The following is a 57020-nucleotide window of genomic DNA, read 5'->3' as shown; positions in this document are numbered from 1 at the left end:
CGAAGACATGCTCGGCCGACTCAGTCGGCGTGAAGCGAGTTGTAGCCCTCAACGAGAAATCGGCGTCGGCAACGCCTGGCGCGACCTCGTTGAACCACATTACTTCGCCGAGCGGATGGCTTTGATGTTCGACGACGGGGCCTGTGAAATCGGGCCGCCCGTAAACGTCGACCTCGAAGGGGCCGGCAATCAGTGGCATCAGCCGGTTTGCGGTCACGCCGGGCGTGGCTCGCAACTGGTTTTCGGACGTGAGAACGCGAAGGCCGTCGGCCGGTGAAACGGCATAGTGAGGATTGAGCTGGGCACTGCCGCCACCCATGATCTGTGCCGCCTCGGCGTTGGGGCCGATCGCGGCAATCGTCCGGCCGTTGAGATCGAGCGGCAGAATGCCATCGTTCTTGAGGAGCACGATGGCTTCGGCGCCTGCCCTGCGGATCAGTGCTCGATGCGCCGGCTTGTCGATGGCGCGCTCGGCCGGAATGTCGGGTGCGTCGAAGCCGCCGACACGCTCGATCAGCTTCAGCACGCGGCGCGCCGCCTCCCGCACTTTCTCCGCCGCGACTTCTCCCGCCTCCACCGCGGCAACCAGTTTGTCGCCGCGATCGCGCGTCGGGCCGGGCATTTCGAGATCCAAACCGGCCTCGACGGTTGGCGCGGTCGAATGGGAGCCGAACCAGTCGGACATGACGATGCCGGAAAAGCCCCACTCGTCCTTCAGAAGGTCGCCCAGAAGCACCTTGTGTTCTGAGGTGAAGGTCCCGTTCAGACGGTTGTAGGAGCTCATGACCGCGAAGGCGCCAGCCGTTTTCACAGCGGCTTCGAAGGGCGGCAGATAGATCTCGCGCAACGCGCGGTCGCCGATGTCCGAACTCATGGTCGTCCGCTGAATCTCGGATTCATTGCCGACGAAGTGCTTGACGGTGGCACCGACTCCACCTTTCTGCAGGCCCGTCACATAGGCGGTTGCGAGCTCCGCCGCGACATAGGGGTCTTCCGAGTAGCATTCGAAATTGCGGCCGTTCACGGCGGATCGCTGGATGTTGATGGTGGGCGCAAGCAGCACCGAGGCCCCCTTCGAGCGCGCTTCCTCGGCGAGCGCTCCGCCGATTTCCTCGACCAGCGCCGGGTTCCAACTTGCGCCAAGGGCTATACCGACGGGGAAACTCGCGGCCTTGACGCCACCGACGAGCGAGCCGCCGCCTCGAGCGCCATTGGGGCCGTCCGACACCTTGATGGCTGGAATGCCGAGCCGCGGTATCGCCACCGTCGTCCAGAAGTCGGCGCCGGCAAGCAACGACACCTGCTCCTCCAACGTCATGGCATCGAGAAGTGCCTCGATATCTCGTTCCGCCACGTAAACCTCCCGATATGAAACGATACAATTGGCTCCTCATATCACGTTCCGGTCGCCGTCGCGAGCCGGCTGGCCGCCAGTGATCACAACCTCGACCAACGGTGTACGGCGCAGGGCTGGTGGCTCCCGGTTCGGCGGGCTAGACCGAATGCCGGAAGGAACGGGAGGGGACTGTGGACGACGCTTGTTTCCTGGGGATCGATATCGGCACGTCGGCCGTAAAGGCCCTGATTGTCGATTCAGGTGAGAGGCCGGTGGCCGGCGCCGAAGTGGCGCTCACCACCAGCAGACCCGCGCCCGGCTGGTCCGAGCAGCATCCGGACATCTGGTGGCAAGCCGTGCAACAGGCGCTCGCCGAAATGTCCGCTGCGATGCCCGGCGTGCTGGGGCGCGTCACGGCCGTGGGGCTCTCCGGCCAGATGCACGGGGCGGTCTTGGTCGGCGACGACGACAGGCCCATCCGTCCGGCCATCCTTTGGAACGATGGGCGAGCCGCCACCGAGGCGATCGCGCTCAATGCGGCCATGCCCGATCTCGGCGAGATCGCAGGCGTTCCCGCCATGGCAGGCTTTCTCGCCCCGAAGATTGCCTGGTTGCGCCACAACGAACCCGACGCACTCGCGGCGACCAGACGCGTATTGTTGCCGAAAGACTGGGTGCGTCTCCAGCTGACAGGCGAGTTTGCCACCGACATGTGCGACGCCGCCGGCAGCCTTCTCCTCGACGAGGCGAAGCGGCAATGGTCTGCGACCATCGTCGAGGCGGTCGGGCTGCGTCTCGAACAGCTGCCGCGTCTTCTCGAAGGACCGGATATCTCAGGCCGGATTACTGCCGCCGCGGCTGCAGCCACCGGCCTTCCCGAAGGCATCCCGGTCGTCGCCGGCGCCGGCGATGCCTCTGCCGCCGGCATCGGTATCGGCGCGGTTGCCGACGGCGACGCCTTCATTTCGCTCGGCACCTCGAGCCAGCTGTTTCTCACGACTGCCGATTATCGACCCAATCCCGCCGCTCTGGTGCATGCTTTCGCCCATGCCCTCCCCGGCCGATGGTTTCAGATGGCGGCGATGCTCAACGGCGCTTCGGTCATGGCCTGGACGGCCGGCGTTATCGGAGTGCCCGACCTCGGCGCAGCGCTTGAGGCCGTGGCGGAGCGGGGACGGGCCATTTCCCCGGTTACCTTCCTTCCATATCTGCAAGGCGAACGGACGCCGCACGACGATCCGGCGGCGCGCGGCGTGTTCTTCGGCATGGACGGCGGCACCGACGGTATCGATCTTCTGCAAGCGGCTGTCGAGGGCATGGCCTTCACGCTCGTCGATGCCGTGGCAGCCCTGGAAACCGCCGGTCCGGTACCGTCGACGCTGGCCGCCGTCGGTGGCGGCAGTCGTGGTCGCTTCGTCATGGAGGTGGTGGCAAGCGCCCTTGGCCGTCCGATCCGGCGTTACGCCGGAGGCGAGCGTGGCCCGGCTTTCGGCGTCGCACGCCTTGCTCGGCTGGCGGTAACCGGCGAGACCGTCGCCGAGGTCTGCGTCAAGCCGGAGTTGCGCGACGTCATCCTGCCCAATGCCGAACGGCAGGCGGCGCTTGCCGCCCGCCTGCCGCTCTATCGCGATCTTTATCGCACGCTGAAGCCGTTGTTCCCCAGATGAGGGCCTTCGTCAGCCCTTGAGGAAGGCTTCGATCTCGGTTGCCGTTGGCATCGACGCGGCTGCTCCGCGCCGCGTCACCGAAATGCCGGCCGTCGCCGAGCCGTAGCGAGTCGCTTCGACCGGATCTAGCCCCTTGGAAAGCGCCGCGGAGAAGCCGCCGAGGAAAGCGTCGCCGGCTCCTGTGGTATCGATCACTTCGCCGGCAGCGCGCGCCGGCAGATGCACCGATTGCGTCGCGTTATGCAGCAGAACGCCATTGCCGCCGAGCGTGATCAACGCGTTCCTGGCCCCCTTGGCGAGAAGGACGTCGCCTGCCTTGCGGGCGTCGTCCACCGTTCCCGGCGCAATGCCGGTCAGCATGGCCGCTTCCGTTTCATTGGGCGCGATATAGTCGGAGAGGCGATAGATCTCGTCCGGGAAGGCCGTGGCCGGTGCCGGGTTGAACACGGTGATCGTGCCGGCGTCGCGGGCAATTTGGAGACCGCGCAGGGCGGCGTCGATCGGCTGCTCGAGTTGCGTCACGAACACTTTCGCCCCGGCGATCGTCTCCTGCTCGAGGTCGAGATCGGCAGGCGAGAGCGTGCCCGACGCGCCGGCATAGACGATGATGGCGTTCTGGCCGTTGGCGTCGTTGACGAAGATGAAGGCCGAACCGGTCGGGTGGGTGTCGATCCGCTGAACGCGGGCGGTGGCGCCGGCCTCGGCCCAGGTCTTGAGACCGATGTCACCAAAGGCGTCCTGGCCGATCTTGGTGATGAAGCTGACCTTGCCGCCGGCCCGCGCCGCCGCGACCGCCTGGTTGGACCCCTTGCCGCCGGGACCCATGACGAAACCGGAACCGGCCAGCGTTTCGCCGATGGCCGGCAAGCGGGGAGCGAGGAACGTGACGTCGACGGCAAAGATGCCGAGAATGGCAACGCCGGATTTCTGGGTATCGGTCATGTCGTTGGTCTCTTGTCGACTTGCGAAGAAGCCGAGGCCGTCCGCGACGAAACACTCGGGTCTTTCCGATTGCGTCGGATCGTGGGGAAACACGTGAAAGCGATATCTCGGCCGCTTCGGGCGCTCGATGTCAGGCCTTCGGCGGAATCACGCCCTTGGTGAGGAGGAAGCAACCATAGAGGCGTCCCTCGCCGGTCTGAAGCACGGCAAACGACTTCTTGGCCGCCTCGTAAAAGGCGAAGCGCTCGATGCCTCCCAGTTTGAAGGTCGGTCCCTCGGCATCGAAGACTTCTTGCTGGAACTCGTGCTGAACGTCGGTCCACTTTTCCGGCTCTCCCACGACTTCCATGCGGAAAGCGGCGGTGGGGATGAAGGTGTCGAGCGGCAGGACCGATAGCACCGCCCGGGCCGCGCGCGGCGCCGATACGCCGTCGAGACGCAGCGGATGGCCGTAAACGGTCTCCTGCGCCACCGAATGAATGGGGAAGTTGCTGTCGACGATGGCGATCGTATCGCCGTGGCCCATGGAAGCCAGCACGTAGAGAAGGTCGGGATTGAGAAGCGGATCGATGGCCTTGAGCATGTTTCCTCCTGACGCATCCCCTTGCGAACCCAAGTTTTCTATGGGAGCGAGCGGATGCGTGACAACAGAACTGTGTCGGTCCTCGTCCAGCCGCGATACCGCAGCTTCGGGGACTCGTTGGGCGTTTCCTGCGCCGTGTCATCCATAGGCCGTTGGCGCCGTTTTGTCAGGTCCGCACGGGTACAGTCCGGCAAAAACTTAAGTTGGCGGACTCTTTCGCGGACGAGTTAACCGCTCGGAAGATAATTCGGGCAATAGTCGCGCAAACCCCGCCATTGGTCTTTCCAGATTTGTTGCTCAGAAGCTTCTCCGGACCCTTCCGCTCCTTACCGAGGCCGGTTGCCGCAGGCGCCGTAGCCGGCGTCGTCGTGCTTGGCGCGCTGTCTTTGATCGTGGCGACCGATTGGATCCGCGTGTCCGAGACCCGCCGGTTTGCCGGCGAAGCCGCCGCCATTGCGGCTCTGGCGGCCGCGAAGGTGCCGGAGGCTCCGATTGCGGCTGCGGCCAACGCTGCCAGAGCTCTCGCGAACGGTGCCGACATTGTCGTCACGACAGAGCGGGGCAAAGCGCTGCCTGGACCATCCGGCCTCGTCTTTGTCGAAGGGCCGGGCGAGGTCGTACGTGTCACCGTTTCGGCAACCGCTCGCAGTTTGCTCGGCACGCCAGTCGGTTTGGGGCGCAGAACCATCGTCGCAACGGCCATGGCGTCGCGGGCGGGCGTCGCCGCGCTTACAGAACGGACGACGGCCATGCCGGAGCTGCCCATGGTGCCCTCGGCCATCGAGGCGCGCCTGTTCGGGGCGACCGGTGCGCTTACCGTCGGCGAGCGGACCATGCTCGGTCAAGCGACATTTCGCGTCGCCGATCTCGTGACGGAACTCGGCCATATCCTCGCCAAGCGCGATGGCGGCACCGAAGCCGATGTGGCGGCGGTGGCCGAAGCGTCGTTCACGCCGGCCGAGTTGCTGACAGCGCTCGCTTCCCTCTATCGCGACAGTGCCAGGAGTTCGGCGGAAGCCGCGGGCATCCTGGAACTTCTCCGCCGCCTCGCCGGTAGTGGAGCGCCGGACGAGACGACCTTGCCGTTCTCCGGCGTGATCAGTCTTGGCGGAGAGGGGGTCGACCTGACGCTTGCCTCGCCGCTCCGTCCCCTGGAGTTCATCCAGGCGGTCATGCGCGCCCGTCTCGCGCAGGGCGCCATCAGCGTCGAGTTGAGGTCACCAACTACCGGCATCGATGCGGTTAGTCTGACGATGGTGTCGGAAAAGGCCTCGGCGGCAGTGCTGATTGGCGGTGAGGATGGCGTCGTCGGCATTCCCAGCATTCGCATAGCCACGCGCTTCATCGTCAGCGGACTCGCCATTCCGGGCGCCGATGCCTTGGAGCTGCCCCTTGAGGTCACGCTGAGTTCCGGGGATGCGCGCATCCGACGTATCGTCTGTGGCCCGGCTGGCCCGGAAGTGGCCGTTACTGGCCGACCAGTCCGGGCGAGCGTGGCATTTGCCGCCGAGACTACGGCGTCGCCGGCCGGCGCGTCGGACTATGTTCGGCTTCTCGCCGCTGGCGGCCTGACGGCCTGGGGCAAGGGACGTTCCTCCTTCGCCGAGGATCCGCCGGTCGACATGGTTTTCCGTCCTGGAGCCGGAGACACGGTTGCCAGTCTCCGGGCACCCATCGACTTCAGCAACCGGCTGGAGCGACTGGCCACCGAGACGCAAGTGCTGGTGTCGCTGGAGGGCAACGCGCGGGGCGTGATGTCGGAGGGCGGCGTGCGCGACGAAATCGCACGGCTGATCGCTGGTAGCGTCAAGCCCGTCGATGCCGTTTTGTCCAGCATCTTCGCGACCTTCGGCATCGTGCCCGGAAAGATGGACGTGGTGGCGGCTGGCGCCGCCTGCAACACGGCGACGCTACTGGGCGAGGTGAATTGACTTCGCTTCCTTCGCCCTTCGGGTTATGAAGCCGTGACGGCGCAATATCGCCGGGCACCGGATTTTTTCATGACCGACGACGAGTTGATTGCCCGCATTCTCTACCGTGATGGCTCCGTCCTCATCGTCGACAAGCCCGCGGGCATTCCCGTGCATGCCGGCTTCGGTGGCGGCGAGACTCTCGACCAGCACTTTCCCGCCTTGCAGTTCGGCCTGCCCAACCCGCCGCAGCTTGGCCATCGCCTCGACAAGGACACGTCCGGCTGCCTGGCACTGGGGCGACACCGCCGCGCCGTTCGTGAGCTCGGCGAAATCTTCGCGGGACAGAAGGCGCAGAAAACCTATCTTGCCGTTGTTCTCGGCCATCTGCCCGGCGACGAGGGGCGCGTGGACGCGCCGCTCGCCAAGGTTTCACACGAAAAGCGCTCCTGGTGGATGAAGGTCGACCCATCGGGGCAACCGTCGGTCACCGACTACAGGGTGATTGCGCGGGGGGACCGTCTGACAGTGGTCGATCTGATGCCGCGCACCGGTCGTACCCATCAACTTCGCGTCCACATGGCCCATCTCGGCTGTCCCATCGTCGGTGACGGTGTCTACGGCGGTGATGCCGCGCGGTCCGTCGATCGAAACCTTCATCTCCATGCCCGTCAGCTGGAGCTTCCTTATTATCGCAAGAAGCCGCCGATCCTGGCACAGGCGCCAGTGCCTGCCCATATGTTACGTCTGCTCGGCCGTCTTGGCGCCGTCAACGACGAAGGCGCGCTGCTGCATCTGCCGATCAACGCGGCACCGGACTTTGCCGGTCGGGACGTTGTCTGAGGCATTGCACGACCGGCAAGGCCGAGCCGCACTGCCACAAAGCAAGAAAGGCCGCTGCCATGACGCTACAGCTCAAGGATCCCTCGCTTCTCGTGGAAGCTTGCCTGATCGATGGTGAGTTCGTCGGCACTCCCGCGCTCGACGTGACCGATCCTTCGACCGGTGCCGTGGTCGGGCGCGTGCCGCTCACCGATGCGGCCGGCACGACGCGGGCTGTCGAGGCGGCGGAACGTGCCCTGCCGGCCTGGAAGAGGCTTTTGGCCAAGGAGCGATCGCGTCTCCTGCGTCGCTGGTACGACCTCATGATTGAGCACCGTGACGACTTGGCCCTCATCATGACCTCCGAGCAGGGCAAGCCGCTCGCCGAGGCCTTGGGCGAGATCGACTACGCTGCCGGCTACGTCGAGTTCTACGCCGAGGAGGCCAAGCGCATTGCCGGTGAAACGCTGCCCTCGCCGAAGGATGGGGCGCGAGTTCTGGTGATTCGCGAGGCGGCCGGCGTCGTGGCCGCCATAACCCCCTGGAACTTCCCGGCGGCGATGATTACCCGCAAGGTGGCGCCGGCCCTTGCCGCCGGTTGTACGGCGGTGGTAAAGCCCGCCTCCGAAACGCCGCTGACCGCCTTGGCGCTTGCCCGCCTCGCGGCCCGCGCCGGTCTGCCGAAGGGCGCTCTCAACGTCGTCACGGGCAAGTCCTCGGTGATCGGCGATGTCCTGACCAGTCACCCGGCGGTGCGCGTCGTCTCCTTTACCGGCTCGACTGAGGTCGGCAAGAAGCTGATCGTCCAGTGTGCTGGCACCGTGAAGAAGGTCTACACCGAGCTCGGCGGCAACGCGCCTTTCATCGTCTTTGATGACGCCGATCTCGACGCCGCGATCGAGGGGGTGATGGCCTCCAAGTTCCGCAACATGGGCCAGACCTGCGTCTGCGCCAATCGTCTCTATGCCCAGGCAGGTATCCACGACGCTTTCGTGGAGAAGCTCACGGCGGCGGTGAAGGCACTGAAGCTCGGCGACGGCCGCGCTCCCGGCGTGACGCAGGGGCCGCTCGTCAACGCCAAGGCGGTGGAGAAGGTCGAGGCGCACGTTGCCGACGCCCTTTCGAAAGGGGCGAAGGTGATAACCGGCGGTGCGCGGTCGTCGCTCGGCGGCAGCTTTTTCGAGCCGACCGTGCTCACCGGTGTCACCGCCGAAATGGCTGTCGCCCGCGAGGAAACGTTCGGGCCGCTTGCCCCCGTGTTCCGCTTCGACACCGAGGAGGAAGCAATCCGGCTCGCCAACGACACCGAGTTCGGCCTCGCTTCCTACTTCTATGCCCGCGACGTCGGCCGCATCTTCCGCGTGGCCGAGGGGCTGCAGGCGGGCATGGTCGGAATCAACTCCGGCGCCATTTCCTCGGAGCTGGTGCCGTTCGGCGGGGTCAAGGAGAGCGGTAACGGGCGTGAGGGCTCGCATCACGGTATCGACGAATATGTTGAGAAAAAATATCTCCTAATCGCCGGGCTCGACCGATAAGCGCCTGCCATCCGGACTCTTTCATTTGAGCCCGACCATCAGATTGGACTCCGCTTCGGACTCACTTTTGGACTCCATTCCGGACTCATCAGACGGACTCAAGCCGTCGTTCCAGAACAAGCCATTCCTCGGGAATCCTGCCGACTCAGCCGGTCTGTCCGGGCTGCCCACGGAGATAGTCGTTGATACCGCATTGAGACCGATTGCCAGCCGGCGGGAGACGGTCTTTGCTTGGCTTCGGGTTATGGGAAGCGTCTTCGAAGACGGCGGCGGGGCATCATGGGGCGGCTTTTTCTCGGCATGGACGGAGGCGGCAGTCATGCGCGGGCCCGCCTTGCTGACGGTGCGGGGCGCCGGTTGGGCGAGGGCTGCGCAGGCCCGGCCAATGTCGGCAACGATCCTGACGGTGCCATGACGGCGTTCGAAGCGGCGGCGAAAATGGCCTTCACCACCTCTGGCCTTGCAATGTTCGATCGAGCCGATGTCGTGGCGGTGATCGGCGCCGCCGGTGCCGCGAACCCCGAAACGGCTGCTCGGCTCTCCAATGCTCCGTTCGGATTCGGTCGCCTGCGGGTCGTCACCGACGCTGAGATCGCTCTTGAGGGCGCATTTGGCGGCGGTGATGGAGGTGTTGTGATCGTCGGCACGGGGAGCCAGGCTTATGGCCGGCTGGGCGATCGACGCATCCGCTTCGGTGGCTGGGGATCGGCTCTCTCCGATGGTGGCTCCGGCGCGGTGATCGGCAGGAACGCGGCGCGTCGAACACTTGAAGCCCACGAGGGGCTTGCTGCTTCGTCTCCGATGACGGCGATGCTTTTCGATCGTTTGGGTGGATCGGCAATGGCTCTGTCGGCTTTCGGCAAGGCGGCGCGTCCGACCGACTGGGCGGTTCTTGCGCCGGTCGTCTTCGATCATGCCGATGCCGGAGATCCCGTTGCCGCCGCGATCGTTGCCACCGCCGTGGCTGAAATCGAGGCTCTGATCGCGCGTCTTGCCGCTGAAGGCGTCGATCGGATCGCTTTGATGGGCGGCCTCGCCTCAAGCTATCTGCCGCGACTATCTCCCCGACTGACCAATCTTGTCGCCGAACCTGCCGGAGATGCCCTGGACGGCGCGCTCAGTCTCGCGAGAAGGGATGCCAACGCATGATGGAGCCCTTCACCCGGGTGGTCGGTCAGGATTGGCGCGAACGCGGTGGCGACGCGCCGCTTTGCCGCTGCCTAGAGGTGGCTCTCAGGGCTGCCATTTCCAGCGGGCGTCTCGTGGCAGGCATGCCGCTGCCGTCCGAACGGGCGATAGCGGCTGGCCTTTCCATCTCTCGCATCACCGTTCGGCAGGCAATGGCGCCTCTCGTGGCAGAGGGCCTTGTAACCACGCGGCCGGGGGGCGGATCGACGGTTGCTGGCGGAGGCGCGGCCGGAAAAGAGGAGGCGCGGCCTTCAGACGCGGCTCACAGACGTCAAACGGTGCTGCGCTCCCACGCCGACGAGTTGGCGGAAAAGGGCGAGTCTGTTGAGACCCGGCTTGTCGACCGCCTGACCGGGCCACCATCAGCTCCGGAGGCAATGACGCTGGGGCTCGGGCCTGGAGAGCGCGTCCTTCGGCTCTATCGCCTCCACTGCGTGGAGGGGCGCCCGCGGATTCTGGAACTCACGACGCTGCCGGCGGCGTCCGTTGACGTGGAGACCGCCACGGTCTCTCCAGCGGCGGCACTGGCCAATGCCGGACTGCCGGCGACGCGCGGTGTCGAGAGGTTTAGGGCTGTGGCGCTCGGGGCGGTGGAGGCCGGGCTGCTCGAACTGCCTGAGGGAACGCCGGCCATGCGCGTGGAACGAGTCAGCTACACGGCGGGTGGTCGTGCGGTCGAGATCAGCCGGGCCTTTTGTCGCGGCGACGGTTACGAGGTCGTGGCGGCGCTCTCGGGAGAGTGATCTCCGAATCGCCACTTGCTCAGCGCTTGTTGCGAAGGCGGACGACCACATCGACACGGACGATCTCCATGCCGGCAGGTGCCGGCGGCAGGTCGCCGATCTCCACGTGAGGGCCGGGAATGTCGAACACCCGGTTTTCGTCCTCGACATAGAAATGATGATGATCTTCGGTATTGGTATCGAAATAGGTCCGCGTGCCTTCAACGGCCACCTCGCGCAGCAGGCCGGCTTCGGTGAACTGGTTCAGCGTGTTGTAGACGGTGGCGAGAGACACCGGAACCTTGGCGGTCAAGGCCTCGGCATGCAGATCTTCGGCCGAGAGATGACGGTGGCCGTGCGAGAACAGGATCTCGGCAAGCGCCACGCGCTGGCGGGTGGGCCGGAGACCGACGTCCCGCAGGCGCGTTCGCACCGGTATCTTGGCGATCATGGAAGCGCCGGCTGCCGATTGCGTGCCGACGGCGGTGCGGCGTGCCATGTCCGTCGCGGCAGTGGACGGGCTGGAGGGAAGCGGGCGGTCCATGATGTCGTTATCCTGGGTGGTCGGCTGAGGCCAGACGGCTTTTTCGATTGCGACATATTAGCAAAGTGGGTGGAGACTGCAAGAACACGCCAAAAAGGCCATTGCCGCGTTTGTACCAAGGCTTTCGAGGACGCCTTGCCTGTGTTAGAGATCGACCCACCACGAACACCGTCCTCACGGACGGCGATTGGCGCTGCCTTGGGCAGGCCCGAAGGGATAAGGTACGGACAGCAGCATGAGTCTTCGCAAGAACAGCTACGAGTATGAGGATCTCCTTTCCTGCGGACGTGGGGAGTTGTTCGGACCGGGTAATGCCCAACTGCCGATGCCGCCGATGCTGATGTTCGATCGCATCTCCGAGATCGCCGAGGTCGGGGGCGAGTTTGGCAAGGGCCTCATCCGTGCCACTCTGGCGATCCGGCCCGACCTCTGGTTCTTCCCCTGCCACTTCAAGGGCGACCCGGTCATGCCCGGCTGCCTGGGCCTCGACGCTCTCTGGCAGATGCTCGGCTTCTTCCTCGGTTGGTCGGGCTCTCCCGGCAAGGGACGGGCTCTTTCCGTCGGCGAGGTGAAGTTCAGCGGCATGGTCACCCCTGCCGTCAAGCTGGTCGAATATGGCGTCGATCTCAAGCGGGTTATGCGCGGCAAGCTGGTGCTCGGCATTGGTGACGGCTGGCTGAAGGCCGACGGCGAGACCATTTACAAGGCGACGGATCTCCGCGTCGGCCTGTTCAAGGCCGCCTGAGCGCCGCCCGCATCAGAACAAGGAAAGACAGCCATGAGACGCGTCGTCGTCACCGGCATGGGCATTGTGTCCTCGATCGGCAACAATACGCAGGAGGTGCTGGCGTCCCTCCATGATGCCCGCTCCGGCATCACCTTCGCCCCCACCTTCGCCGAGCATGGTTTCCGCTGCCAGGTTCATGGTGCGCCGTCTCTCGATCCCGCTACGGTGGTCGACCGGCGTGCGATGCGATTCCACGGTGGCGGAACCGCCTGGAACCACGTCGCGATGGACCAGGCCATTCTCGATGCCGGTCTCGAGGCCGGCGACGTTTCCAACGAACGCACCGGCATCATCATGGGATCGGGCGGTCCCTCGACGCGCGTCATCGTCGAGTCGGCATTGAAGACCATCGAAAGCGGTTCGTCCAAGAAGGTCGGCCCGTTCGCGGTTCCCAAGGCGATGAGCTCCACCGCCTCGGCGACGCTGGCGACGTGGTTCAAGATCAAGGGCGTCAACTATTCGATCTCCTCGGCTTGCGCGACGTCCAATCACTGCATCGGCAACGCCTACGAGATGATCCAGTACGGCAAGCAGGACGTGATGTTCGCCGGTGGCTGCGAAGAGCTCGACTGGACGCTGTCCGTGCTGTTCGATGCCATGGGTGCCATGGCGTCCAAGTACAACGACACGCCGGCCACGGCCTCGCGCGCCTATGACAAGAACCGCGACGGTTTCGTCATCGCCGGCGGTGCCGGTGTGCTGGTTCTCGAGGAGCTGGAGCATGCCAAGGCGCGCGGCGCCAAGATCTATGGCGAGATCGTCGGCTATGGCGCCACCTCCGACGGCTACGACATGGTCGCTCCGTCGGGCGAGGGCGCGGTGCGCTGCATGCGCCAGGCGCTTTCCACGGTGAAAGAGAAGATCGACTACATCAATCCGCACGCCACGTCGACGCCGGCCGGCGACGCCCCGGAAATCGAGGCGATCCGCACGGTGTTCGGCGGTGCCGACAATTGTCCGCCGATTTCTGCGACCAAGTCGCTCACCGGCCACTCGCTGGGGGCCACCGGCGTGCAGGAAGCGATCTATTCGCTTCTGATGATCAACAACCGCTTCATCGTGAAAAGCGCACACATCGAGGAAATCGATCCGGCTTTCGCCGACATGCCGATCGTGCGCGATCGGATCGATGATGCCAAAATCGACACCGTGCTCTCCAATAGCTTCGGCTTCGGCGGCACAAACGCCACGCTGGTTCTCCAGCGCTACGCCGCCTGATCCATCCGCCCGGCTCCGCCGGGCGGTTTCTTCTTCTCGGGACGTCAGATCATGAATGGACTCATGGCCGGCAAGCGCGGCCTCGTTATGGGCGTCGCCAACGACCATTCCATCGCCTGGGGTATTGCCAAGGCTCTTTCCGCCGCCGGTGCCGAACTGGCCTTCACCTATCAGGGCGAGGCCTTCGGTCGTCGCGTCAGGCCTTTGGCCGAGGAGGTTGGGGCGAAGCTCCTTCTTCCGTGCGATGTCGAGGACGAGGCGTCGGTCGACGCGGTGTTCGCTGCCCTCAAAGCCGAGTGGGGGCAGCTCGATTTCCTGGTGCATGCGATCGGCTTCTCCGACAAGAACGAACTCAGAGGTCGTTACGCCGACACCACGCGCGCCAACTTCTCGCGCACCATGGTCATCTCGGTGTTCTCCTTCACCGAAGTCGCCCGCAAGGCGGCCGCGATGATGACGGCGGGCGGCAGCCTGCTCACGCTGACCTATGGCGGCTCGACGCGCGTCATGCCGAACTACAACGTCATGGGCGTTGCCAAGGCGGCACTCGAAAGCTCGGTGCGCTATCTCGCCGCCGACTTCGGCGGCGACGGCATTCGGGTCAACGCCATCTCGGCCGGTCCGGTTCGGACGTTGGCCGGTTCGGGCGTCACCGATGCTCGGCTGATGTTCAATTTCCAGAAGAAGAACGCGCCGCTCAAGCGGACCGTCACGATCGACGAGGTCGGCCGTTCGGCCCTGTATCTGTTGTCGGATCTGTCGTCGGGCGTCACCGGCGAAGTCCATTTCGTTGATTCCGGCTATTCGATCATGTCGATGCCGCGCATCGACGAGCTGAAGGAACAGGATCGCCGCGAGTCCGCCGAGACGCCTGCCGGCTGAGCGTCGGATCCACAACTGCCACAAAAGCCGGCGGCCGCTCCCGCCGGCTTTTGTGCGTCTTGGGCCCTGCCGTCAGTCGCTGTCGTCAGTCCCTTCGGGCGCCAACGAGTCGGGAACCTCGCCCGACGGCTGCACCTGACAGGCCTGCACGGCGGTGGCGAGCAGAGGGCCGAAGGAAGGATCATCTTCGCGACTCTCCCAGATGCCGGTGTCGTCGACCGAGGCCGCGACGCAACCGCAGAAGCGCTCGGACATCTCCTCGGTCGCGCCGTGTCGCTCGTACTCGAGGCGACAGTCGGTGACGAAGCCTGCCCTCTGGACTGCTGGATCAACCGGAATGAGAGTCGCGAGGCCTACGGCCAGGCCATAGAGCAACGGCTGGTGCAGCAGATAGAACAGAAGCGAATGCCGGCCAATCCAGGCGAGCCAGTGTGTGCGGCGGGGCAGCGGCCATGCCTGGCGTTCGCCAAGGCGCGTCAGCGGGCCTCCGGTAACGAGACCGACGATATAGGGAGCGATCCAGGGAAACAGCGGCACAAGATCGTTGGCGACCGGTGGCGTTTCCGCGAGACCCAGGAAACCCCAACCGATGCCGTCGAAGGTGGGCGACCGCCATACCTGAGGCAGAACGAGGGCTCCGGCCGCGAGAAGGATCAAGACCGCATTGGGCAGGCGAACGAGCAGCGGCGCGAGAAGGCTGGCCAGCAGCATCATATGCAGGATGCCGAAGAATACCCAGGCGTCGGGAAAGACGAGATAGGTCGCGATCGATACGGCTGCGGCGGCGATTGCAAGGCGCAGGAGCCGGTTTGCGTAGCGGAACAGATCGAAGCCATTGCGCTCGGCCAGGCGAAAGGAAACGCCGGACAGCAGCAGAAAGCTGCCGGCGATCGCCGCGGCATAGGCGCGCCAGAGCGGATCGCTGGCGACGCCCCAGCTGACCAGCCTCACATTGGCGAGGTCCCATGAAAAATGGTAGGAGGCCATGGCGAGAAGCATTACGCCACGGGTGGCGTCGATCAGCGGCAGTCGCGGCGAACCGCCGCTGCCGTGCTCTCCTTGGGGTAGCGAATCAGCCATGTCCCGTCTCTCCAGCGTCGATCATGGGTGTGCTGCAGTGACGCGGCCATGGCAACCGGCGGCTTTCCGAAAATGACAGCTTCCTTGCTTGAGGGAGAGGAAGACGGCCTCGCCAGTCGATTCCATCTGGGAAGCGACACGCTGGTCGTCGTCTTCAGCCAGGTGCGTGTCCCCAGCGGAAAGTTCGGCCTCGAGCGCCTGTTCGCGACCACCACGCACAGCCGTCTGTTTCTCAACGAGCCGGAGAACAACTGGTACCGAAATCGAGACGCGTTCATCGACCGATTGATCGGCGAGGCGGCATCGGCTGCAAGGGCCGCGCGCATCATTCTCTACGGTAGTTCGATGGGTGCCTTCGGTGCTGGGGCCGCCGCCGCCAGGTATCCCGAGGCCGAGCTTTACGCGTTCGCGCCGGACTTCCGGATCGGCGAGCCTGGCAGTCAGTCGGCCGCGGCCGGCCTCTCGATGAGACAAGGAGAGGCCGATCTCGGAGAGTTTCTGGCGGTTCCACGAAGGGGCGCTGCGCGGGTGATCGTTCCCCTTTACGATCCTTACGACAGCGGTGTCGGTGCCCGTCTCGCCGCTCTGAAGCTACCGGACAATGCGACCCTGGTGCCGCTTCGCTCAAGTCACGAGGTTCATGACCACCTCTACAGCCTGAACATCATTCGCAAGGTCATAGCGACGTTCCGTCGCGACATTGCGGTTGAAGCGGCCGCGCGCGGCTTGTTCGTTCCTTCGGTCGATTGGCTGGCTCACGCCCGGTTCGCCGCCGCCCGAGCCGCCATCGACGGCGGAGCGGCGCTTGATCCGGATGCCTTGATGGCACTCTTGCCGGAAATCAACCCGGGCCTTGCGATGCTTGCGGCCGAGGCAGCGGAACGGGCGGGCGACCTTGTCCGGGCGGAGGCTTTGCTTGCCGGGCTCGACGCAGCCATCGCTGCCGACGCCATCCTGTCGAGCCTTGTCAAACGCTACCTCAAGGAGGTGCCGCGTCGGCGCATCCGGTTTCTGAGAGACGCTGGCGAGACTGCTGCGGCACGTCGCATCGCAGCCGAGGCCGCAACGCGCTTTCCGACCGACGAGGGCTTCGCCGCCCTCGCCATCGGTTCGGACTAGATCCGATCAGTGCACCATCATCGGCGTGAGGTCGGCCTCGGTGGCGTTGGCGATGGCCGCCTCGCGGCTGTCCGTCAGCATGATCGGCTGTCCGTCGGCCGAATGCAGCGCCCACAGCTTCATGCCGGGCCTAAGGTCGAGATACCCGGGATGGGCAGCGATCACGTCATCGGAGGAGACGCGGCGTAGATAGGCAACGCTGCCACCACCGAGTTGCCGGAAGGCGGCATCGGGCATTATCTTCCGGTCGTCGGCGGAAGTGGTCTTGGTGAAAGTAGCCATCGCTTTACTCCTTTCCCCTTGCCGGTCTTGACCGGACAAGAGGAGAGACACCGTTCGCCGGCGAAGGGCGGTCGGGTCTGAAACGCAGTCTAGTGGGAAAAGGTGACCGGCGCGTTTATCGTCAATCCTCGGCGTTGATCTCGATCCGCCGAATGACGCGTTCGAGCGGCGGTCGCACCAGATCGATCGACAACAGACCGTTTCGGAGGTCGGCCCCAAGGATTTCGATGCCTTCGGCAAGGACAAAGGTGCGTTGGAACTGCCGCGCTGCAATGCCCCGGTGGAGATAGAGGCGCGATTTGTCGTCCGCCTGCCGACCCCGGATCACGAGCTGGTTCTCTTCGACGGAAACGTCGAGTTGCTCACGCGTGAACCCGGCTACGGCCAGCGTGATGCGCAACACGTCGCCTTCCGGACCTTCGCGTTCGATGCGTTCGATGTTGTACGGAGGATAACCATCGTTCGCGGCCTTCGACACGCGGTCGAGCGCACGCTCGATCTCATCGAAGCCCAGAAGGAACGGGCTCGAGAAGCCTGCCAATCTCGTCATTGTTCAAAGTCCTCGCAAGGAAGCGACCTTGACCGGGCCCCTGAGGCACCCGGTGATCAGCGTTCTATATGGCCTTGCCGTCTACGCCGTTCAAGATCGCCCGACCTCACCGAGGCGAAAGCGCGCCTCGCGTGCGAGTTGGGCGGCGAGCGGGTGGGCCATTGTCCCGAGGCGGCGGTCGAGCTCGCTCGCCGAGGCCTCGTCGAGCCGGGCGAGCTGATAGACGAAGTAGATGCCTTCCCGGTTGAGCCGGCCAACAAGTGCAGGGGTGAGCCCGGACAGCTTCAGGAGATCCTCGACCTTGCAGGGCTTCGAACGTCCTGGCGGATCGGCGTGATTGGATATGAAGTCGGCGACACGCGGAAACACCGAAGCACGCCAGCGCGCACCACTGAAGAGAGCGAACCGGCCAGCCTCATCCTCGGTATGGCGACATCCTCCTTGCGGCGAACCGGTCATCAGGTGAGCCGCATGCGTTTGGCCGCCGCCGCCGAAAACATCGCGTCCTGCCTCCACCGTCATCAAGGGGATGCCGGAGAGCGGCGGCGCGGCGGCGGGCAGGAACGCCTTGCCGAGATCCGGGGCGAAGGGCAGGTCGATCAGGACCGCCTCGATCCACTGCAGAACGAATTCGGCAGGCACGTCCATGACCGCCAGAAACTCTTCGAAGAAGCCGCGGTGGCCATCGGCGCCGTCGCCATCGCCGGAAACAAGCCCCAGGAACAGTTCCTTATGGTCGACGGTGGAGCGGTCGAGGTTGCGCGTCAGGAAGCCTGTGAGGGCGAAGAAGCCTGGAAACACTTCGCGATAGGCGCCTTCGAAGGGAGGTGGGACCGGAGCAATCACCGCCCGCACGAGCCAATCGAGTCCGCGCGCGGCCGCCTCGGCGGCAAGCCCGGCATGGTCGGCGCGGCAATCGATTGGCCCGCCGATCAGTGTCAATGAAGCGGGCGCGCGATTGCTCCTTCCAAGCAAGGTGGCGGCTGCAATGCCGACGACGCCGGCCTCGGCGATGGCAACCACATGCACCGGCCCTCCGATCTCCGTGATCATTTCGGCGACGGCCTCCACCGCCTCGCCTAGCCCGAAGGCGCCGGCCGAAAGCGGCACGCGCCGGGCATCGGCCCAGCCTGCGACATGCACCGAATGATCGGGTAGGAAAGCAGCCACGGTATCGCGGACAAGGGTTGGAAAGTGACCGGCATAGGGCGGCAGCACCAATACCGAGGGAACGGTGCCGTCGGCTCCGGGCGCCAGACGATCGAAGGCGATAAGCCTCCAGAAAGGCGTCGCCCGTCGCACGCGCTCGATGACGGGGCCACGCACCCCGGAGAAAAAGGCGGTGCCGAGATCGAACGCCGGAGGGCAATAGCGGCGCGCGACGCGAGCGTACAAGTCGGCCGAAGGGCCGGACGCCTCCGGCGGCCGACGATTGGATGGCAGCGGCGGTTTGGCCGCTTCGGACCCGGAGTAGCTATGATAATACGGCACGCCGTCCTCCAGGCGGTTATGACCGCCCCCCTTGCGATGTCCTCCGCCGCCCCGTTGTCGGTGAAGAAAAGGATAGCGCCCGCACGCGCCGCGGCAAGCGGCGCCACCCCCGCTCTTAGTCGCGAACAGGCGCTGAAAACCGCGTTTTAGGCATAGACTTCAGTCTGTTCGCCCTTTGGCCCAGCGCCCGCAGCATGAATGCGCTACCGATTTCAGCCCGCTTGGCGAACGTTCTAGAGTTTTTCCGGTGAACTTGGGTTCGCCGGAAAAACTCTATCTCTTTGTTAAGACGCAGTTCCGGACGCAAAACCGGTACCCACTTTTGCTGGAACTGCTCTAGAAGGCGCCCATGTCGGGAAGTTGCGGGTCGATCAGTTGCTGGATGCGACGCGCCGCCACTTGGGCGATGCGCAGGGTCATCGCCCGACGCGTCGCGGCGGCGAGTCGATGGCTGGGTGCCTCCCGAAGGATCGCTCCGCCATAACCGTCGGCAACGATCAGCCCAGCGTCCTCCGGAAAGATATCTGCGGGCACGCCGGCGTGGGTGGCAAAGAACAGGTGGTCGCAATGGAGGCGATAGTCGGGCCACTTGCGGTCGGCGCGGAAATCTTCCACCGACGACTTGATCTCGACGATGAAAATGTCACCGTTGCCGCCCAGGGCCACGACGTCGGCCCGCCGCCCCGATGCGAGCGGCAGTTCGTAAAGAACGGAAAATCCATGGCCCGCCAATAGACGGCCAACACCGCGTTGCACGAGGCGCGCGGCTTCCGATTGTCGCCCGTCGTTGACGAAGCTTTCGATCGGGGAGGAAAATGCGGCTGTCGGCAGGGGCATCATCGAGTCTCCACCCACCATTGTTCATGATTTGTTTTCAGAAATCAACAGCCGTGGATACAATCGCAGCACACCGCTCCGGGCATTCCGAGGTTAGGATACGGACCTCAGGCGGCGTCCGAGCGAACGTTCTCGGTGAGAAGCGCATACATCGCCGTGGCATCGTCGGCAGCACGAAGTTTGGCAGCCGTCTCGTCGTCGCGCAGGACACGAGCTATGCGGGCCAATGCCTTCAGATGATCCGCACCGGCGCTTTCCGGCGCAAGCAGCAGGAACACCACGTCGACCGGTTCGCCGTCGAGCGAATCGAAGTCGATCGGCCGATCGAGAAGGGCAAAGACCCCGACCAACCGTTCGAGGCCCACCAGCTTGCCGTGAGGAATGGCAACGCCGTGTCCCACGCCGGTCGAACCCAGCTTCTCGCGCTGCATCAGCGTCTCGAAGATGTCGCGCTCGTCCCGTCCGGTGAGAGCGGCAGCCTTGGCGGCCATCTCCTGAAGCGCCTGCTTCTTGTTGGCGGTCTTGAGCCGCTGCAGGATTGCATCGATCACAAGGAGGTCGCTCAGATCCATCGTCTTGTTCCAAGTTTGGCAGAGGGCCGGGTAACCCCGACCCTCGCCTTCATATAGGTCTGAACCGAGAAAGGACAGATGGGATGAGCCCCGTCAGCCGGCGATTTCGTTGAGCGAGGGGTCTACCCAGCCGATATTCCCGTCATTGCGGCGGTAGACGACATTGACGCCGCCATTGCCGGCATTGCGGAAAATCACCAGGGGCGCACCGGTGAAGTCGAGTTCGCTGACTGCCGATCCGACACTCATCGTACGGATTTTCTGGGTTGTTTCCGCCACGACGGTTGGCGCGAAGTCCTCGCCGAGCTCCTCGTCGTCGAAGGCGGCGAACACCGTCGCCTGGGCATCGATATCGCCCCAAGACCGACCGCCCGGCGTCTGGTCGCCGGCTGCCGATTCACCGCCCTTGAAGTTCTTCAGCTTGCGCTTGTGGCGCCGCATCCGCTTGCCGATTCGCTCGACCGCTTTCTCGGCCGCCGGATAAACCTCGAAATCCTCGCCCCGCGATTGCAGCGTCGTGCCGGAGGCGAGCTGGATCGAGCAGTCGACAATGTAGGCCTTGCCCTCCTTCTGCACCACGACATGCCCGGTGAAGGCTTCGTCGTAATACTTGCCGAGTTCCTCGGTGGTGCGTGTGGTGATGTGCTCGCGAAGCGCCTGGCCGATGTCGACGTTCTTTCCGGTAATGCGAAGCGGCATCAGAGTCCTCGTTTCTCGCGCCTTTATGAACCGACCGGGTCACTGGCGATGTCTCGTCCAGCACCTGCGTCTCCGGCCGTCCGCGCTTGGCGGGTCTCGGCCGGCGCCGACGAGCGGGGGCGCGGCTTTCCGTCTCGTCGGTGGGTGGTGTTGCCGCTTTCCCCCTTGCTCCTCAGCTCTTGGCTGGGGCAAGCGCCGATCGGGGTTTGGAAGCGGAAAAGCCGAAAACCTCCCCTGAGCTGGCGTTGCCGGGCGACGCGCCCGCATGCATCAGATGTGGCGTCGGCCGGTGGCGATATCAATCCGCCTTCCGGATGACCCCCGATTTCCGAAAGGTTACCGCGATTCTACGCCCCGGCAAGCTGCTTCAGGCGCCGGCGCTGCACGGAGGAAGGAATGCGTAACGCTTCCCGATACTTGGCCACCGTACGACGGGCGATGTCGATGCCGTCGTCACGCAGCATCTTGACGAGCGTGTCGTCGGAAAGCACGTCGTCGGCAGTCTCGGCGTCGATCAGCTGCCGGATGCGATGGCGCACGGCTTCGGCCGAATGGGCGTCGCCGCCTTCGGAGGAAGCGATCGAGGAGGTGAAGAAGTACTTGAGCTCGAAGATGCCTCGCGTCGTCGCCATGTACTTGTTCGAGGTAACGCGCGACACCGTCGATTCGTGCATGCCGATGGCATCGGCGATCATCCGGAGATTGAGCGGCCTCAGGTGGGCGACGCCGTGGGTCAGGAAGCCGTCCTGCTGGCGGACGATCTCGGTTGCCACCTTCAGGATGGTCTTGGCGCGTTGATCGAGGCTCTTGGTCAACCAGTTGGCCGACTGGAAGCATTCACCAAGGTAGGTCTTTTCTTCCTCGCGGGCCGTTTTCGACACTTCGGCATAATAGGTCTGGTTGACCAGCACCTTCGGCAGCGTGTCGGTGTTGAGTTCCACCGTCCAGCCTCCATCGGCGGCCGACTGGACCATCACGTCGGGCACCACCGTCTGGACCTGCGTCGAACCGAAGGCATGACCCGGCTTGGGGTCGAGCGCCAGGATCTCCTTGATCATGTCGCCCAGATCGTCGTCGTCGACGCCGCAAAGTCGCTTGAGCGCGGGGAGATCGCGCCGTGCGAGAAGGTCGAGATGGGCGATCAGCGCCTGCATTGCCGGGTCGAGCCGGTCCTTCTCGGCAAGCTGCAAGGCCAGGCATTCGGCGAGGTTGCGAGCGCAGATCCCGGTCGGCTCGAAGGTCTGGAGCACGGCGACCACTTTCTCGACGTCCGAAAGCGGAGCGCCCAGCCGTTCGGCGGTCGCGGCGAGATCGGCCCTGAGGTAGCCGGCTTCGTCCACCTGGTCGATGAGATCGTGGCCTATGAGACGGAGCGCCGGGTCCGTGATCGCAACGGCCAGCTGCTCGGCGAGATGATCGCCCAGGCTGATTTCGCCGGCCACGAAGCTTTCGAGGCTGTAGTCCTCGCCGGTACCGCCGCGGCCCACCGACGCCCAGTCTCCCCCGGCAAGCGCGCCGACGTCGAGAGGCTGGCGTTCGGGCTGGCCGGCATCGTCGGGGTAGACGTTGCCGATATCGGTATCCAGTACGTTGGAAACCCGTTCCGAGCTCGGCGCGCCCTCGGTCTCGAACCAGTCCGGCGCGTCGGCCCGTGCCGGCAGGTCGGTATCGACCGGTTCGGCGACAGGCGCCTCGCCGTCACCGCCGTCGTCAGCGCGTTCGAGCAGCGGATTGCGCTCAAGCTCCTGCTCGATATAGGTGACGAGATCCATGTTGGACAGCTGAAGCAGCTTGATGGCCTGCATCAGCTGCGGCGTCATCACCAGCGACTGGCTTTGCCTGAGTTCGAGCCGCGCCGACAGCGCCATCGAGCAACCCCCGTCCATCCCGCGCCGACGCGGAAGCCATGAAATCAGTGAGGCGGCCGAAGGTGGTCCGCTTCTTGCTTCATAACCTAGGCAGAGGGCAGCTTCAAAGGGTAAATTGCTCGCCGAGGTAAACGCGCCGCGCGTCGGCGTCGGCGATGATGTCGTCGGGCGTTCCTTCCACCAGCAGCATGCCGGAGTGCAGGATGTAGGCGCGGTCGATGAGGCCGAGCGTCTCGCGAACGTTGTGGTCGGTGATCAGCACGCCGATGCCGCGTCCGGTCAGGTGGCGCACCAGCGCCTGGATGTCGCCGACGGCGATCGGGTCGACACCGGCGAACGGCTCGTCGAGCAGCATGAAGATCGGCCGGCTGGCCAGCGCTCGGGCGATTTCGGCGCGTCGCCGCTCGCCACCGGAAAGGGCGATCGCCGGCTGGCGGCGCAGGTGGGCGAGGTGAAACTCGTCGAGCAGCGCATCGAGTTCCGCCTCGCGGGCGTCGCGATTCGGCTCGACCAGTTCGAGAACGGCGCGAATGTTGTTCTCGACGGTGAGGCCTCGGAAGATCGACGCTTCCTGCGGCAGATAGCCGATGCCCAGTCGGGCGCGGCGGAACATCGGGTAACCGGTGATGTCATGCCCGTCGAGGAAGATCCGACCACCGTTGGCCGGAATGAGCCCCGTGATCATGTAGAACAGCGTGGTCTTGCCGGCGCCGTTGGGGCCGAGAAGGCCGACGGCTTCGCCACGCCGGACCTGCATGGAAACGCCGCGCACCACCGGCCGCTGGCCGAAGGTCTTGACGAGATCGAAGACGGCAAGATCGGATGTGTCTGCCACCTCGGACGGCGGCGGGGTCTCGGTCTGGGCGAAGCGCTTCAGCAAGGCTCTGGTATCCGGCAGAAAGGGGGCATCAGCCCTTGGTGTCGAGCGATTTCGGAGCGATCAGCATCTGCACCCGGCCGCCGAGCATCTTGGCCTGACTGGTATTGATGTCGATCAGCAGCTTCGAACCGCGGATGACATTGTCGCCCTGGGTTAGCACGACGTTACCGGTGAGCATGATCGTATTGGCTGCGGTGTCGAAGGTGGCCGCATCGCCGCTTGCCGTCTGGTTGGCGGAAGTCACCAGCACGCTGCCTTTCGCCTCGAGGCGACTGACCTGCTGCGGTCCCTCCCCGGTGGGCGAGCCCTGGTAGAACACCATGAGGCGGTCGGTCTTCAGAACTGTTTCCCCCTGCCGGACGATGACGTGACCGATGAACGTCGCGGTCTTGTCCTGATCGTGTACCTCAAGCTGTTCCGATTCGAACTGGATCGGCTGGTCGGAGGACATGCCAAGACCCTGGTAGGCATTGGGTGGCAGCTTTCCCGTCTGCTCGGCCGCGAGGGCCGGGGAGAGTGCGAGGGCGACCAGCAGGCCGGCGGCTGCGGCCCGGCTGAAAAGGCTGGTGCGAGGCATGCGGGTCATCTTGAGTTGCCTTCTGCCTTCTTGAGGCGGCTAGAACGTCGTGGACTCGGGTGAAGCGCGCCGAGCCGACTGATTGTTGTCACGGAGCCGCTTCCGATGCGCCTCCGGCGCCTTGCTCGGTTCGGCCGGGAAGTGCTTTGTCGCCGCCGCCCGGGCGTACGGTCGGATCGACGGTCATGCGAACGCCGCCCGAAAAGGTAACGGTGCCCGCCCTCTTTTCGACACCCATCTTCTCGGCGCTGATCTCGCCGAGGCGTGATGAGAACGCCACCGGACTGTCGGACGTCAGCGATCCGGTGGAAAGGTTGATCTCGGCTCTCTCCAGCGCGCCGCCCGAACCGTCGGAGTTGCTCAACCGGATGTTCTCCTTGAGCACCACCGTCTGCGCTGCGGAATCGTAGACGCCGCTGTCGGCGAGAAGGCGGGCGCGGCTGCCGTCGGCCTGGGTCACGGTCGCCTCGATACCTTTGAGACGGATGATCCGGGTATCGCCGAGGTCCTGCACGGCGCTTTCGGCGCTAACGGCATAGGTACGGCCCTTGCCGTCGCTGCCCGACAGGTGCGGCGCATCCATGGCGAGCCCCTCGGTCGTGATCTTCAGGTCGCCGATGCTGAGGCTGATGCTGATGCGGGTGATGACCGTTGCGGCCACCACGATCAGGCAAAGCAAAGCGCCGACCGCCGGCAGGATGACGCGCAGGCGGCGAACGCGTCTGCTTTCCCGCGCCGCGATGGCAAACTGCCGCGCCCGCTCGGCGGTGTCTCCGAACGGTCCCAGATCACTGCCATCGAAAGCGCGGTTCGCCGCGATGCCGCTCATCCCTTGTTCCCGTTTTGTCGACGGTGCCCCTGTCTTCGGTCTTGATCGAGCCTCGATGACCCTCTCTGGCCGGGCAGATCGATTGTTGCCCGGCACACCTTAAGCATAAAAGATAAACCAACGCTTGCCGTGTCGCGAGAGGCTTGCGATCACATTCGGGCAATCGCCTGACGACGATCGCCTCGCTTTTCCGTCATTTCGACGTCCGACCGACCTTCGTTCGCCGGCTCCCTCGCACAACCGAGCTCAGCTGTGGGAGAAAATGTCCTCGTCTGCCCAGCCGGCCAGATCGAGATCGGCACGGGTCGGCAGGAAGCGGAAGCAGGCCTCCGCCATTTCCATCCGCCCCTCGCGTTCGAGCATCGCCAGAAGCCGCTCGCGCAGCGCGTGAAGATTGAGAACATCCGAAGCGGCGTAATCGAGCTGCGCCTGGCTGAGCGTCGTGGCGCCCCAGTCCGACGATTGCTGCGCCTTGGAGATGTCGATGCCGAGGAGTTCCTTGGTGACATCCTTCAGGCCGTGCCGGTCCGTGTATGTCCGTGTGAGCCTTGACGCAATCTTCGTACAGAAAAGGGGCGTTACGGTGATGCCGAAAGTGCGCTTGAGAATGGCGACGTCGAAGCGGGCGAAGTGAAACACCTTGATGCGCCGGGGATCGGTGAGCAGACGGACGAGGTTCGGCGCGGAGGTCTGGCCCTTGGCGATCTGCACGACATCGGCCGATCCGTCACCCGGCGATAGCTGCACGACGCACAACCGGTCGCGATGCGGGTTCAGGCCGAGCGTTTCGGTGTCGATGGCGACAACGTCGCCGTAGGCGTCGAGATCGGGAAGGTCGCCGGTGTGAAGGCGAATGGTCATGGTCGAACTCTGCAAGCTGGCGCTCCATCCGAACGGTCGGAGGACCATTGCGGACTGTGGATACGCAACGGCGACCGGTGGCATGGCCACCGGTCCCAGGAAACGATTTTCCGTATATGCGGACGCCGACCGGACAAGCGCAAGAAAATTGTGCGCCGGTCGGCTGACCGGCAATCAGGCCGCCACTGCCTCTGTGGCTCGGAGTCCGGCGATTTCGTCGGCGAGCCGACCGATTTCCTCGAGGGTCTCCGCCCTTGGCAGTCCCTTGGTCATGACCGGCTCCAGAACCTCGGCCTTGAGGCGGGGCAGGAGAGCGATCACTTGGTCCGGCAGGTTGCCCTCCCAGCCAAAGGAGCCCATGACCGCCACCTTGGCCGTCTTCGGCGACAGGGCGTTGATGAGGATGGCCGCCGCCGCAAGACTCGGATGTGGTCCCGACAGCACGGTCGGAGAGGCGAAGACGATGGTCGAGGCGTCGACAATGCTCATGGCCAAGGCGCCGCTGTCGAGATCCACCACGTTGACCGGCTGCGCGGCGACGCCGCGCTCGGTGAGGCGGTCAACAAGAATGGCGACCATCTTCGCCGTGCTTTCGTACATCGACACGTACGGAATGACGACCAGCGGCTTGACCTCATCGGACGTCCAGCCCCGATAGAGGTCGAAGATAAAGGACGGGCGATCGTGAACCGGGCCATGGCTGGGCGCCACGAACAGCGGCGCGAGCGCCTCGACCTTGCCGAGCGCTTCGGCCGAGAAGCTGCGGTAAGGCATCATGATCTCGGCATAGTAGCGCTTGGCGGAGATGGCGACCTGCGCCTCGTCGCGAGCGAACAGCTCGGTGGTGGCGAGGTGAGCGCCGAGGAAGTCGCATGTGAAGGCGATTCGATCCTCGATCGCGAAAGTCACCATCGTGTCCGGCCAATGCACCCACGGCGTCAGGTGGAAGGACAGCGTCTTGCCGCCGAGGTCGAGGGTGTCGCCATCGCGCACGGTGACGAAGGCGTCGCGGTCGACCGGTAACGTGTCGAGGATGAAGCGCTTGCACTTGGCGTTCGTCACCACCTTTGCGTCCGGAAAGAGGGCAAGCAACGCCGGAATGGAACCGGAGTGGTCCTGCTCGGCATGATTGGCGACGATGTAGTCGAGCCGCTCGACGCCGGCCGCCTTGAGCGCGGCGAGCAGTTCCTCGGCCTTGGGCGGATAGACCGTGTCGATCAGTGCGGTCTTGTCCCGCCCGCGGATCAGATAGGAGTTGTACGTCGTTCCCTCGGGCAGCGGCACCAGTTCGTCAAACAGCTTTCGGTCCCAGTCGATGGCACGAAGCGAATGGACGTCGTCGGTGATGCGCTGGGCAATCATGGGTATCGTTCCTCGAAAATAGGCTCTCGTCGCGGCCGAATGCCGCGTCGGCGCTTGTCGTTGTTGGCAGGCAAGGGATTATGCGCATTGCCGAATTTCGGCAAGCATGGAACCGTTCTAAAACGATGTGCCGCAAGGCTGCTCCGCGCTGGACGCGGGCATGAAAAAACCCGCCGTGAAGGCAGGTTGTTTTCGCATGCAGAATAATGAGACCGACATCTCGTCGATCGATGCCGATCGACGATGGTGCCCAGGAAAGGACTCGAACCTTCACGCCTCGCGGCACACGGACCTGAACCGTGCGCGTCTACCAATTCCGCCACCTGGGCACAGGGGTCGTCGGCTGGCGGGGTGAATACGGGGTCGGCGCGATGTTGTCAACCGCCATTTCGATCCCTGCCGAAGAAATGGCGCCGGCTACGGAATGCTACGCGGTGCGGTCTGTACAGGGCGCGGCTTCCTGCCTTAATAAGTTGGTTTTGCAGGGACGCCGGCCATCATGAGCGCCGGCGGCCGGGTTCGTTCATCGCAACTGTTCGCAGGAAGGGATCGCCATGCCCGTCGTTCGGGAAGAAAAGCCGATCGTTACCGTTTTCGGGGCCTCCGGCTTCCTCGGTCGTCATGTCGTGCGGGCATTGGCCAAGGAGGGCTGGCGCATACGAGCGGCGTGCCGGCGGCCCGATCTGGCGGCGCATCTGCAACCTCTCGGCAGTCCCGGCCAGATCATGCCGATGCAAGCCAACCTGCGCTACCGCGCTTCGGTCGATCGGGCCGTCAGCGGTGCGGACGCCGTCGTCAACCTCGTTGGCATTCTGTCTCCCACCGGCCGCCAGACTTACGCCGCCGTCCAGGCTTTTGGCGCCCGGGCAGTGGCCGAAGCCTCGTCCGCTGCCGGTATCTCTCGCCTCGTCCACGTCTCCGCCATTGGCGCCGACGCCGCGTCGCGCTCGGTTTATGCCCGTACCAAGGCCGCGGGTGAAGCGGCGGTCCTCGATGCCATGCCGAATGCTGTCGTGCTGAGGCCGTCGGTCATTTTCGGACCCGAGGACCAGTTCATCAATCGATTCGGCGAACTGTCCATGCTCAGTCCGGTGCTGCCACTGATCGGCGGCGGTCTGACGCTCCTGCAGCCTGTGTTCGCCGGCGATGTTGCCGAGGCCGTTGCTCGTGCCGTGAACGGCGGCATTGCGGGCGGCCGCATCTACGAGCTGGGTGGGCCGGAAGTGCTCACCTTTCGTGCCATTCTCGAACGCCTGCTCGCCGAGACCGGCCGTCGGCGGCGTCTGCTGACGATTCCTTTCGGGCTGGCCTCTGTGCTTGCTCGATTGACCGCCTGGGTGCCCGGTGCGCCTCTGACGCCCGATCAGGTCGAACTCCTGAAAGCGGGAAGCGTGGTATCGGCCGCCGCCGTCGGCGAGGGCCGTACGCTCGAAGCCTTCGGCATATCGCCGACATCGCTCGGCGCGGTGCTGCCGGAGTATGCCGTCCGCTTTCGCCCGCACGGTCAGTACGATCGGGACGGCACTCCGGCCTGAGCCTTCAGGGTCAGTGGACCCAACCGGTCAGGATCATGGCGAACAGCAGCCCGCCGAACAGCACGCGGTAGACGGCAAAGGCGGTGAAGCGGTTGGTCTGGATGTAGCCCAGCAACCACTTGACCGAAACGAAGGCAGTGATCGCCGAAGCGACGAAGGCGATGGCGAGAGCCAGCCAGTCCTCGCTGGCTGTCGCGGCGCCATCCTTGAGCGTCGAGACGATTTCGAAGGCGCTCGCCGCGTACATGGTGGGAATGCCGACCAGAAAGGCGAACTCGGTGGCGGCGGCCCGATTGCCGGTGCCGAGCAGCATGGCCGCGAAGATGGTCGAGGCCGACCGCGACGTGCCGGGAAAAACGCCTGCCACCACTTGCGCCACGCCGACCACGACGGCGACTGTCCAGCTGATATGGCTGCTTTCGGGTCTCTTGGCTGCGAAATGCTCCGCGAGAATCATCCAGAAGCCGCCGATGACCAGTGCCCAGGCGATCGGCACCACGGTTTCCGGCAACTTGAAGCCGAGTTTCTTGGCAAGCAGGCCCAGCACCGAAGTGACCAGAAAGGCGACGATCAGCTTGCCGAGATAAAGGCGTGTCTCCGGGTCGCGCCAACCCGTGAGAAAGCCAAGAAGTCGTTGCCAGTAGATCACCGTCACCGCCAGGATGGCGCCGGCTTGGATGACGATGTTGAACATGTCCGAACGAGCCCCGAGCCACTGTTCGGCAATGATGAGATGGCCGGTGCTGGAAATGGGCAGGAACTCGGTGATACCTTCAATGATGCCGAGGATAAGCGCTTGAATGAGGCCCGTAAGATCCATGTCGCGAAACTTTCGGTCAAAATGGGTGGATCGAATGCGATAGGTCGGTAACCAGTTGTTCATACATGTCGTCGGCTCTATAGGCCAGTCTCACGGCCCTGCTGCCAGTCCGTTTCGGAATGGCGCGGAGCCTTGCCAGATACTCCAGGCGAACTGTTTCCACCTTCCTGTCTGACGCCGGCGCCGCCGGCGATCCGGGTCCGCGATGCTCAAGCTCTATCATCATCCCTTTTCCACCACGTCCCGCTTCGTTCGGCTGATGCTCGCCGAGCATGACGCGAAAGTGGACCTCATCGTCGAGAAAAGCTGGGAACGGCGCCCGGAGTTCCTGGAGCTCAATCCGGCGGGAAACGTGCCGGTGCTCGTCGAAAACGATGGTCCGCCGATTGTCGGCGCCGGTCCGATCATGGAGTATGTCGACGAGACGCGCGGCTACGCGCTCGGGGATCGTCGCCTGATGCCCAATCATCCCGAAGCGCGCGCCGAGATGCGTCGACTCGTCGACTGGTTTCTGCACAAGACCCATGAAGAGGCGGTGCAGTATTTCCTGCACGAGAAGATCACGAAGCTGGAACTGCCGCGTGAGTTGGGCGGCGGATCGCCCGACAACCAGGTGCTGAGGGTTGCCCGCGTCAACATCAAGCATCATCTTCACTACGTCGGCTGGCTGGCCGGCTCGCGCAACTGGCTCTCCGGCGAGCAGCTCACCTTCGCCGATCTTGCCGCCGCCGCCGAGCTGTCGGTCGTCGACTATGTCGGCGATGTTCCCTGGGACGAGGATCTCAATGCCAAATACTGGTATGCCCGGATCAAGTCGCGCCCGACCTTCCGCACCCTGCTGGCGGACCGGCTGCCCGGTCTTCCCGCGGCGCCGATCTACACCGATCTCGACTTCTGACGCGGCCCTTGAGGGAGCGGCGCGGTGACTTGGCGGGCGCGCGCTCGCGATCTCGGGTTTTCGGCGATCGGCATCGCCCCGGTCGACCGGCTCGGCGATGCGGCGCGGCGATTGCGCGCCTTCGTCGATCTCGGGCGGCACGGCTCCATGGCCTGGATGGAGGAAACGCTCGACCGTCGGGCCGACCCGCGCGTGCTCTGGCCCGAGGCGAAGTCGGCCGTTGTCCTTGCGATGAACTACGGCCCGGACAGCGATCCGCTGGACAACCTCGCAAGGCCCAACGTCGGCAACATTTCCGTCTATGCCCGCCATCGCGATTATCATGACGTGCTGAAAGGGCGCCTCAAGGAAGTGGCCGGCCTCATCGCTCGTGATACCTGCGCCGACGTCAAGGTATTCGTCGATACGGCGCCGCTGATGGAGAAGCCGCTCGCCGCGCTGGCCGGCATCGGCTGGCAGGGCAAGCACACCAATCTGGTCTCGCGCGATTTCGGCTCGTGGCTGTTTCTCGGCGTGATCCTCTCGGCCGCCGAATTGACGCCGGACGAGCCGGCCTCCGACCGCTGCGGCGCCTGCCGCCGCTGCCTCGACGCCTGTCCGACTGGGGCCTTGCCGGCGCCCTATCAGATCGACGCACGCCGCTGCATCTCCTATCTGACCATCGAGCATGCCGGTCCCGTTCCGGAGGATCTGAGACCTCTGATGGGCAACCGCATCTATGGTTGTGATGACTGCCTCGCCGTCTGCCCCTGGAACAAGTTCGCCAGTGAGGCGGCGGAAATGAAGCTGCGGCCGCGCACCGATCTCGAAGCGCCATCGCTCGCAGCGCTGGCGACTCTGGACGATGCGGCCTTTAGGGCACTGTTTGCCGGTTCTCCGGTGAAGCGCATCGGTCGCAACCGATTCGTGCGCAACATCGCGATCGCCATAGGAAACTCGGGGGATCGATCGCTCGTGTCGGCGCTCGCCTCGCTTCTGGACGACAGGGACGAAGTGGTGGCCGAGGCAGCGAAATGGGCGCGGAGCCGACTTCTGGGAGAAGGGCCTTCTAGCGAGCGGTTGCCGCGCTGACCTCGCGGCCGAAGGCCTCCGGTACCCTGAGGCCGGCGATGGCCCCAACGACGGCGAGGACGGCCATGATCCAGAACGTTCCTTGAAGTTCGGGAAGACCGATGGCGTCCGTGCCCAATACGGCCTGAAGGGCCGACAAGCTGAAGGCCGCGACGGCGACACCGGCGGCCTGGGTTCCCTGCTGCATCATGGCGATCAGGTTGGATGCGTTGCCGCGTTCCACTTCGGGAACATCGGCAAAGGCGAGCGTGGTCAGAGTGGTCAGCTGTATGGAGCGGACGCTACCTGCAAACAGCAGGATCGCCACGACCAGAACCGGTTGATCGAGCGATCCAACCAAGGCGCAGGCCACCATGGACAACGCCACCAGCACGCCATCGCCGACAAGCACACACCGGAAGCCGAACCGTCGCGTCAGCGGCGTGGTAATCACCTTGATGCCGAGGTTGCCGACGAAATAGACGAGCACCCAAAGGCCGGCCGAGGCCGGGGACAATCCGAAGCCGAGCTGAAACCACAGAGGCAGCAGGAATGGCGCTGCCGAGAACAGGATCCGATAGAGCCCACCTGGATGGAAAGCGTACCCAAGGCTTGGATGCGACAGCGCGCCAAGCGACAGAAGGGGCGCCGAATGCCGCCTCAGGTGTCGGATCGCGGCGAAGCCGAGAAGCGTGCCGAGGCCGATCATCGTCAGGGCAACAATGCGTTCTCCGCCGGCTTCAGCCGATCGCTGGAACCCGGCCAGCAAGGTTGTCAGGCTCGTTGCGCACAGTGCGAAACCGACGACATCGAACGGTCGAGGGTCGGGGTTGCGTTCATTTGGAACCAACCTGAGGATCGCCAGCAGGCCACACGCGCCAAGCGGCAGGTTGAGCCAGAAATTCCAGTGCCAGCTCAGGTGCTCGGTGATGAAACCGCCCAAAACCGGCCCGACGATCGGCGCCATCAGGGCAGGCCAAACCATCAGTGCCGTGGCGCGCACGAAGTCGGCTCTGGCAGCCCGGCGCATCACGACGGCAGTACCGACGGGGAGCAGCAATGCGCCGCCCACTCCCTGCACGACGCGGGCCGCGATCAGCTCCGGCAATGTCTGAGACAGAGCGCACCATATCGACGACAGAGTGAAGGCGACCAATGCCGCTACCAGTATGTTGCGCGCGCCAAAGCGGTCCGCCAGCCAGTTGGCGAGCGGGGAAGCGGCTGCGGCGGCCAGAACATAGGCGGTGACGGCCAGCGACAGGTCGATTGGTGCCACCCCGAAACTGCGCGCCATCGTCGGCAGGGAGGTGTTGATGATGGCGCTGTCCAGGATCTGCATGAAGCCGATGGCTGCCATGGTCAGGGCGACGGCGGGCGAATAGCCCGCGGCGGTGGTGGCAGGAGAAGGAGGAAGATCGGCCATCGGCGTAGAAATGCGGGCGGACTGGATTCGTTAGCCGCCCTCTGCCCGTAATCGGGCGTCACGGTTGGAAAGGCGGCGATGTTTTTTGGGGCATCGAGGGCAAAAAGGACAGCTTGGAAGCCGCTCTCTTGTTCACTCTTCAGTGAACCAACACACAACCGACCCAGGCGGACCGTTGCAGGCGGGCGGCTTTTGTCGTTTTCATTTCCTTCTCCCCCTGATAGAAGCCGGATAATCCCGCCGAAGGAGTGACAGCGAGCCATGCGCACGGCCAGCCTCAGCCGCTCGACCCGCGAAACCGAGATCTCCGTCCGCCTTGATCTCGACGGTCGTGGCGAAGCCGACATCTCGACCGGCGTGGGCTTCTTCGATCATATGCTGACCCAGATTGCCCGCCACGGCCTGATCGATCTTGAGATCAAGGCGAGGGGCGACGTTCATATCGACGATCATCACACCGTCGAAGACGTCGGCATCGCGCTGGGGCAGTGCTTCCGCAAGGCGCTCGGCGACAAGGCCGGCATCACCCGCTATTCCGACGTGACGCTGCCACTGGACGAAGCGCTTTCACGCGTCGTGGTCGACATCTCCGGCCGTCCGTATCTCGTGTTCCGCACCGCCTTTCACGCGGCCAAGATCGGCAGCTTCGATACCCAGCTCGTCGAGGAATGGTTTCGCGCCTTCACCATGCAGGCCGGATTGACGTTGCACGTCGAAACCTTCTACGGCTCGAACGACCACCATATCGCCGAAAGCTGCTTCAAGGCGCTGGCGCGAGCCCTGAGGTTCGCCGTCGCCATCGATCCGGCCCAGGGCGGTCGCGTACCGTCCACAAAGGGCGTGCTGGAAGCCTGACGGAGACGCTTGATGGCCATCTTCAGCGTTCACTTGCCGGACAAGGTCGCGCCGGAAGCTATAGCCGATCGCGCCGTCTTCGTGCGTGACGGTTTCGCGGTCTGGGCTTTGCTGTTCGGGCCGCTTTGGTTCCTGCGACACCGTGAGTGGCTGGGCCTTGTCGGCTGGATCGCGCTGGCCGTCCTGATCACGCTCTCCGAGCGCTGGCTCGGACCTGTCACCACCACCGGCTTCGAACTGATTCTGGCGATCGCAACCGGCGTCGTCGCCAACGACGTTCGACGCCTCTCGCTGAGGCTGCGCGGCTTCCGGGAAAGCGGTGTCGTGGAAGGGGAAAGCCGCGATGCGGCCGAGCGGCGCTTCTTCGACGCCTGGCTCGTCCAGCCGCGGCCTGCCTCGTCGCCGACGACTCCTCCTGCTCTTCACCCAGGCCGAAGCGTCCCGCCGGGCGTCCTCGGCCTCTTTCCCGAAAGTGGAGCGCGGCCATGACTGTCGCCATCATCGATTATGGGTCCGGCAACCTGCGGTCGGCGGCCAAGGCGTTCGAACGGGCGGCTCGCGACGGGGCTGACGATACCATTCTGGTCACGTCCGATCCCGACGCCGTTCGTGCTGCCGAGCGCATCGTATTGCCGGGCGTCGGTGCCTTCGCCGACTGCAAGGCGGGGCTCGCCGCCGTTCCCGGCATGATCGAGGCTCTGACCGAAGCGGTCGTGCGGAAAGGCCGGCCTTTCCTTGGCATCTGCGTCGGCATGCAACTGATGGCGCAGCGTGGCCTCGAGAAGACGATCACCGAAGGCCTCGGCTGGATCGATGGCGACGTCGAACCGATCGCGCCGGGCGATCCGGCGCTCAAGGTGCCGCACATGGGCTGGAACACGCTGAATCTCGTGCGCCCTCATGCTCTTCTTGAAGGATTGGCGACCGGCGACAAGGGGCTGCATGCCTATTTCGTCCATAGCTATCACATGACGCTGCGCGAGACCGACGCACTGGTCGCGGTTGCCGACTACGGCGGGTCGGTCACGGCCATGGTCGGCCGCGACAACATCGCCGGCACCCAGTTTCACCCCGAGAAAAGCCAGACGCTCGGTCTCGGTCTCATTGCCAACTTCCTGAGGTGGCGCCCGTGATTCTCTATCCCGCCATCGACCTCAAGGACGGCGCCTGCGTCCGCCTGAAGCTCGGTGATATGAATGCCGCCACCGTCTACAACGCCGACCCGGCTGCCCAGGCGCGCGCTTTCCATGGCATCGGCTTTCCCTGGTTGCACGTCGTCGACCTCAATGGCGCCTTTGCCGGCCGCTCGGTGAATGGTGCGGCGGTCGATGCCATCCTCGCAGCGGTGGCGCCGGGCATGAAGGTCCAGCTCGGCGGCGGCATCCGCGACATGGCGGCCATCGACGCCTGGCTCGGCAAGGGCATCTCCCGCGTTATCCTCGGCACGGTGGCCCTGCGTGATCCGGATCTGGTGAAGGCGGCGGCAAAGGCTTTCCCTGGCCGTGTCGTGGTCGGCATCGATGCACGCGGCGGCAAGGTTGCCGTCGAGGGCTGGGCGGAGAGCGCCGAATTGACCGCCACCGAACTCGCTCGTCGCTTCGAGGACGCCGGCGTCGCCGCCATCGTCTACACGGATATCGATCGCGATGGGGTACTGAAGGGGCTGAACCTTCCGTCCACGTTGGCGCTCGCGCGAGCCGTATCGATCCCGGTGATCGCCTCCGGTGGCCTTGCTTCGATGGACGACATTGAGGCGCTTTGCCAGCCGGAATCGGCGGTCCTCGACGGTGCCATCACGGGCCGGGCGCTTTACGACGGGCGTCTCGATCCGCGAGCCGCCCTCGACCGGCTTGCCGACATCCGCCCGGCGTCGGCACCGTCCGCTTCGTGATAAGGGCACACGTCCGGTTCAATCAAATTTGAGCTATTTTTGTAAGCGGGTCCTAAGCGCGGTCTGCCATAGTTCGGATATCAGGATTTGTCCGGAGTATGGCCATGCTGTTCATAGTCGCTATGTCGGGTTTGATGGGGTTTGTCGCCGGTGTGCGGGTCCGCCTCGTTGCACTCGTCTTGCTGGCGGCGATCGTGGCCTTCGGTTCCGGCGTCGGCGCGTTTGCGTTGGCATTGCCTGGCTGGAAAATTGCCCTTTCGGTGGTTCTCGCCGTCACGGCGTTCGAACTGGCCGCCTTCGCCGCCATGTCCGTACGCGCCGGCCTGTCGCGCACCGCCTCCGGGGCGCAAGAGGTTGGCGCCAAGTCTGCGCGCCCCTCGCGGGCGGGTGCTGCCGCACTCCGCTGAGACCATCGCGAGGCTTGGCCACACTGTGGGTGGGACTTGTTTGCCCGCTCTGCAACTCAGCCATGCGGCCTCGTCGGCGGTTTTTTCCTTGGAATGACTGGAATTTGCAACTCGTTTGCTTCATTTAGGAAGGGAGTGGGTGCTATCACCCTTGCACGTGATCATGGCCCGACGACGCGGTCTTGCGTTGGTCGCGGCCGGATATGCACAGGCAGAGGAAGCCGACCTTGAACGCCTACACGTCGACAGTTGCGACCAGCGCCGAGGGCGCCCAGGCCTTCCCGATTCCCGACAACGTCTTCGCCGAGACGGTGACTAAAGTTCGTCATTACACCGACCGGTTGTTCCGCTTTCGCACGACGCGTCCGGCGAGCTTCCGCTTCCGCTCGGGCGAGTTCGTGATGATCGGTCTGCCGAACGCCGAGCGACCGGTGTTTCGCGCCTACTCTGTGGCAAGTCCGGCCTGGGACGACGAACTCGAGTTCTTCTCGATCAAGGTGCCGGGCGGCCCGCTCACCGAGTACCTGCAGAAGGTCAAGGTCGGCGATACCATTCTGATGCGCAAGAAGCCGACGGGAACCCTGGTCATTGACGCGCTGCTGCCGGGCAAGCGGTTGTATCTTCTGTCGACTGGCACCGGTGTCGCCCCCTTCGCCAGCCTCATTCGCGACCCCGATGTGTACGAAAAGTTCGACGAGGTCATTCTCGTCCAGACGTGCCGTGAGGTGGCCGAACTCGACTATGCTCGCGAGCTCTACGAAGAAGTGGTCAATCACGAGTTTCTCGGCGAGCTCGCCGCCGGCAAGCTTCGCCTCTATGACTCGGCGACGCGCGAGCCCCACCCGCGTCAGGGCCGCGTCACCGACCTGATCGATTCCGGCAAGCTGTTCTCCGACCTCGGCGTGCTTCCCTTCGACCCCGCCACCGATCGCGCGATGATCTGTGGATCGATGGCGATGATCAAGGACACCAAGGATCGCTTGGAGCATTTCGGCCTCGTCGAGGGCGCCAACAACGCCCCCAATACCTTCGTCGTCGAGCGCGCCTTCGTCGGCTGACGTTCCACTGCGATAAGCTGAATCAAGCGAAAAGGGCGTCCCTTTCGGGGCGCCCTTTCCGTTTTGCCGAGCATCGGTCAGGCGGATTTCAGCATGGCTATGAAGCCGGCAACGTCCTGTTTCAGCCGTTCGGACCGGCCGGCGAGGTCGCCGGACAGTGTCTCGAGGGTCCGGGATGCTTCGGCGGTGGTGCCGACGTTGCCTGACAACGCGTGGATGTTCTGCGTCACCGTTGCAGAACCGTCGGCGGCAAGCTGCGTGTTGCCGGCGATCTCCTGTGTCGTGACGCTCTGTTCCTCGACGGCACCGGCTATTGCCGCTGATATGCTGCGGATGGAGTCGATGGTCTCGACAATGCGGCCGATCGACTGAACGGTATCGCCGGTCGCCTTCTGGATGCCGGCGACACGGGCGGAAATGTCTTCCGTTGCCCGGGCGGTCTGCGAGGCGAGCTGTTTGACCTCGCTCGCCACGACGGCAAAGCCCTTTCCGGCCTCTCCGGCCCGCGCCGCCTCGATGGTGGCGTTGAGCGCCAGGAGGTTGGTCTGTTCGGCGATGGAGTTGATCAGCGCCACCACTTCGCCGATCTTGGCCGCCGACTCCGACAGGGCGTTGATGTCGACTTCGGTGCGGGTGGCTTCCTCGGCGGCAAGGCCGACAACCTTGTTGGACTCGGCGACCTGCTTCGCGATTTCCTCCACCGACATGGCGAGCTGTGTGGTGGCGGCTGCCACGGTCTCGACGTTGCGAACCGACTCGTCGGCCGCGTCGGCCACCGTACGAGCATTGGAGATACCCGCGTCGGCGGCTTGCGACAGCTGACGGGCCGAGCCGAGCAGGCTGTCCGACGATGCGACGAAAGCGCGGGTCATCTCGCCGATCGATTTCTCGAAGTCGTCGGCGAGCAGAAGTCGATTGCTGGTCACCTGAGCCTGCATCTCCTCGCGCAAACGCTCGCCGGCGGCGCGATCTTCCTCGCCGCGCGACAGACTGTCGCGCAACTGCGCCAGCGTTCGTGCCATGTCGCCCAGCTCGCCATGGGCGCTGGTGTCGATTGCGAAGTGATAATCTCCGTCTCCGACCGCCTTGAGGGCGGCCTGGATACGGGCGGTTGGCTGACTGATCGATCGGGCGATCAGGACAACGACCGCGGTTAACGCAAGGGTCAGCAGCGCGGCCAGTCCTGAGTAACGCCCCGCGGCGGCGCGGATCTGCGCGTTGACATCGGCCACGACGGTCGTCGCGGCGACGGTAACGCCCCCAAAGGCATCCACATGACGCACGATGGCTGCCTTCGGTTCGCTGGCCCCGGTGTTGGCGTTGGTCCAGTCATAGGTCATCGATGCCGCGCCCTCCTTGCGGGCCAAGGCGACCATTTCCTGGATGACCGCGCGGCCGTCCGGTCCCTTGCGGGTGTAGGCGGTGTCGTTGCCACGCAGCTTGGGGTCGGGATGGGCGAGCATCTGGCCATTGTCGTCGATGACGAACACGTAGTCCGACGTGTTGAAGCGCATGTTGGACATGGTGTCGGCGACGATCTTCGCGGCGGTCTTGTCGTCCGTCTCACCGGCCGATACGCGCTTCGCTTCGGCCGCCACCATCGACGCGGCGCTGTCGACGACGGCCTGCAACTGGTCGAGGCGTCCGGCCCTTATCTCGGCAGCCAGCTGCCATAGCCCATACCCGGCCATGAATCCCAATCCGAGCAAGACAAAGGCGACGATCGAGTAGCAGCGTACGGATACGCGGGCGAAAAAGTTCCGCATGAAGGCTCCCTGGGGAGGGGTGGGCAAAGCGTCGGCGCCTTCCCTTGCGGGCAAGGGAGGGAGAGACATGGCTTGCGATGGAGAGACGAGACCCATTGCTGAACCACGGGCAGACGCGTGGAGTGCATTCGGTCCTCGGAGCCCGCATGATCGGCAGGGCGAACTAATATCGTATTAAAGAGATATGTTGTTTCGCTTTTGATAGTACTTTGACGTAGTCATTTTTCAGGTAATGAACAAGTAAAGAAAAGGCCGCCGGTTTCCCGGCGGCCAAATCAACTTGCATTTAGTAGCCGATTACTCGGCAGCGCTGGTCGCGGCGCCCTTCAGCGTCTCGATCTCCGCAAGAGCTTCGTCGTAGCGGCTCTGCAGGGCGTCGAGTTCGGCCTGATGGGCCTCGTCGAGCTTGGCAGCGTCGATGCCGGCGAGGTTCTGGAGCGTGCGCCAGAAGCGACGGCGCTCTTCGACCAGGCGAACGATCTGGGCCGGCACCGGGAAGCGGATCAGCTTGCCCTTCTTGACTTCCCAGATGAACGGGATCTTGCCGACCCGCTCGTCGTCGCTGAGGTCGATGAACTCGTCGATCGACACGGCGTTGTTGACGTCATCGGCAAGCGGCTTGCCGGTGAACTGCTTCTTGAAGCGGCCTTCCTGATGAGCGAAGTGGGCCGGGGTGAGCGGCACTTCCTTCGTCTGCTCGTTGCCGTCGGCGTCGGTGTAGGTCAGGACGAGGGTCGTCCAGTCCTGCTCGACGTCGGGGTTGCCGTCCAGCGAGAAGCGCTCCTTCAGCACCGAGCCGCCGTCCGGATTGTGGACGTAGACCGGGCTGGTGCGGCTCTCGACGGCGAGGCGGGCATGCTCGCTCGACACGTCGTCACCGATGCCCTGCTCGCCCTGGCAGGGCGTGTAGACGTCGATGATGGCCGGAGACGTCGTCCGCGACAGGGCGGAGAGGACGTTCTTCAGGAAGTGGCCCTGGATGGAGGTCGCAGTCTGCACCACCATCACCGCCGGGTGGAAGGCGGCGATCAGGCCCAGTTCCTTGCGGTTGTCAGTCTTGCCGGCATGCGCCGCGCCGTAGCGGGCGAGGTCGGAGTCCTGACCGATCAGCGACGAGGTCGAAGCCTGGCCACCGGTGTTGGAGTACACGCCGGTGTTGACCACGATCACCTTGATCGGTGTCTTGGTCGAGAGCAACCGCGACAGCGCGCCGAAGCCGATGTCGTAGGTGGCGCCGTCGCCGCCGATGGAGAACACGGTCGGCAGGCGGCCGAGTTCGGTGTCGCTGAACTGCTCCCAACCGAAGGTCCGGAACATCTTGTCGTGGACTGCCGGATCATACTTGTCGTCGAGCTCGAGCTCGGCGATGCGCATGGCACGGAAGTTCACCAGCACGTCGGCCGCGATGCCTTCGTAGATACCCTTGGCGAGCGCCGGAGCATCCTGGAACAGGCTGTTCACCCACGGATCGCGGTAGGGGTTGTACGGGAAGGTCGAGGAGTACACGCTCGAACAGCCGGTCGAGTTGGCAACCACCGCGGCAGCCGGGCCTTCGCCCGTCGGACCGCTCTCCAGAAGGAAGAGGTGATGGTTGATCGTCTCGAGCGCCGACTTGATGCGGGCGGCACGCGCCTCGTCGGTCACGCTGGCGAGCTTGGTCTCAAGCTTGCCGATCAGCGCTTCGACCTCGGCGATGTGCTCCTTGCGGGCGCGGCCCTGGAGAGCGTTGTTCGCCGCCATGATCAGGCGCAGAGCGGTGACTTCGCCACAGCCACGGCAACCGCCGTGACCACCGGTCATGGCATAGTAGTTGTCGCGGTCGAGGATGAGACGCTTGGCGTTGGCGCCGGTGAGCTGCTCGGTGAAGCGCGACGGCGTGTTGGCCGTCTTGGTCAGGAACTCGAAGCGAGCCTGAAGCGTCTCGAGCAGCGCATCGTCCTGCTCCGTCTGAACCAGGGCATCGGAACCGCAGACGGTGGTGCACTCGAGACAGCCCGAGCACTTCCACGGGTCGAGGCCAACCGAATAGAGGGCGCCGGAACCGGGCACCTTCTTCTCGGCCTGGTCGAAGAACAGGCGGGTACGCGCCACCGGGAAGTTGGCGAGAACCGTCGTCATCTTGTCGAAGTCGAGGGCGAGCGACGCGTCGCCGGCAGCGATGCCGGGCGCCACCTGGGCGAAGATCTCATGGAAGGCGCGGGCCTTCGGCTGAGCCTTGTAGACTTCGCGGATGGCGGTGGCGATCGCCGGCGCCTTGCTCACGATTTCGGCGCGGCGGGCTTCCGCGACGTCGATCTGGCGAGCGGCGGTGGCGACGAGATCGTCGATCTCGTGCACCGTCGACGGCATGGCGGCGTCGGGGCAGACCAGAGTGCACTCAAGACAGGCCGTGCACTTCTCGGCGTCGAACACCGGCACCTGCCGGCGGAACAGGCCCTTGTCCTTCATGGCGGCGGAACCGGCCGGCATGAACATGCCGGTGCCCGGCAGAACCGGCGACTCGCCGATGGTGCCGTCCTTGAAGGGACCAGCCAGCATGTCCTCGTAATACTCGGCATCGAAGATACCGGCAGGCGAGGAGGCTTCGAGGCTGCACATGGAGGCGGAGATCGCCACCGAGCGGCCCTGATGCGCCGGAGCGTCGGCCTCGGCCTTGACGAAGGCCGGATCGTTGTAGGCGACTTCGTGGGTCGCCTCGGCACCCTCGGCGATGACCGCCATGTTGCCGGCGACGACGGCTTCGCCCTTGGCGCCGAACTTCTTGGAGATCTGCTGACGCACTTTCTCCAGGATGGCGGCACGGTCGGCACCGGCCGTGATGCGCTTCTCGTGGCCGCAGAGCGCGCCGATGAAGGCGATGCCCATCATGCGGGTGGCGAGTTCCGGCGAAGGCGCATTCTTGCTGGCGACGGCGAAGGCGTCGACCACCAGGAACTTGATCTCACGATCACGGATCGTCTTGCGGGCCGAGGCCGGCATGTCGAGCCACGCCTCAAGCGGCGACTTCGAGGTCTGCAGGATGAAGGTGCCACCCTTGGCAAGACCGCGCAGCGGGTTGGAGTGCGCGAAGACCTTGTGGTCCGGCGAGATGACGATCTCGACGTCCTCGATCTCGGCGTTGGTGATCTTCACCGGCTCCGGAGACAGGGTGATGTAGTAGTTGGTGGGCGCGCCGGACTTCTCCGAGCCGTACTTGGGAGCGGCCTTGGAGTAGAGGCCGAGGGCGCCGGCCAGGATGTCGGTCAGGAGCTTGCCGGTGGCGATGGTGCCGTAACCGCCCACCGAGTGGAAGCGGACGCGGAAGGCATCGTCGGGCAGCAGGCGCGGATTCTCGCCCGTCTCGAGAGCCATGAACTCGGTCTGCGGATAGGCAGCCTTGAGCTTGGCCTGGACTTCGCTCATGCGCGCATTCGGATTCTTCGAGAAGAACTGCGAGCCGAGGTAGACGAACGGGTTGTTGCGGGCCGCTTCCATGTTGTCGAAGGCGGCGACGATGTGGCGCGACTGCAGGTCATGACCGCCGAGACCGAAGATGGCCGTGGTGACCTTCGGCAGCTTGTCGATGGCGGGGATGCCTTCGTGGCGGCCGCCGTCGGCATTCTCGCGGGCCTTGAACAGGGCCTGCGTGACGAAGCCGGTGAGCGCGGTATCGTCCGAACGCTCGAGCACCGTGACGGCCTTCTTGCCGGCGATGGCGGCGATCAGTTCGGCTTCCGGGAACGGCTGCAGCAGCTTGACGGCGATCGAGCCGACCTTGCGGCCCTTCGAGCGCAGGTAATCGACAACCGCCTCGACGTCATCGGTGACCGAGCCGAGGCCGATCATGACGTAGTCGGCGTCTTCCGTCTTGTAGGTCATGATGGGCGAATAGTGGCGGCCGGTCAGCTCACCGTACTCGTCCATGGCCTGCTTGACGAACTTCGGCACGTCCACGACGAAGTGGGTGCGATGGTCGGCGGCGCCGGACTGGAAGTCGGGCTGGTTCTGCACGCCACCGGTCAGGCCGGGGTTGTGGATGTCGACAAGGGCCGGGACCAGCTGGCGGGTGCCCTTTTCCCAGGCATTTAGCCACTGGCGCTTGAACTGGCCCTTGAGATCGGCCGGAACCCACTTGGCGGCGGTCTCGATCAGCTTGCCTTCGTTGTCGGCCTCGATGGCGTCTTCGTTGGCGTCAATATAGGCCTTGAGCGAGGTGGCGTCGGCGGCGACGAAGGTATCCTTCTTGCGCACCAGCCACTGGCGTAGCTGATAGGCGCGACCCTTGGCGCCGAACAGGATTTCCTGAGCGACGGTCGGGCACTTGATGCGGCCGGTCGGGTCGCCGAGGAACTCCTTCAGCAGCGCCGGTTCCGGCATCTTGGCTTCCGACAGCATGTGCGAGGTCGCGAAGCCGTCCATCGAGTTGGCGACCGGCACCAGCGACAGCGCGGACACCTTGTAGGAGATGGCGGCGAGGTCGGCCGCTTCCTGCGGGTTGGCGCCGAACAGGATGGTGTAGCCGGTGGGCAGCAGCGAGTAGACGTCGTCATGGCCGGCCATGACGTTGAGCGAGTGCTTCGACACGACGCGGGCGGCAACCTGCAGCACGAAGCCGCCGGCCTTCTTGCCGACGGTCACGTAGTGCGACTCGAGGCCATAGAGGATGCCCTGCGAGGACGAGGCATTGGAGATGAACTTGCCGCCGGTCAGCGCCGCGCCCAGGGCGCCCGACTGGGCCGAATGCTCACCTTCCGGCTCGTAGAAGAACGGGTGACGACCCCAGACGTTGCAGCCGCCGCCAGCGCGGAAGCTCTCGTAGATTTCGGAAATCTCGGTCGAGGGCGTAATCGGGTAGCCGATGACGCCGCCGCATACGTGGCCCATGACATGGGCAACGGCGCCGTTGCCGTTGATGACCGTGGGAAGACCTGGATATTTCGCGCTCATTTGCTGCATCCGTCCTGCTGCATCTGGTGTTCCTGCCCGCCCCCGTCCGATCAGTCACTGGCCGAGGTCCGGGCAACGATACGCCGATGTTCAGCTGCCGATGGAGTTCTGACCTTGATTTCAGTCAAAACTATACGAAACTTACTTGGGCTTCGGTGTTGTTACCGATAGACCCTTCTGCCGTTATAGAGGCGTGGCGGAACGTTGTCGTAAGTACTCAACCGGGGACTACGTGAAACTGCGAAGGTTTTACTGCTATGCGTTTTTTGCAGGGCACCTTCCTTGCCCTCCAATCTCCGGTTTCCCACTCCCGTCTGTCAACACGCTGGTCTTAAAGCAGGAATCCATCAAGGGCAGCGCCCATTGAGTGATCTTGTCCGGTCTTCCCGGTCAGCGACCGATCATCCGCGCAGCAAGAGCGAGGACAGTATTCGTCGGCGGATTAATCGGTTTATCTATGAGATGTTCATCGACCGCCTACCGCTGTGAACCGTCGACATTCAAAGTTCACTGCAGAAAGCAAGTTTAGACCGGAGGAAATCGAATTTCCAGCCTCCTTTCGGCGAGGGTGTCGTCCAAGGCGACCAGGAACGGGCGGATTCTACACGCGTAGAGCGTTGTTCTACTGCCATGTTTGCACGCGCACGACCGCCGAAAACACTGTGTTTTTTCTGCACCCTCCGTGAGATTCGTTAAGTCTAAGGTCGAATACGAATTGAGAGGCATCTGCACGAGGACATATACAGTTGAGAGTGAGTTGCAGTGTCGATGCTGCCGGCTGGGATAATCCGGCCGGGCGCTCCACTGGGCGGAGTGCGAATGAATGGGCCTTTCGATCGAAACGATGAAGCCGGGCGACAGCGCCCGCGTCACGGGCCTGGTGGCCGGCGATCGCGGTTACCGGCAGCGCCTGCTCGCCATGGGACTGACCCCTGGCGCGGTGCTGGAAGTTCGGCGCAAGGCGCCGCTCGGCGACCCGATCGAAATCTCCGTTCGCAACTTCACGCTGACCCTTCGCAAGTCCGAAGCGGCCATCCTTGAGCTGGAGGCCGTATGATGGTCGCGGAAAAGCCTCTCGTCGTCGCCGTCGTCGGTAATCCCAACTGTGGCAAGTCCACGCTGTTCAACGCCTTGACCGGTGCGACGCAGAAGGTCGGCAACTGGCCGGGCGTCACCGTCGAAAAGCGCGTGGGCCGCTTCATCTTCGAAGGCCAGTCGGTGGATGTGGTCGATCTGCCGGGCGTTTACCTGATCGGCAGCGCCGACGCCGGTTCGCAGGATGAGCGGGTGGCGCGCGACTTCGTCATGTCCGGCGAAGCCGACCTAGTCCTCAATATCGTCGATGCGTCCAACCTCGAACGCAATCTCTACCTCACCACCCAGCTCATCGAGCTCGGCGTGCCGATGCTCGTCGTGCTCAACATGATGGATATGGCCAAAGCGGACGGCGTCGAAATCGACATCGACGAACTGTCGAAGCGGCTCGGCTGCCCCGTCATTCCGACGGTCGCGACGCGCGGGCTCGGTCGTCATCAACACGCCCATCACCACGGTCATCATCATGGCCATGGTCGCCGTCGCGCCATCAAGTCGGCGATCGTCGAGGCTGCTCGCGCAGGACAGAGGCCCGTTGCCCGGCCCGAGCAGGACCCGGCAGTCGTCGCAGCCATTTCCACCTTGGTGCCGCTCGTCGCCGATGGCGCCCTCGTGGCAAAGGCCGACCCGGCCTGGGTGGCGCTCAAGCTGATCGAAGGCGACACGCTGGCCGAGGCCATTGCCGGACCGAGCTTGGCCGGCGACGTTGCTAGTGCCCGCGCCGCCATCGAAGCGGCGACCGGCGAGGATGCCGACATCGTCATCGCCGACGGCCGCTATCGCTTTATCGGCGAACTGATGACCGGCGTCTTCCGGCGGACGCAGCGGTTGTCCGCTTCAATGTCGCAGATGATCGACCGCATCGTCCTCAATCGCGTGCTGGGCGTCCCGATCTTCCTGTTCGCCATGTACCTGATGTTCCTGTTCACCATCTCGGTGGGCGGAGCCTTCATCGATTTCTTCGATCAGGCGTTCGGCGCCGTCTTCGTAGACAGCTTCGGCGAGCTGCTTGCCTCCATTGGCACGCCTCCCATCGTCGAGGCGGCTCTCGTCGGCTTCGGTTCGGGCATCCAGACGGTGTCGACATTCGTGCCGATCATCGCCTGCCTGTTCCTGTTCCTGTCCTTCCTCGAGGACTCCGGCTACATGGCCCGCGCCGCCTTCGTCATGGACCGCGCCATGCGGGCGATCGGTCTGCCGGGCAAATCCTTCGTGCCGCTGATCGTCGGCTTCGGCTGCAACGTGCCGGCCATCATGGCGACGCGTACTCTCGAAAGCCGCCGCGACCGCATCATGACGTCGCTGATGGCGCCCTTCATGTCCTGCGGCGCCCGCCTTCCGGTGTTCGCACTGTTCGCGGCCGCGTTCTTCCCGGTGAGCGGCCAGAACATCGTTTTCGGCCTCTATATCGTCGGTCTCGCCTTTGCCGTGCTCACTGGCCTCGTCCTGAAGTCGACGCTGCTTGACGGCGAGCCGACCCGCTTCGTCATGGAGCTGCCGCCCTACCACATTCCCACCATCCGCTCCGTCATCGTTCAGGCCTGGCAGCGCCTGCGTGAGTTCATCCTCCGCGCCGGTCAGGTGATCGTGCCGATCGTCATGGTCCTGTCTTTCCTGTCGGCGATCGGTACCGACGGCAGCGTTGATCGGGACAATACGCGTGGCAGCGTGCTGGCGGTCGTCAGCCAGGAGCTGGTGCCTGTGTTCGAGCCGATGGGTGTGACCCGCGACAACTGGCCGGCCGCCGTCGGTCTGTTCACCGGCATTTTCGCCAAGGAGGCGGTGATCGGAACGCTCAACGCCCTCTACGAGCAGGTTGGCACGGAAGGGGCGGCTCCCGCCGCGACCGAAGGCGCCGTAGCTACCGAGGAAGAGGTTGGTCTCGGCGGCAAGCTTCTCGACGCGCTTGCGACCATTCCCGAGAATCTCGGTGCGCTTGGCGGCAGCCTCGTCGATCCGCTCGGGATCAATGTCGGCTACGTGGATGACAGCGCCGCCGCCGCCGAGGAGCTTGAAGTCGATGGCTCGGTGTTCGGCGCCATGCAGTCGCACTTCGGCGGAACCGCCGCGGCTTTCTCCTACATGCTGCTGATCCTGCTCTACACTCCGTGCGTCGCCGCCCTCGGCGCCATGCGTCACGAGATCGGTGGCAGGTGGACAGCTTTTGCCACCGTCTGGACGACCGCCATCGGCTATCTCGCCGCCGTTTCGTTCTATCAGGCTGCGACGTTCGCTGCCCACCCGGCCAGCTCCACACGCTGGTTGTTGGCGGCCGCCATCATCTTCGCGGTGGGCATCGCCGCCATGTGGATGGCGGGTCGGACGCGGGGACGTTCGCTCGCCGCGCAGCCGGCGGAGTGAAGCCCATGATGACGCCTTCCACCGTCCGTGACTATCTGAAGGAGCGGGGCAACGCGTCCCTCTCCGACGTCGCGGTGCACTTCGATGCCGGCGAGGACGCCGTCCGAGCCGTGCTGGATCTCTGGGTTGCCAAGGGCAAGGTGCGCCCGTTGGCCGCCGGCGCGACCTGCTCGCGGGCCGGCTCCTGCGGCTGCTCCTGCAAGGCCGAAGAAATCTTCGAATGGATCGGGGATATCAAACTGGCCAGCTGAAACCCGACCAAATAAAAACCCCGGTTCCGCGAGGCGAAACCGGGGTTTTCTATGTCATGACGACGGGACTTCAGATCGCAGCCTTGATCCAGGCGGTGAGGTCGCTCTTCGGGGCTGCGCCGACCTTCATCGCGGCGGGTTCGCCATCCTTGAAGATGATCAGCGTCGGGATCGAGCGGACGCCGTATTTCATCGCCGTGTTGCCGTTCTCATCGACGTTGAGCTTGGCGATGGTGATCTTGCCGTCGAGCTCGCCGGCGATCTCCTCGAGCGCCGGAGCGATCATGCGGCAGGGGCCGCACCACTCGGCCCAGAAATCGACGAGGACGGGCGTCGACGAGGCAAGCACGTCGGTGGGAAACGACTGGTCGGTGACTTTCTTGGTCGACATGACAGACCTCGCAAGATGGACAACGCGGCGCCGACTCATCGTCGGGCCGCGCCTGTTGACAGAAAGCTAAGGAGCAGACCCCGCAGCGTCAAGCAGGGCTATGGCAGGGTGGCGATGCACCATTGGTTTGTCTGAAGAGAGATCTCTGTCAAAACAATGCCTTGGGCCGAAGCGCCAACGAATTCTTGCTTCAGGGCCGATCATCGATTTCGTATTCGTGATCGATGGGCTCCGTACCGGCGTCCATGCTCTTGAGGTAGGTTGCGAGCACCGCGTCCAATGTGTCCGTCGCTACCTCGTCGAACCGCGCGGTCGCAGTCCAGAGAATCGCTGCGCGAATGGATCGGTCGGGCCAGAGGCGCGTGAGCACCGCCCGATAGAGGGCGAGCTGCAGGGCATACCTTGGGGGAATGGCGCGCGGAGGGCGGGCGGCCGTCTTGTAGTCGACGATCGTAACGGTGTCCGGCTCGACCAGCAGTCGATCGACGCTGCCGCTGACGGAGATCGATCGGCCTCTCGGCGTCGCGATGTTGCCGGCGATCGCCGCTTCGGCGCGCGCGTCGGGGGAAAACAGGCGCGCGAGATCCGGCCGCGCCATCAGGGCAACGGTGTTCTCGACCAGCGTGTTGCGATCGCTGTCGGCCAGGTCTGGAAAGAGGCGGGTGAGGTAGCTGTCGGCTGCGCTGGCGCGGGCGGGTGGTTCTATGTCGGGCAATAGCTCGAAGAGGCGATGCAGCAATGTGCCCTGGGCCGCGGCAGCCGGATCGAAGGCGTCCCCCGGCGCGCCGTTCTGGCTTGCCCTGGCGGCGCGCGACGGCGCGATTTCGGTAGCGGTAGGAGCGGCCTCCATAACCTTGCGGGTCAGCCAGTCGGGCAACGGCATGGGGGCGTCGGCGTTCGCTCTGGCTGGCTGGGGCGGCGCAGCGGAAGCCTCGTCAGGCGCATGCCAGCGCCAGGCGATGATGGTGCCATCGCTGTCCTTCACCGTCTCGGCTTCGGTTCGGAGCGCCGCCTCGACAAGGCCGTGCCAACGGCGGTCGGCGCCTTCCTCGGCGCCCTTGAGACCGGCGACAATCAGTCGGTCCCGCGCGCGCGTCAACCCGACATACAGCAGCCGCTTGTATTCCTCTTCCTGGGCGGTGATGAAGGCCGCCGCCGCCGCTTCCACGGGCGCCGGGCGGAAGGCGCCTGCCTGCCGCCAGACGATCGGCGGGTTGGGACCATCGCTTATCGCAAGAATGTCGGGCAGGTTCTTTTCGCTGGCCGGCTTGTCGCCGGGATCGATCAGGAACACGACCGGCGCCTCCAGTCCCTTGGAGCCATGCACCGTCATGACGCGGACCTCGTCGCGCTCGGCATCGAGCTCACGGCGGATCAGTTCGCCGCCCTTGGCGAGCCGGTCGACGAAGCCGTTGAGCCCGGCCGTTTCCTCGCCCTCATAGGCCAGCGCCAGCGTCAGCAGTTCGTCGATCACTTCGTCGGCTTCGCGGCCGAAACGGGCGCGGTAGGACGCGCGACCGCCATCGAGACCGACGATTCGCGACAGGAAGGCGAAGGGCTCGCCCCGGTCGGCCCGGCTCATCCAGAGCATGACGGTGGCCCGCAGCCTCTCGGCGTCAGCGTCCCCCTCGGACGCCCGCTGCCGAACCACGTCCCAGAGACGGCCCCGTCGGCCGTGAGCAAGGCGAAACAGCGCTTCTTCCGAGAGGCCTACGAGTGGCGACTTGGCAACGGTGGCAAGCGTCAGGTCGTCTTCGGGCAGAAGCGCGACTCGGACGGCGGCCAGCAGATCCTGGGTGACGATGTGGCCGACCACGTCGAGCCGGTCGGCGCCGGCCACCGCCACGCCGCGCTGCTTCAAGGCCCGGTTGACCGCCTCGACGAAAGCGCCGCGCTTGCGGACGAGCACCAGGATGTCGCCGGGCCGGATCGGCGCGCCGGTGGCGGCGATGCGAGTGCCCGAGCGCAGCCAGCCGGCGACCTCGTCGGCAACACGGGCGGCGAGGCGCACGGCCGGGCTCGCGGCGGCGGTGGCATCGACCGGGTCTTCCCAGTTTCCGGGCGGCGGCGCCGGCAGTTTCTCGACCGCTGGCCAAAGCTCGACGAGCCCTGGCTCGCGACCGCGCACCGTCTCGTGAACGGTCGGACCGGGATCGGTGGAAAGGCCGGCATGCGCTGCCGGATTCCGGAACACGGCATCGACGGCGCCGACCACGGCCGCCGTCGATCGGAAGGACAGGGTAAGGCGGAGATCGTGGACCGGCAGCCCGGCGTCGGCAAGTCGCCGGCCCAAGGTCCTGCGCGTCAAGCCGAACAGATGAGGCGCCGCGCCCTGAAAGGAATAGATGGACTGTTTCTCGTCGCCGACCGCGAAGACGGTGCGCCGACGGCCGGATCGCGCTCCTTCGCCGGCCGAGAACTCGCCGGTGAGCGCCTCCACGATCCGCCATTGGCGCGGCGAGGTGTCCTGCGCCTCGTCGACGAGCACATGGTCTAGGCCCTCGTCGAGCTTGTACTGCACCCATTCGGCCGCATCCGAGTGCGACAGGAGGGCGGCGGCGCGTTCGATCAGATCGTCGAAATCGAGGAGGCCGAGCCTGGCCTTCTTGGCTTCGATGAGACCGATCATCCGGTCGGCAAGGCGAAGGAGAGCGGCGCTGCGCGTTCCCCACAGAGTCGCCGACAGCGCTCGTTCCAGCCCGATGAGCCGTCGCGCTTCCTCTTCGAAACGCTCGCTGGCTTCCGGCAGCACGTCGAGGACGTCCTTGGTGAACGGGCGCTTGCGCGGTTCGCTTCTGGCAGTCAGGAACAGCGCGCGCCACAGTGGTCGGCGCGCTTCGGCGTCGGCGGCAGCCAGCGCCGTACGAAAACCCTCGCCGAGCGTCGTCATGGATTTCGACTTCGACGCGTCCAGAACATCGATCAGCCGGCTTAAGAACTGGCCTGAGAACGCGGGAGATGTTGCCATTTCCCCGACGAGACTCTCCCGGCTTGCCCCGCTTGGCGCACCAAGGACCTGCGGCAAGGCGGCCAGGGCCTCATCGACCGACGCCGTACCGTCGAAGTAGGCGGCGAGCTCGTCACGGGCCGCGACGACGGCGGAAAGCGCCCGATCGAGCGCTTCATCGCCGGCGATCGCCACCAGCTCGGAGAGGGCGCGACCTTCGGGACTGTTGGGATGGGCGGCGCAGTCAGTCAGAAGCTCGGCCCTCGCCTCGGCGTAGAGGTCGGCCGCACGGGCGTCGTCGAGAACGCGGAAGCGGCCGTCGAGCCCGGCTTCAAGCGGGAAGCGCTGCAACAGGGCCTCGGCGAACGCGTGGATGGTCTGGATCTTCAGGCCACCCGGCGTTTCGATGGCACGGGCGAACAGCCGCCGTGCCGGCGCCAGTCGTTCCGGCGGCACCGGCTGTCCCTCCAGCTCCGACAGAACGCCAACCAACTCATCGTCGGCAAGACCGGCCCAGCGGCCGAGCTCGTCGAAGATGCGACCGGACATCTCGACCGCCGCCGCCTTGGTGAAGGTGAGGCAGAGGATGCGGCCGGGGTCGACGCCGTCGAGCAACAGGCGGATCACCCGGCGCGTCAGCACCCACGTCTTCCCCGACCCCGCGTTGGCCGACACGAAGGCGGAGGCCTTGGGGTCGGTGGCGAGAAGCTGCGTTTGACGCGTTGCGGCCGGGATTTTCATTCCTCGCCTCCGTCGTCCTCGATGCTCCACTCGATGACCCGGGCGAGATGGTCGTAGTCGCCGCGGTCGGTCTTGCGGAAGGGGCGCGCGCGCGACAGGTAGCCTCGCTTCGGATCGGCATAGGCGCGCACGAGGCCGCGCAGGCGCAGTTCCGCCTCGGCTATGGTCTCCTCCAGTGTCACCGGATCGCCACCGCGCGGCGCGTGACCGGTATAGCTTTCGATCTCGTCGCGCCCTTCGAGGCCGCGCAGGACAACGTGCACGAGTTCGGCCGCTTCGCGCGGGCTCGTCAGGCGAGCAAAGCCGCCGTGGCGGGCGATGACCGCTTCGAGCGGCAGCTGCGGCGTCAGCTGCGCGGCGATCTGCGCCGCCGTGGGCGCCCGGCCGGTTTTGAAGTCGATGATGGTAACGCGGCCATCCTCTTCGATGTCGACCCGGTCGGCTCGACCGGTCAGCGCGAAGTCGTCGGTGACATTCATGCTGCCTTCGATCTCGGGATGGCGAGCCAGTGGCGCGCGTTTGGCTTCGAACTCCAGCACGATGAAGCGGGCCAGTGCCTGAAAGCGCGGCCACCAGAGCGCGTGGACTTCCGGATGGGCGGCCAGCGCTTCGGAGAATCGCCCCCGGCCAAACTCGATCAGCGCTGCGACGGCCGCCTCATCCCAGGGCGCGGTCCAGGTCGCCGCGAAGTCGGCGAGAACGTCGTGGATGAGCGTCCCACGCGTACCGAAATCGGGCGTTTCGCCGAAGCTGTCGAGCGGCCTGAGTTTCAGGATACGCTTGGCATAGATGGCGTAGGGGTCGCGGATCAGCGTTTCGATGTCGGTGACCGGCAGCATGCGCGGCCTTGCCGCCACCGGCGGTGTGGGATTTGGCCGCTGCGCGCGCGATACGGCCGTCCGGTCGTCGAGCCGGCGCGCCCAGTCGATGAAGCGGTCGCCACGCGCCATCATGGCCTCCGTTCGCGCCGGACCGATCAGGCTGGCCAGGCGCTGGAGAAAGCGGGTCGGCACCGTCGGTGCGCCGCCGCGTCGCGCCGAGCGGATCAATACCGTGTCTTCTGCGCCAAGGGCCGAGGAAAAATCGTGCGCGGACAGGCCGATGCGGACCTCGGGCGGGCTGAGGCCGAGACCGGCGCGCATCGGCCGCGACAGCCAGGCGCCTGTGTCGGTAACGGGCGGGAAAACGCCCTCGTCGAGGCCGACCAGCACGAGGCGATCGGTCGGCAGAAGTCGCGCCTCGATCGGGCCGGTGGCCATGACGCGAGCGCGCCGGCTTGGCGTCAGCACCAGGACATTGCCGATCAGGGCGCGCAGGACGGGGGCGAAATCGGCGCCGGTGAGCGCCAGTCCGGCGTCGGGAGCGCGGAGGTGCTCGTCGAGAATCGACAGAAGCTGCCGTTCCGCCCGGGTCGGTTCGTCTTTGTCGTCTTCGGGGCGGCGGGTGACATGAGCCAGCGTCTCTCGCAGGGCGTCAAGAAAGTCGACCAGAGTCGGGGCCGGCAAGGTTGCCGCGGCGACGAGCGGCGCCATGGCGTCACCGAAGGCGGAGGCAAGGGCAATCGCATCCGACAGGAGGGTGCTCTCGCCCCCCGCCTCGGCCTGCTCCGCCAACGCTTGCAACGCCTTCGAGATAGCGGGAACGCCGCCGGCAAGCCGGGGGCCGCGCAATACCTTGCGGGCGATCAGACGTCCGGCCGGGCGGATCCGCGCTGCGGTCCAGCCGAAGCGCGCCTCAGGATGACCCAGGATCGCAGCCACCTTCACCGGCGGGAAATCTTCGGCGGCGGCCTCGACCAGAAGCAGGGCGAGCTGACCGTAGGAGGTTTGAGGCAGCGGCTGGCCGGCGGTGTCCTCCACCTCGATGCCGAACCGCTCGAGCTCGGCGACGACACGGCGAATGATGGTGCGGTCGGGCGTGACGAGGATCGATCGCGCGGCCGGGTTCTCGAGGCATTGGCGGAGGGCGATGGCGGCTGCGAGTGCCTCTTCGGCCTCGTTGGCGGCGACGACGAGAGAAATCCCGGCCAGTGCGGCATCAGTACCTTCGGGGTCGGCATCGAGGACGGCGGCATGCTGCGGCCAGAGATCGGTAACGGCGGCCGGCACAAGGGCCCGCCGGACGATGTCGAAGCGGACGGCCATCGCCGCCTCCGGCTCACCCAGCTGACCGATGCTCTCCCGCTCGACGCCAAACCGTTCGACGAGCTTGTTCATGGTGTGCTCGGGGTGGGCACAATCAAAGACGCTGGCGGCGATCGTCTCGGCCGGCGCGGCAATGTCGAGGCCGGGCAATACGACCGCGCCTTCGGAAAGCGACAGCACCGCGGACATCAGATCGGCAGTGCTCGGCACCGAGCCGGTCGAGCCGGCGATGATCACCGGACCGGACGGCGGCCGGACCTGCCAGCGAGCTATGGTCGCCTCGACCATGGCGCGGTGAAAGGGCCCGGCGCCGATCCGGCCACGCTCGGCGATGGCGGCCGGCAATGCCTCGGTGGCGATCCTGAGAAAGTTGAGCGACAGCTGCCACCAGGCCGCATAATCGTCCGGAACCAGCGCATCGAGCTTGCTCCAGTCGACGCCTTCCAGCTCGGCCTGGTCGAGGAGTGCGAGAAGGTCGGCGGAAAGATTAAGCGCTTCCGCCGGCGAGCCCGGTACGACAACCGGCTGACCGGCCGGTGTCAGCAACTGATCGCTCGCCACGCGTTCGCGCCAGCGGGCGACGAGGCGGGCCAGCATCAGCCGTCGTTCGGCGGCGGCGATGACAGGCGGCAGGTCGAGCGCTTCCGGTGCCAGGAGGTCGTCTTCCGCCTCCAGCACGTCGGATATCGACAGGATGCGCGGCAGCATCGCCGCCCCGGCTCCGAAGGCGTCGCGAAACGCCTGTCTCAGCGCCGCCCCGGCCCGGCGGGTTGGCAGGTAGATGCTGACGTCGGCAAGGTCGAGAGGGTGGTGCCGATAGTCGCGGCCGGCAATCAGGCGGCCGTCGAGAAGCGCTTCGGCCAGCGTGGCGAGGAAGGGCGCACCGGGGTGGATGGTGAAGACGCGCCCGGTCATTGCCTACTCCGCCGATGTCAGGATGGTCCGCTCCGCCTGTCTGATCGCTTCGGGCGTGCCGACGTGCAGCCAGGTACCTTCCAGCCGGACGCCATGCAGGCGTCCCTGGCCGATCAGTTCGTCGAAAATGCGATTGAGCGAGAAGGGGGCCAGCGGGCGATCGGCAAATATCTCCGGCTTGAGAATGGCAACGCCGGCGTAGACGAAGGGGGCGACCGTACGCTCGCGCCGCCGGGTCAGGCGTCCGTCTCCGGCCATGTCGAAATCGCCGACGCCGTGATAGCCGACCGAGCCGACGATGGGGGCGAGCAGCAGCAGCCCGTCCATGCGATCGCCATCCCAGGCGCGGGCCAGCAGCGGCAGGTTGGCGGAAACGCCCTCGATCCAGATGGAGTCGGAGTTGAGATGATAGAAGGGCTCGGCGCCGAGATGAGGCAGCGCCTTGACGACACCGCCGCCGGTGTCGAGCAGCAGGCCGCGTTCGTCGGAGACGACGACGGAAAGGTCGCTGCGCTTGCCGACGTGGACCTCGACGAGATCGGCGAGGTAGTGAACGTTGACGACAGCCGTCTCGACTTCAGCCTCAACCAGGCGATCGAAGACCCGATCGATCAGGCTGCGGCCGAGCACTTCCACCAGCGGCTTCGGCGTGGTCGCCGTGATCGGACGCATCCGCTTGCCACGTCCGGCGGCGAGCACCATGGCCCGGCGAGGGCGGAAGGCGGAGGGGAAAACAGCATCGGTCATCTTGAAAAGGTCGGGCTCTCTGCGGTTGGAAAGAACGGGCTCACGGCCGTTGAGCGAGTCCGAGCCGTTCATACCAGAGCTTGACGCCGGCGAGAACCTTGTCGTCCAGCGCTTTTTCGAGGTTGCGGCGCACGCGCGGCAAGAAGCGAAGATGATGGGTGCGGCCGGTGCGCGCGGCATACTCGACGAAGCGACCAAGAATCTTGGCGTTGCGCTGGGCGCCGAGGATCGTCGCGCGCTCAAGGAAGTCGGCCGCGTCGAAGCTCGCGTCGAGGGTTCGCCGGCGGTCGACATAGGCAGCGATCATCGCGGCCGCGAGCTCGTCCGGGATGTCGACGCGGGCGTCGGTGACGAGGGCCCCGAAATCGTAGGCCGGCGAACCGAGCAACCCGTCCTGGAAGTCGATCAACCCGATGGGGTCGCCGGAGGCCTGCCAGAGAATGTTGGGCGAATGGTAGTCGCGCAGTACCAGCCGTCCCTGTTCGTCGTCGAAGCGGGTCAGAAGCCCGTCCCAGAGGTTGTTCCATTCGGCAAGGTCATCGGCTCCGAGCGACGCGCCCGTCAGATGTGGGACGTACCAAGCGGCGAAGAGGCCAACCTCGGTCGCAAGAGCCCGCCGGTCGTAGCGCGGCATCGGCCAGCGATTCCCCGCATCATCGGCGGCGATCTCCGGCCAGACCACGACCGCGAGGTCGGCGAGCCGCCGTGCGGCGGCGAGGTAGCGCTCGGTGATCGGCACGCCGTTGTGCACGATGCCGTCCGAGCCCAGATCTTCGACCAGCATCAGTCGCCGTTCGGTGTCGCGATCGAGAACGCGCGGGCTGCGGAAGCCGTGACGGCGCAGCGTGTCGGCAATGGCCGAAAAGGCAGTGAGGCTATCGGCGAGGTGGACGATTTCCTCATAGCGGTCGTCGTCGCTTCGCTTCAGGTAGGCACGCCAGGCAGGCCAGCGCATCACCACCGCCGCCTGACCGCCAACCGTCGCCCGCTCGAAACTGCGCGTCGAGGCGTCGCCATGCAGATGCCGCCGTTCGGCGCCTGCCAGGCCCGCCCGATCGAGAAGGTCGCGAACGGCGAAGGTTTCGTCGAGCCTCTCCGCCCAGCCGTCGCCGTGCGCTTCCAGCGAGAAGCGGCGGCCGTTGAGGTCCTTGCCTTCGGATATGGCGATGTCGAGCCGCTCGGCCGGCAACTCGTCGCCCGCCCGGTCGGGCCACTCGATCAGCGAGAGACCCTCGCCGATGGCCTCGGAGAAGCCGATTTCGATGAGCTCGTCGGGATCGGCGAGACGATAGAGATCGAAGTGATGGACGGGGAAGCGGGCCGTCTCGTAGCTTTGCAGCAGCGTGAAGGTCGGGCTGGGCACCTCAAGATCCGGTTCGCCGGCAAGGCGCCGAACGACGGCGCGCGCAAACGCGCTCTTTCCCATGCCGAGGTCGCCGTGAAGGGCGATGAGGTCGCCCGGACGGGCGATGGCGGCGATGTCGTCGGCAAGGCGAAGTGTGCCGGCCTCGTCGGCCACGCTCACGATTCGGCGAAGTGGCGCGCTCATCGTGGCGGCGCTCACTCGGCCTTACCCCTTTTCATAGCGTCTCGGATGGCCGCAGACTGTCCCGGCGCAGGTGAGGCGGATATGGCTGTCATTCTGGCTGTCCTCGA

Annotated in this window: 48 protein-coding genes and 1 tRNA gene (1 of these 49 running past the window's edge); 22 read left to right on the top strand and 27 right to left on the bottom strand. The window is 65.1% G+C overall.

Annotation, left to right across the window (positions count from 1 at the left end; translation table 11 throughout):
- On the bottom strand, window positions 1-1318 hold the 5' portion of the coding sequence (locus M4J39_RS15480; RefSeq protein ID WP_251729555.1) for a glycoside hydrolase family 3 protein. 1124 nt of this gene lie to the left of the window's left edge; the window shows 1318 of its 2442 coding nt (coding positions 1-1318); the start codon lies at window positions 1316-1318; the stop codon falls past the left edge of the window.
- A 209-nt stretch (window positions 1319-1527) separates the two neighbouring features.
- Here M4J39_RS15480 and xylB point away from each other — a divergent pair, with 209 nt between their 5' ends.
- On the top strand, window positions 1528-3003 hold the full coding sequence (gene xylB, locus M4J39_RS15475) for a xylulokinase (protein ID WP_251729310.1): 1476 nt from the start codon (window positions 1528-1530) through the stop codon (window positions 3001-3003).
- A gap of 9 nt (window positions 3004-3012) precedes the next feature.
- Here the strand turns inward: xylB and rbsK are convergent, their stop codons facing one another.
- Together rbsK and M4J39_RS15465 are read right to left on the bottom strand one after the other, a co-directional pair.
- On the bottom strand, window positions 3013-3945 hold the full coding sequence (rbsK, locus tag M4J39_RS15470; protein WP_251729309.1) for a ribokinase: 933 nt from the start codon (window positions 3943-3945) through the stop codon (window positions 3013-3015).
- A gap of 130 nt (window positions 3946-4075) precedes the next feature.
- Window positions 4076-4528, bottom strand: a complete 453-nt coding sequence (locus M4J39_RS15465; protein WP_251729308.1) for an RbsD/FucU family protein — start codon at window positions 4526-4528, stop codon at window positions 4076-4078.
- 413 nt (window positions 4529-4941) lie between these two features.
- Between M4J39_RS15465 and M4J39_RS15460 the strand changes: the two genes are divergently transcribed.
- From M4J39_RS15460 to M4J39_RS15440, 5 genes are all read left to right on the top strand, one after another.
- Window positions 4942-6459 carry a hypothetical protein gene (locus tag M4J39_RS15460; RefSeq protein WP_251729307.1) on the top strand — a complete coding sequence of 506 codons (1518 nt, stop codon included), beginning with the start codon at window positions 4942-4944 and terminating at the stop codon, window positions 6457-6459.
- Window positions 6460-6528: 69 nt separating this feature from the next.
- Window positions 6529-7281 carry an RluA family pseudouridine synthase gene (locus tag M4J39_RS15455; RefSeq protein ID WP_251729306.1) on the top strand — a complete coding sequence of 251 codons (753 nt, stop codon included), beginning with the start codon at window positions 6529-6531 and terminating at the stop codon, window positions 7279-7281.
- Between the two features lie 59 nt (window positions 7282-7340).
- Window positions 7341-8795 (top strand): NAD-dependent succinate-semialdehyde dehydrogenase, encoded by a 1455-nt coding sequence (locus M4J39_RS15450; RefSeq protein WP_251729305.1) that lies wholly within the window; start codon window positions 7341-7343, stop codon window positions 8793-8795.
- A gap of 279 nt (window positions 8796-9074) precedes the next feature.
- The gene (locus M4J39_RS15445; RefSeq protein ID WP_251729304.1) at window positions 9075-9944 is read left to right on the top strand and encodes a BadF/BadG/BcrA/BcrD ATPase family protein; all 870 of its coding nucleotides are present in this window, start codon (window positions 9075-9077) and stop codon (window positions 9942-9944) included.
- Window positions 9941-10726, top strand: coding sequence for a GntR family transcriptional regulator (locus tag M4J39_RS15440; protein ID WP_251729303.1), 786 nt, complete (start codon window positions 9941-9943; stop codon window positions 10724-10726). Before M4J39_RS15445 ends, M4J39_RS15440 begins: the two co-directional genes overlap by 4 nt.
- Window positions 10727-10745: 19 nt before the next feature.
- Here the strand turns inward: M4J39_RS15440 and irrA are convergent, their stop codons facing one another.
- On the bottom strand, window positions 10746-11156 hold the full coding sequence (gene irrA / locus M4J39_RS15435) for an iron response transcriptional regulator IrrA (RefSeq protein ID WP_251729554.1): 411 nt from the start codon (window positions 11154-11156) through the stop codon (window positions 10746-10748).
- 328 nt (window positions 11157-11484) lie between these two features.
- Between irrA and fabA the strand changes: the two genes are divergently transcribed.
- From fabA to fabI, 3 genes are read left to right on the top strand one after another with little or no spacing between them, the layout of a single operon-like run.
- Window positions 11485-11994 carry a 3-hydroxyacyl-[acyl-carrier-protein] dehydratase FabA gene (fabA, locus tag M4J39_RS15430; protein WP_251729302.1) on the top strand — a complete coding sequence of 170 codons (510 nt, stop codon included), beginning with the start codon at window positions 11485-11487 and terminating at the stop codon, window positions 11992-11994.
- A gap of 33 nt (window positions 11995-12027) precedes the next feature.
- The gene (gene fabB / locus M4J39_RS15425; protein WP_251729301.1) at window positions 12028-13254 is read left to right on the top strand and encodes a beta-ketoacyl-ACP synthase I; all 1227 of its coding nucleotides are present in this window, start codon (window positions 12028-12030) and stop codon (window positions 13252-13254) included.
- A 51-nt stretch (window positions 13255-13305) separates the two neighbouring features.
- Window positions 13306-14136, top strand: coding sequence for an enoyl-ACP reductase FabI (gene fabI / locus M4J39_RS15420; protein WP_251729300.1), 831 nt, complete (start codon window positions 13306-13308; stop codon window positions 14134-14136).
- Between the two features lie 72 nt (window positions 14137-14208).
- On the opposite strand, the gene M4J39_RS15415 is transcribed toward fabI, so the two are convergent.
- Entirely contained in the window at window positions 14209-15216 is a 1008-nt protein-coding gene (locus M4J39_RS15415; protein WP_251729299.1) for a heparan-alpha-glucosaminide N-acetyltransferase, read from the bottom strand.
- 72 nt (window positions 15217-15288) lie between these two features.
- Here M4J39_RS15415 and M4J39_RS15410 point away from each other — a divergent pair, with 72 nt between their 5' ends.
- Window positions 15289-16335 (top strand): hypothetical protein, encoded by a 1047-nt coding sequence (locus M4J39_RS15410; protein ID WP_251729298.1) that lies wholly within the window; start codon window positions 15289-15291, stop codon window positions 16333-16335.
- A gap of 6 nt (window positions 16336-16341) precedes the next feature.
- On the opposite strand, the gene M4J39_RS15405 is transcribed toward M4J39_RS15410, so the two are convergent.
- From M4J39_RS15405 to M4J39_RS15345, 13 genes are all read right to left on the bottom strand, one after another.
- A complete protein-coding gene (locus M4J39_RS15405; protein WP_371875463.1) occupies window positions 16342-16617 on the bottom strand; it encodes a DUF1150 family protein in 276 nt (91 codons plus the stop codon).
- 121 nt (window positions 16618-16738) lie between these two features.
- Window positions 16739-17167, bottom strand: coding sequence for an Hsp20 family protein (locus M4J39_RS15400; RefSeq protein ID WP_251729297.1), 429 nt, complete (start codon window positions 17165-17167; stop codon window positions 16739-16741).
- A 90-nt stretch (window positions 17168-17257) separates the two neighbouring features.
- A complete protein-coding gene (locus M4J39_RS15395; protein WP_251729296.1) occupies window positions 17258-18658 on the bottom strand; it encodes a polyhydroxyalkanoate depolymerase in 1401 nt (466 codons plus the stop codon).
- A gap of 336 nt (window positions 18659-18994) precedes the next feature.
- On the bottom strand, window positions 18995-19498 hold the full coding sequence (locus M4J39_RS15390; RefSeq protein WP_371875462.1) for an MmcB family DNA repair protein: 504 nt from the start codon (window positions 19496-19498) through the stop codon (window positions 18995-18997).
- 104 nt (window positions 19499-19602) lie between these two features.
- Complete coding sequence (gene ptsN / locus M4J39_RS15385) at window positions 19603-20067, bottom strand: PTS IIA-like nitrogen regulatory protein PtsN (protein WP_251729295.1); 465 nt, start codon at window positions 20065-20067, stop codon at window positions 19603-19605.
- Between the two features lie 93 nt (window positions 20068-20160).
- Window positions 20161-20766 carry a ribosome hibernation-promoting factor, HPF/YfiA family gene (gene hpf / locus M4J39_RS15380; RefSeq protein ID WP_251729294.1) on the bottom strand — a complete coding sequence of 202 codons (606 nt, stop codon included), beginning with the start codon at window positions 20764-20766 and terminating at the stop codon, window positions 20161-20163.
- Window positions 20767-21113: 347 nt separating this feature from the next.
- Window positions 21114-22634 (bottom strand): RNA polymerase factor sigma-54, encoded by a 1521-nt coding sequence (rpoN, locus tag M4J39_RS15375; protein ID WP_251729293.1) that lies wholly within the window; start codon window positions 22632-22634, stop codon window positions 21114-21116.
- 103 nt (window positions 22635-22737) lie between these two features.
- Window positions 22738-23532 carry an LPS export ABC transporter ATP-binding protein gene (lptB, locus tag M4J39_RS15370; protein WP_371875470.1) on the bottom strand — a complete coding sequence of 265 codons (795 nt, stop codon included), beginning with the start codon at window positions 23530-23532 and terminating at the stop codon, window positions 22738-22740.
- 10 nt (window positions 23533-23542) lie between these two features.
- Window positions 23543-24100 carry a lipopolysaccharide transport periplasmic protein LptA gene (lptA, locus tag M4J39_RS15365; protein ID WP_251729292.1) on the bottom strand — a complete coding sequence of 186 codons (558 nt, stop codon included), beginning with the start codon at window positions 24098-24100 and terminating at the stop codon, window positions 23543-23545.
- A 79-nt stretch (window positions 24101-24179) separates the two neighbouring features.
- A complete protein-coding gene (gene lptC, locus M4J39_RS15360) occupies window positions 24180-24920 on the bottom strand; it encodes an LPS export ABC transporter periplasmic protein LptC (RefSeq protein ID WP_251729291.1) in 741 nt (246 codons plus the stop codon).
- Between the two features lie 246 nt (window positions 24921-25166).
- Complete coding sequence (locus M4J39_RS15355; RefSeq protein ID WP_251729290.1) at window positions 25167-25781, bottom strand: ribonuclease D; 615 nt, start codon at window positions 25779-25781, stop codon at window positions 25167-25169.
- Between the two features lie 174 nt (window positions 25782-25955).
- Window positions 25956-27143: an FprA family A-type flavoprotein gene (locus tag M4J39_RS15350; protein WP_251729289.1), complete on the bottom strand. Its 1188-nt coding sequence runs from the start codon at window positions 27141-27143 to the stop codon at window positions 25956-25958.
- A gap of 244 nt (window positions 27144-27387) precedes the next feature.
- Window positions 27388-27472, bottom strand: a tRNA-Leu gene (locus M4J39_RS15345).
- A gap of 225 nt (window positions 27473-27697) precedes the next feature.
- Here M4J39_RS15345 and M4J39_RS15340 point away from each other — a divergent pair.
- Window positions 27698-28678, top strand: a complete 981-nt coding sequence (locus tag M4J39_RS15340) for a complex I NDUFA9 subunit family protein (RefSeq protein ID WP_251729288.1) — start codon at window positions 27698-27700, stop codon at window positions 28676-28678.
- Window positions 28679-28688: 10 nt separating this feature from the next.
- On the opposite strand, the gene M4J39_RS15335 is transcribed toward M4J39_RS15340, so the two are convergent.
- A complete protein-coding gene (locus M4J39_RS15335) occupies window positions 28689-29498 on the bottom strand; it encodes an undecaprenyl-diphosphate phosphatase (protein WP_251729287.1) in 810 nt (269 codons plus the stop codon).
- A 205-nt stretch (window positions 29499-29703) separates the two neighbouring features.
- Here M4J39_RS15335 and M4J39_RS15330 point away from each other — a divergent pair, with 205 nt between their 5' ends.
- Together M4J39_RS15330 and queG are read left to right on the top strand one after the other, a co-directional pair.
- Window positions 29704-30396: a glutathione S-transferase family protein gene (locus tag M4J39_RS15330; RefSeq protein ID WP_251729286.1), complete on the top strand. Its 693-nt coding sequence runs from the start codon at window positions 29704-29706 to the stop codon at window positions 30394-30396.
- 24 nt (window positions 30397-30420) lie between these two features.
- The gene (gene queG, locus M4J39_RS15325; protein ID WP_371875461.1) at window positions 30421-31467 is read left to right on the top strand and encodes a tRNA epoxyqueuosine(34) reductase QueG; all 1047 of its coding nucleotides are present in this window, start codon (window positions 30421-30423) and stop codon (window positions 31465-31467) included.
- Here the strand turns inward: queG and M4J39_RS15320 are convergent.
- Complete coding sequence (locus M4J39_RS15320) at window positions 31445-32869, bottom strand: MFS transporter (RefSeq protein ID WP_251729285.1); 1425 nt, start codon at window positions 32867-32869, stop codon at window positions 31445-31447. The genes queG and M4J39_RS15320 overlap by 23 nt on opposite strands.
- A gap of 261 nt (window positions 32870-33130) precedes the next feature.
- Between M4J39_RS15320 and hisB the strand changes: the two genes are divergently transcribed.
- From hisB to M4J39_RS15290, 6 genes are all read left to right on the top strand, one after another.
- Window positions 33131-33724 carry an imidazoleglycerol-phosphate dehydratase HisB gene (gene hisB, locus M4J39_RS15315; RefSeq protein ID WP_251729284.1) on the top strand — a complete coding sequence of 198 codons (594 nt, stop codon included), beginning with the start codon at window positions 33131-33133 and terminating at the stop codon, window positions 33722-33724.
- 12 nt (window positions 33725-33736) lie between these two features.
- On the top strand, window positions 33737-34213 hold the full coding sequence (locus M4J39_RS15310; RefSeq protein WP_251729283.1) for a DUF2628 domain-containing protein: 477 nt from the start codon (window positions 33737-33739) through the stop codon (window positions 34211-34213).
- Window positions 34210-34857, top strand: coding sequence for an imidazole glycerol phosphate synthase subunit HisH (hisH, locus tag M4J39_RS15305; RefSeq protein ID WP_251729282.1), 648 nt, complete (start codon window positions 34210-34212; stop codon window positions 34855-34857). Before M4J39_RS15310 ends, hisH begins: the two co-directional genes overlap by 4 nt.
- Window positions 34854-35615, top strand: a complete 762-nt coding sequence (hisA, locus tag M4J39_RS15300) for a 1-(5-phosphoribosyl)-5-[(5-phosphoribosylamino)methylideneamino]imidazole-4-carboxamide isomerase (protein ID WP_251729281.1) — start codon at window positions 34854-34856, stop codon at window positions 35613-35615. The genes hisH and hisA overlap by 4 nt, the downstream gene beginning before the upstream one ends.
- A gap of 104 nt (window positions 35616-35719) precedes the next feature.
- On the top strand, window positions 35720-36022 hold the full coding sequence (locus M4J39_RS15295; protein WP_251729280.1) for a hypothetical protein: 303 nt from the start codon (window positions 35720-35722) through the stop codon (window positions 36020-36022).
- A gap of 203 nt (window positions 36023-36225) precedes the next feature.
- Window positions 36226-37080, top strand: a complete 855-nt coding sequence (locus tag M4J39_RS15290) for a ferredoxin--NADP reductase (protein WP_371875460.1) — start codon at window positions 36226-36228, stop codon at window positions 37078-37080.
- Between the two features lie 77 nt (window positions 37081-37157).
- Here the strand turns inward: M4J39_RS15290 and M4J39_RS15285 are convergent, their stop codons facing one another.
- Window positions 37158-38846 carry a methyl-accepting chemotaxis protein gene (locus M4J39_RS15285; protein WP_251729279.1) on the bottom strand — a complete coding sequence of 563 codons (1689 nt, stop codon included), beginning with the start codon at window positions 38844-38846 and terminating at the stop codon, window positions 37158-37160.
- Window positions 38847-39143: 297 nt separating this feature from the next.
- Complete coding sequence (locus M4J39_RS15280) at window positions 39144-43772, bottom strand: 2-oxoacid:acceptor oxidoreductase family protein (protein ID WP_251729278.1); 4629 nt, start codon at window positions 43770-43772, stop codon at window positions 39144-39146.
- A gap of 823 nt (window positions 43773-44595) precedes the next feature.
- Between M4J39_RS15280 and M4J39_RS15275 the strand changes: the two genes are divergently transcribed.
- The 3 genes from M4J39_RS15275 to M4J39_RS15265 are packed head-to-tail and all read left to right on the top strand — an operon-like array spanning window position 44596 to window position 47479.
- Complete coding sequence (locus tag M4J39_RS15275; RefSeq protein ID WP_251729277.1) at window positions 44596-44829, top strand: FeoA family protein; 234 nt, start codon at window positions 44596-44598, stop codon at window positions 44827-44829.
- Window positions 44826-47228, top strand: coding sequence for a Fe(2+) transporter permease subunit FeoB (gene feoB, locus M4J39_RS15270; protein WP_251729276.1), 2403 nt, complete (start codon window positions 44826-44828; stop codon window positions 47226-47228). Before M4J39_RS15275 ends, feoB begins: the two co-directional genes overlap by 4 nt.
- Window positions 47229-47233: 5 nt before the next feature.
- Window positions 47234-47479 (top strand): FeoC-like transcriptional regulator, encoded by a 246-nt coding sequence (locus M4J39_RS15265; RefSeq protein ID WP_251729275.1) that lies wholly within the window; start codon window positions 47234-47236, stop codon window positions 47477-47479.
- Window positions 47480-47549: 70 nt separating this feature from the next.
- On the opposite strand, the gene trxA is transcribed toward M4J39_RS15265, so the two are convergent.
- The 5 genes from trxA to tsaE form a co-directional block, all read right to left on the bottom strand.
- Window positions 47550-47870, bottom strand: coding sequence for a thioredoxin TrxA (trxA, locus tag M4J39_RS15260; RefSeq protein WP_251729274.1), 321 nt, complete (start codon window positions 47868-47870; stop codon window positions 47550-47552).
- Window positions 47871-48060: 190 nt separating this feature from the next.
- Complete coding sequence (gene addA, locus M4J39_RS15255) at window positions 48061-51558, bottom strand: double-strand break repair helicase AddA (protein ID WP_251729273.1); 3498 nt, start codon at window positions 51556-51558, stop codon at window positions 48061-48063.
- Entirely contained in the window at window positions 51555-54617 is a 3063-nt protein-coding gene (addB, locus tag M4J39_RS15250; RefSeq protein ID WP_251729272.1) for a double-strand break repair protein AddB, read from the bottom strand. The genes addA and addB overlap by 4 nt, the downstream gene beginning before the upstream one ends.
- Window positions 54618-54620: 3 nt before the next feature.
- Complete coding sequence (locus M4J39_RS15245) at window positions 54621-55364, bottom strand: nucleotidyltransferase family protein (RefSeq protein WP_251729271.1); 744 nt, start codon at window positions 55362-55364, stop codon at window positions 54621-54623.
- Window positions 55365-55404: 40 nt separating this feature from the next.
- Window positions 55405-56928 (bottom strand): tRNA (adenosine(37)-N6)-threonylcarbamoyltransferase complex ATPase subunit type 1 TsaE, encoded by a 1524-nt coding sequence (tsaE, locus tag M4J39_RS15240; protein WP_251729270.1) that lies wholly within the window; start codon window positions 56926-56928, stop codon window positions 55405-55407.
- Between the last annotated feature and the right edge of the window lie 92 nt (window positions 56929-57020).

It is taken from the genome of Pleomorphomonas sp. NRK KF1, from assembly GCF_023721755.1.
GTDB lineage: Bacteria > Pseudomonadota > Alphaproteobacteria > Rhizobiales > Pleomorphomonadaceae > Pleomorphomonas.
Note: the sequence above shows the minus strand (reverse complement) of the source record. Positions and strands in the feature narration are given on the sequence as shown.

What these genes read in the sequence shown, in the direction of transcription:
- irrA (WP_251729554.1), bottom strand. Translation starts at nt 11,156, where the DNA reads ATGATCGCCAAGATACCGGTGCGAACGCGCCTGCGGGACGTCGGTCTC.
- M4J39_RS15350 (WP_251729289.1), bottom strand. Translation starts at nt 27,143, where the DNA reads ATGATTGCCCAGCGCATCACCGACGACGTCCATTCGCTTCGTGCCATC.
- addB (WP_251729272.1), bottom strand. Translation starts at nt 54,617, where the DNA reads ATGACCGGGCGCGTCTTCACCATCCACCCCGGTGCGCCCTTCCTCGCC.
- M4J39_RS15410 (WP_251729298.1), top strand. Translation starts at nt 15,289, where the DNA reads ATGACAGCTTCCTTGCTTGAGGGAGAGGAAGACGGCCTCGCCAGTCGA.
- M4J39_RS15465 (WP_251729308.1), bottom strand. Translation starts at nt 4,528, where the DNA reads ATGCTCAAGGCCATCGATCCGCTTCTCAATCCCGACCTTCTCTACGTG.
- hisH (WP_251729282.1), top strand. Translation starts at nt 34,210, where the DNA reads ATGACTGTCGCCATCATCGATTATGGGTCCGGCAACCTGCGGTCGGCG.
- M4J39_RS15280 (WP_251729278.1), bottom strand. Translation starts at nt 43,772, where the DNA reads ATGAGCGCGAAATATCCAGGTCTTCCCACGGTCATCAACGGCAACGGC.
- lptC (WP_251729291.1), bottom strand. Translation starts at nt 24,920, where the DNA reads ATGAGCGGCATCGCGGCGAACCGCGCTTTCGATGGCAGTGATCTGGGA.
- M4J39_RS15415 (WP_251729299.1), bottom strand. Translation starts at nt 15,216, where the DNA reads ATGGCTGATTCGCTACCCCAAGGAGAGCACGGCAGCGGCGGTTCGCCG.
- M4J39_RS15320 (WP_251729285.1), bottom strand. Translation starts at nt 32,869, where the DNA reads ATGGCCGATCTTCCTCCTTCTCCTGCCACCACCGCCGCGGGCTATTCG.
- M4J39_RS15295 (WP_251729280.1), top strand. Translation starts at nt 35,720, where the DNA reads ATGCTGTTCATAGTCGCTATGTCGGGTTTGATGGGGTTTGTCGCCGGT.
- M4J39_RS15400 (WP_251729297.1), bottom strand. Translation starts at nt 17,167, where the DNA reads ATGACGAGATTGGCAGGCTTCTCGAGCCCGTTCCTTCTGGGCTTCGAT.
- M4J39_RS15455 (WP_251729306.1), top strand. Translation starts at nt 6,529, where the DNA reads ATGACCGACGACGAGTTGATTGCCCGCATTCTCTACCGTGATGGCTCC.
- M4J39_RS15405 (WP_371875463.1), bottom strand. Translation starts at nt 16,617, where the DNA reads ATGGCTACTTTCACCAAGACCACTTCCGCCGACGACCGGAAGATAATG.
- M4J39_RS15285 (WP_251729279.1), bottom strand. Translation starts at nt 38,846, where the DNA reads ATGCGGAACTTTTTCGCCCGCGTATCCGTACGCTGCTACTCGATCGTC.
- addA (WP_251729273.1), bottom strand. Translation starts at nt 51,558, where the DNA reads ATGAAAATCCCGGCCGCAACGCGTCAAACGCAGCTTCTCGCCACCGAC.
- feoB (WP_251729276.1), top strand. Translation starts at nt 44,826, where the DNA reads ATGATGGTCGCGGAAAAGCCTCTCGTCGTCGCCGTCGTCGGTAATCCC.
- M4J39_RS15450 (WP_251729305.1), top strand. Translation starts at nt 7,341, where the DNA reads ATGACGCTACAGCTCAAGGATCCCTCGCTTCTCGTGGAAGCTTGCCTG.
- hpf (WP_251729294.1), bottom strand. Translation starts at nt 20,766, where the DNA reads ATGCCGCTTCGCATTACCGGAAAGAACGTCGACATCGGCCAGGCGCTT.
- M4J39_RS15335 (WP_251729287.1), bottom strand. Translation starts at nt 29,498, where the DNA reads ATGGATCTTACGGGCCTCATTCAAGCGCTTATCCTCGGCATCATTGAA.
- M4J39_RS15445 (WP_251729304.1), top strand. Translation starts at nt 9,075, where the DNA reads ATGGGGCGGCTTTTTCTCGGCATGGACGGAGGCGGCAGTCATGCGCGG.
- M4J39_RS15355 (WP_251729290.1), bottom strand. Translation starts at nt 25,781, where the DNA reads ATGACCATTCGCCTTCACACCGGCGACCTTCCCGATCTCGACGCCTAC.
- ptsN (WP_251729295.1), bottom strand. Translation starts at nt 20,067, where the DNA reads ATGGATCTGAGCGACCTCCTTGTGATCGATGCAATCCTGCAGCGGCTC.
- M4J39_RS15390 (WP_371875462.1), bottom strand. Translation starts at nt 19,498, where the DNA reads ATGATGCCCCTGCCGACAGCCGCATTTTCCTCCCCGATCGAAAGCTTC.
- trxA (WP_251729274.1), bottom strand. Translation starts at nt 47,870, where the DNA reads ATGTCGACCAAGAAAGTCACCGACCAGTCGTTTCCCACCGACGTGCTT.
- M4J39_RS15340 (WP_251729288.1), top strand. Translation starts at nt 27,698, where the DNA reads ATGCCCGTCGTTCGGGAAGAAAAGCCGATCGTTACCGTTTTCGGGGCC.
- M4J39_RS15440 (WP_251729303.1), top strand. Translation starts at nt 9,941, where the DNA reads ATGATGGAGCCCTTCACCCGGGTGGTCGGTCAGGATTGGCGCGAACGC.
- M4J39_RS15310 (WP_251729283.1), top strand. Translation starts at nt 33,737, where the DNA reads ATGGCCATCTTCAGCGTTCACTTGCCGGACAAGGTCGCGCCGGAAGCT.
- M4J39_RS15290 (WP_371875460.1), top strand. Translation starts at nt 36,226, where the DNA reads ATGCACAGGCAGAGGAAGCCGACCTTGAACGCCTACACGTCGACAGTT.
- M4J39_RS15245 (WP_251729271.1), bottom strand. Translation starts at nt 55,364, where the DNA reads ATGACCGATGCTGTTTTCCCCTCCGCCTTCCGCCCTCGCCGGGCCATG.
- lptA (WP_251729292.1), bottom strand. Translation starts at nt 24,100, where the DNA reads ATGACCCGCATGCCTCGCACCAGCCTTTTCAGCCGGGCCGCAGCCGCC.
- fabI (WP_251729300.1), top strand. Translation starts at nt 13,306, where the DNA reads ATGAATGGACTCATGGCCGGCAAGCGCGGCCTCGTTATGGGCGTCGCC.
- M4J39_RS15330 (WP_251729286.1), top strand. Translation starts at nt 29,704, where the DNA reads ATGCTCAAGCTCTATCATCATCCCTTTTCCACCACGTCCCGCTTCGTT.
- M4J39_RS15275 (WP_251729277.1), top strand. Translation starts at nt 44,596, where the DNA reads ATGGGCCTTTCGATCGAAACGATGAAGCCGGGCGACAGCGCCCGCGTC.
- fabA (WP_251729302.1), top strand. Translation starts at nt 11,485, where the DNA reads ATGAGTCTTCGCAAGAACAGCTACGAGTATGAGGATCTCCTTTCCTGC.
- fabB (WP_251729301.1), top strand. Translation starts at nt 12,028, where the DNA reads ATGAGACGCGTCGTCGTCACCGGCATGGGCATTGTGTCCTCGATCGGC.
- hisB (WP_251729284.1), top strand. Translation starts at nt 33,131, where the DNA reads ATGCGCACGGCCAGCCTCAGCCGCTCGACCCGCGAAACCGAGATCTCC.
- rbsK (WP_251729309.1), bottom strand. Translation starts at nt 3,945, where the DNA reads ATGACCGATACCCAGAAATCCGGCGTTGCCATTCTCGGCATCTTTGCC.
- M4J39_RS15265 (WP_251729275.1), top strand. Translation starts at nt 47,234, where the DNA reads ATGATGACGCCTTCCACCGTCCGTGACTATCTGAAGGAGCGGGGCAAC.
- rpoN (WP_251729293.1), bottom strand. Translation starts at nt 22,634, where the DNA reads ATGGCGCTGTCGGCGCGGCTCGAACTCAGGCAAAGCCAGTCGCTGGTG.